The organism is Paraburkholderia fungorum (assembly GCF_046026025.1).
GTDB classification, from domain to species: domain Bacteria; phylum Pseudomonadota; class Gammaproteobacteria; order Burkholderiales; family Burkholderiaceae; genus Paraburkholderia; species Paraburkholderia fungorum_E.
On the sequence record NZ_JAQQFL010000020.1, the window covers coordinates 115,344 to 156,537 of the forward strand.

Annotated in this window: 40 protein-coding genes (1 of these 40 running past the window's edge); 13 read left to right on the top strand and 27 right to left on the bottom strand. The window is 61.5% G+C overall.

Annotated features, from left to right (window positions below; translation table 11 throughout):
• The 6 genes from ggt to PQR67_RS21980 all read right to left on the bottom strand — a co-directional run.
• A protein-coding gene (ggt, locus tag PQR67_RS21955) for a gamma-glutamyltransferase (protein WP_408463898.1) crosses the window boundary here: on the bottom strand, nucleotides 1-1,683 show its 5' portion. The gene continues 51 nt to the left of window position 1, outside the view; 1,683 of the gene's 1,734 nt are visible here — the first part of the coding sequence; its start codon is at nucleotides 1,681-1,683; its stop codon lies off the left edge, out of view.
• 232 nt (nucleotides 1,684-1,915) lie between these two features.
• Nucleotides 1,916-3,319, bottom strand: a complete 1,404-nt coding sequence (locus PQR67_RS21960) for an MFS transporter (protein WP_408463901.1) — start codon at nucleotides 3,317-3,319, stop codon at nucleotides 1,916-1,918.
• 144 nt (nucleotides 3,320-3,463) lie between these two features.
• Nucleotides 3,464-4,231, bottom strand: coding sequence for a phosphocholine cytidylyltransferase family protein (locus tag PQR67_RS21965; protein WP_408463902.1), 768 nt, complete (start codon nucleotides 4,229-4,231; stop codon nucleotides 3,464-3,466).
• 27 nt (nucleotides 4,232-4,258) lie between these two features.
• Nucleotides 4,259-5,278: a flippase-like domain-containing protein gene (locus PQR67_RS21970; RefSeq protein WP_408463905.1), complete on the bottom strand. Its 1,020-nt coding sequence runs from the start codon at nucleotides 5,276-5,278 to the stop codon at nucleotides 4,259-4,261.
• Nucleotides 5,275-6,102, bottom strand: a complete 828-nt coding sequence (locus tag PQR67_RS21975) for a HalD/BesD family halogenase (RefSeq protein WP_408463907.1) — start codon at nucleotides 6,100-6,102, stop codon at nucleotides 5,275-5,277. Before PQR67_RS21975 ends, PQR67_RS21970 begins: the two co-directional genes overlap by 4 nt.
• Nucleotides 6,099-6,794, bottom strand: a complete 696-nt coding sequence (locus PQR67_RS21980; RefSeq protein ID WP_408463910.1) for a CDP-alcohol phosphatidyltransferase family protein — start codon at nucleotides 6,792-6,794, stop codon at nucleotides 6,099-6,101. The genes PQR67_RS21975 and PQR67_RS21980 overlap by 4 nt, the downstream gene beginning before the upstream one ends.
• A gap of 240 nt (nucleotides 6,795-7,034) precedes the next feature.
• Between PQR67_RS21980 and PQR67_RS21985 the strand changes: the two genes are divergently transcribed.
• Entirely contained in the window at nucleotides 7,035-7,469 is a 435-nt protein-coding gene (locus PQR67_RS21985; RefSeq protein WP_408463912.1) for a hypothetical protein, read from the top strand.
• Nucleotides 7,470-7,532: 63 nt separating this feature from the next.
• Here PQR67_RS21985 and PQR67_RS21990 read toward each other — a convergent pair whose 3' ends face one another.
• Together PQR67_RS21990 and PQR67_RS21995 are read right to left on the bottom strand one after the other, a co-directional pair.
• Complete coding sequence (locus PQR67_RS21990) at nucleotides 7,533-9,485, bottom strand: PhoX family protein (protein WP_408463914.1); 1,953 nt, start codon at nucleotides 9,483-9,485, stop codon at nucleotides 7,533-7,535.
• A gap of 190 nt (nucleotides 9,486-9,675) precedes the next feature.
• Complete coding sequence (locus PQR67_RS21995) at nucleotides 9,676-10,254, bottom strand: hypothetical protein (protein ID WP_408463917.1); 579 nt, start codon at nucleotides 10,252-10,254, stop codon at nucleotides 9,676-9,678.
• A 626-nt stretch (nucleotides 10,255-10,880) separates the two neighbouring features.
• On the opposite strand from PQR67_RS21995, the gene PQR67_RS22000 reads away from it, so the two are divergent.
• From PQR67_RS22000 to PQR67_RS22010, 3 genes are all read left to right on the top strand, one after another.
• The gene (locus PQR67_RS22000) at nucleotides 10,881-12,032 is read left to right on the top strand and encodes a porin (protein WP_408463919.1); all 1,152 of its coding nucleotides are present in this window, start codon (nucleotides 10,881-10,883) and stop codon (nucleotides 12,030-12,032) included.
• A gap of 328 nt (nucleotides 12,033-12,360) precedes the next feature.
• Nucleotides 12,361-12,717: a sugar ABC transporter ATPase gene (locus tag PQR67_RS22005; protein WP_408463922.1), complete on the top strand. Its 357-nt coding sequence runs from the start codon at nucleotides 12,361-12,363 to the stop codon at nucleotides 12,715-12,717.
• Between the two features lie 154 nt (nucleotides 12,718-12,871).
• Entirely contained in the window at nucleotides 12,872-13,405 is a 534-nt protein-coding gene (locus PQR67_RS22010) for a metal-dependent hydrolase (RefSeq protein WP_408463925.1), read from the top strand.
• A 284-nt stretch (nucleotides 13,406-13,689) separates the two neighbouring features.
• Here PQR67_RS22010 and PQR67_RS22015 read toward each other — a convergent pair whose 3' ends face one another.
• From PQR67_RS22015 to PQR67_RS22025, 3 genes are all read right to left on the bottom strand, one after another.
• Nucleotides 13,690-14,514: an AraC family transcriptional regulator gene (locus tag PQR67_RS22015; protein WP_408463927.1), complete on the bottom strand. Its 825-nt coding sequence runs from the start codon at nucleotides 14,512-14,514 to the stop codon at nucleotides 13,690-13,692.
• A 157-nt stretch (nucleotides 14,515-14,671) separates the two neighbouring features.
• Nucleotides 14,672-15,598, bottom strand: coding sequence for a serine O-acetyltransferase EpsC (epsC, locus tag PQR67_RS22020; RefSeq protein ID WP_408463930.1), 927 nt, complete (start codon nucleotides 15,596-15,598; stop codon nucleotides 14,672-14,674).
• Between the two features lie 116 nt (nucleotides 15,599-15,714).
• Nucleotides 15,715-15,948 (bottom strand): hypothetical protein, encoded by a 234-nt coding sequence (locus PQR67_RS22025; protein ID WP_408463933.1) that lies wholly within the window; start codon nucleotides 15,946-15,948, stop codon nucleotides 15,715-15,717.
• A gap of 359 nt (nucleotides 15,949-16,307) precedes the next feature.
• On the opposite strand from PQR67_RS22025, the gene PQR67_RS22030 reads away from it, so the two are divergent.
• Together PQR67_RS22030 and PQR67_RS22035 are read left to right on the top strand one after the other, a co-directional pair.
• A complete protein-coding gene (locus tag PQR67_RS22030) occupies nucleotides 16,308-16,760 on the top strand; it encodes a DUF3005 domain-containing protein (RefSeq protein ID WP_408464004.1) in 453 nt (150 codons plus the stop codon).
• 215 nt (nucleotides 16,761-16,975) lie between these two features.
• Entirely contained in the window at nucleotides 16,976-17,581 is a 606-nt protein-coding gene (locus PQR67_RS22035; protein ID WP_408463936.1) for a short chain dehydrogenase, read from the top strand.
• 132 nt (nucleotides 17,582-17,713) lie between these two features.
• On the opposite strand, the gene PQR67_RS22040 is transcribed toward PQR67_RS22035, so the two are convergent.
• From PQR67_RS22040 to PQR67_RS22060, 5 genes are all read right to left on the bottom strand, one after another.
• Nucleotides 17,714-18,643 (bottom strand): ABC transporter permease, encoded by a 930-nt coding sequence (locus PQR67_RS22040; RefSeq protein WP_408463939.1) that lies wholly within the window; start codon nucleotides 18,641-18,643, stop codon nucleotides 17,714-17,716.
• Nucleotides 18,643-19,530, bottom strand: a complete 888-nt coding sequence (locus tag PQR67_RS22045; RefSeq protein ID WP_408463942.1) for an ABC transporter permease — start codon at nucleotides 19,528-19,530, stop codon at nucleotides 18,643-18,645. The genes PQR67_RS22040 and PQR67_RS22045 overlap by 1 nt, the downstream gene beginning before the upstream one ends.
• Nucleotides 19,527-20,606 (bottom strand): ABC transporter ATP-binding protein, encoded by a 1,080-nt coding sequence (locus tag PQR67_RS22050; RefSeq protein ID WP_408463945.1) that lies wholly within the window; start codon nucleotides 20,604-20,606, stop codon nucleotides 19,527-19,529. The genes PQR67_RS22045 and PQR67_RS22050 overlap by 4 nt, the downstream gene beginning before the upstream one ends.
• Nucleotides 20,607-20,689: 83 nt before the next feature.
• Nucleotides 20,690-21,859, bottom strand: coding sequence for an extracellular solute-binding protein (locus PQR67_RS22055; protein WP_408463948.1), 1,170 nt, complete (start codon nucleotides 21,857-21,859; stop codon nucleotides 20,690-20,692).
• 274 nt (nucleotides 21,860-22,133) lie between these two features.
• Nucleotides 22,134-23,078, bottom strand: coding sequence for an SMP-30/gluconolactonase/LRE family protein (locus PQR67_RS22060; RefSeq protein WP_408463951.1), 945 nt, complete (start codon nucleotides 23,076-23,078; stop codon nucleotides 22,134-22,136).
• Between the two features lie 663 nt (nucleotides 23,079-23,741).
• Here PQR67_RS22060 and PQR67_RS22065 point away from each other — a divergent pair.
• Entirely contained in the window at nucleotides 23,742-24,446 is a 705-nt protein-coding gene (locus PQR67_RS22065) for a helix-turn-helix transcriptional regulator (RefSeq protein WP_408464007.1), read from the top strand.
• On the opposite strand, the gene PQR67_RS22070 is transcribed toward PQR67_RS22065, so the two are convergent.
• Complete coding sequence (locus tag PQR67_RS22070) at nucleotides 24,430-24,747, bottom strand: helix-turn-helix domain-containing protein (RefSeq protein WP_408463954.1); 318 nt, start codon at nucleotides 24,745-24,747, stop codon at nucleotides 24,430-24,432. The two genes, PQR67_RS22065 and PQR67_RS22070, sit on opposite strands and share 17 nt — an antisense overlap.
• A gap of 154 nt (nucleotides 24,748-24,901) precedes the next feature.
• Between PQR67_RS22070 and PQR67_RS22075 the strand changes: the two genes are divergently transcribed.
• Nucleotides 24,902-25,495: an acyl-homoserine-lactone synthase gene (locus tag PQR67_RS22075; RefSeq protein WP_408220517.1), complete on the top strand. Its 594-nt coding sequence runs from the start codon at nucleotides 24,902-24,904 to the stop codon at nucleotides 25,493-25,495.
• Between the two features lie 124 nt (nucleotides 25,496-25,619).
• On the opposite strand, the gene PQR67_RS22080 is transcribed toward PQR67_RS22075, so the two are convergent.
• Nucleotides 25,620-26,309 carry a FadR/GntR family transcriptional regulator gene (locus tag PQR67_RS22080; protein ID WP_408463957.1) on the bottom strand — a complete coding sequence of 230 codons (690 nt, stop codon included), beginning with the start codon at nucleotides 26,307-26,309 and terminating at the stop codon, nucleotides 25,620-25,622.
• Nucleotides 26,310-26,599: 290 nt separating this feature from the next.
• On the opposite strand from PQR67_RS22080, the gene PQR67_RS22085 reads away from it, so the two are divergent.
• The 3 genes from PQR67_RS22085 (at nucleotide 26,600) to PQR67_RS22095 (ending at nucleotide 29,543) form a co-directional block, all read left to right on the top strand.
• On the top strand, nucleotides 26,600-27,067 hold the full coding sequence (locus PQR67_RS22085) for a universal stress protein (protein ID WP_408463960.1): 468 nt from the start codon (nucleotides 26,600-26,602) through the stop codon (nucleotides 27,065-27,067).
• A gap of 236 nt (nucleotides 27,068-27,303) precedes the next feature.
• Complete coding sequence (locus PQR67_RS22090) at nucleotides 27,304-28,098, top strand: helix-turn-helix domain-containing protein (RefSeq protein ID WP_408463963.1); 795 nt, start codon at nucleotides 27,304-27,306, stop codon at nucleotides 28,096-28,098.
• Nucleotides 28,099-28,229: 131 nt separating this feature from the next.
• Complete coding sequence (locus tag PQR67_RS22095) at nucleotides 28,230-29,543, top strand: SUMF1/EgtB/PvdO family nonheme iron enzyme (protein WP_408463966.1); 1,314 nt, start codon at nucleotides 28,230-28,232, stop codon at nucleotides 29,541-29,543.
• A 99-nt stretch (nucleotides 29,544-29,642) separates the two neighbouring features.
• Here the strand turns inward: PQR67_RS22095 and PQR67_RS22100 are convergent, their stop codons facing one another.
• The 8 genes from PQR67_RS22100 to PQR67_RS22135 all read right to left on the bottom strand — a co-directional run bounded on the left by PQR67_RS22100 (nucleotide 29,643) and on the right by PQR67_RS22135 (nucleotide 36,940).
• Nucleotides 29,643-30,383, bottom strand: coding sequence for an amino acid ABC transporter ATP-binding protein (locus PQR67_RS22100; RefSeq protein WP_408463969.1), 741 nt, complete (start codon nucleotides 30,381-30,383; stop codon nucleotides 29,643-29,645).
• Nucleotides 30,364-31,020: an amino acid ABC transporter permease gene (locus tag PQR67_RS22105; protein ID WP_408463972.1), complete on the bottom strand. Its 657-nt coding sequence runs from the start codon at nucleotides 31,018-31,020 to the stop codon at nucleotides 30,364-30,366. Before PQR67_RS22105 ends, PQR67_RS22100 begins: the two co-directional genes overlap by 20 nt.
• Entirely contained in the window at nucleotides 31,017-31,736 is a 720-nt protein-coding gene (locus tag PQR67_RS22110; protein WP_408463975.1) for an amino acid ABC transporter permease, read from the bottom strand. The genes PQR67_RS22105 and PQR67_RS22110 overlap by 4 nt, the downstream gene beginning before the upstream one ends.
• A gap of 11 nt (nucleotides 31,737-31,747) precedes the next feature.
• The gene (locus tag PQR67_RS22115; RefSeq protein ID WP_408464010.1) at nucleotides 31,748-32,716 is read right to left on the bottom strand and encodes an agmatinase; all 969 of its coding nucleotides are present in this window, start codon (nucleotides 32,714-32,716) and stop codon (nucleotides 31,748-31,750) included.
• A gap of 113 nt (nucleotides 32,717-32,829) precedes the next feature.
• Nucleotides 32,830-34,191, bottom strand: a complete 1,362-nt coding sequence (locus PQR67_RS22120) for an MmgE/PrpD family protein (protein ID WP_408463978.1) — start codon at nucleotides 34,189-34,191, stop codon at nucleotides 32,830-32,832.
• A 67-nt stretch (nucleotides 34,192-34,258) separates the two neighbouring features.
• Entirely contained in the window at nucleotides 34,259-35,050 is a 792-nt protein-coding gene (locus tag PQR67_RS22125) for a transporter substrate-binding domain-containing protein (RefSeq protein ID WP_408463981.1), read from the bottom strand.
• An 83-nt stretch (nucleotides 35,051-35,133) separates the two neighbouring features.
• Nucleotides 35,134-36,009 (bottom strand): MurR/RpiR family transcriptional regulator, encoded by an 876-nt coding sequence (locus PQR67_RS22130; protein ID WP_408463984.1) that lies wholly within the window; start codon nucleotides 36,007-36,009, stop codon nucleotides 35,134-35,136.
• Nucleotides 36,010-36,208: 199 nt separating this feature from the next.
• Nucleotides 36,209-36,940: a GntR family transcriptional regulator gene (locus PQR67_RS22135; protein WP_408463987.1), complete on the bottom strand. Its 732-nt coding sequence runs from the start codon at nucleotides 36,938-36,940 to the stop codon at nucleotides 36,209-36,211.
• A 165-nt stretch (nucleotides 36,941-37,105) separates the two neighbouring features.
• Here PQR67_RS22135 and pcaB point away from each other — a divergent pair, with 165 nt between their 5' ends.
• Nucleotides 37,106-38,476, top strand: a complete 1,371-nt coding sequence (gene pcaB / locus PQR67_RS22140) for a 3-carboxy-cis,cis-muconate cycloisomerase (protein WP_408463991.1) — start codon at nucleotides 37,106-37,108, stop codon at nucleotides 38,474-38,476.
• A gap of 32 nt (nucleotides 38,477-38,508) precedes the next feature.
• Nucleotides 38,509-39,915, top strand: coding sequence for a cation:dicarboxylate symporter family transporter (locus PQR67_RS22145; RefSeq protein WP_408463994.1), 1,407 nt, complete (start codon nucleotides 38,509-38,511; stop codon nucleotides 39,913-39,915).
• A 54-nt stretch (nucleotides 39,916-39,969) separates the two neighbouring features.
• Here PQR67_RS22145 and PQR67_RS22150 read toward each other — a convergent pair whose 3' ends face one another.
• Nucleotides 39,970-41,082: a porin gene (locus PQR67_RS22150; RefSeq protein WP_408463997.1), complete on the bottom strand. Its 1,113-nt coding sequence runs from the start codon at nucleotides 41,080-41,082 to the stop codon at nucleotides 39,970-39,972.
• Between the last annotated feature and the right edge of the window lie 112 nt (nucleotides 41,083-41,194).

The window sequence follows — 41,194 nt, forward strand, 5'->3', positions numbered from 1 at the left end:
CGGCGTATTGCCATTCACCTTGATCGCCTGGATGTCGCCGCTGAAATCCTGCCCCTTCAGCGTGTAACCCTTGGCTTCGATCTGCTTGGCGAGCTCGCCTTCGATCGGCTTGTACGGCTCCCAGAAGATCGTGTTCGGCGGCAACAGTTGGTGATGGAAGCGCATCGCGCCCACGGCTTCCTGCAACGGCATGTTGAAGTCGTAGACGTTGTTGATCACCTGGAAGATCGACGTGAAGATGCGCGAGCCGCCCGGCGTGCCGATCACGAGCGATACCTTGCCGTCCTTCGTCAGAATCGTGGGGGTCATCGACGACAACGGGCGCTTCTTCGGATCGATCGAATTCGCGTCGCTGCCCACCACGCCAAACTGGTTCGCAACGCCCGGCTTCGCGGAGAAGTCGTCCATCTCGTCGTTCAGCACGATGCCCGTGCGGTCCGCCACCACACCCGAGCCGAAGTAGCCGTTGATGGTGTACGTGTTCGACACGGCATTACCCCACTTGTCGATCACCGAGAAGTGCGTGGTTTCCGCTTTCTCCGGCATCGACGTGCCGAGCCCCGGCTGTATGCTCTTCGTATCCGACGGCGTATTGGGGTTCACTTCCGCGGCACGCTTCGCGATGTACGCGTCGTCGGTCAGTTGTGCCACCGGCACCTTGTAGAAGTCCGGATCGCCGAGATACTGCGCACGATCGGCGAACACGCGCTTCTCGATTTCCGCAATCAGGTGCACGTACTGCGCGGAATTCAGCGTGACGTCCTTGAAGTCGGGCGCAATGTCGGCCTTCATCTTCAGCAACTGCACGAGACCGATACCGCCCGAGCTCGGAGGCGGCGCGGTGATCACGCGATAGCCGTTCCAGTCGGCCTGGATCGGCTGACGCCACACCGCCTTGTACTGCTGCAGATCGGCCTTCGTAATCAGACCATGACCGCGCATGGACGCCGCGATCAGATCAGCCGTCTTGCCTGAGTAGAAGTCTTTCGCGCCCTGATCCGAAATGCGCTGCAGCACGGCGGCGAGATCCGGTTGCTTGAAGTTGACGCCCTGCTTCAGGTTACCGAAGTAGGTGTCGAAGTTGGTCTTGCCGGCAAAGTCTTTCGCTGCGTCGTCGCGGCGCTGCTGCAATTGCTCGCTGACTTCGAATCCATCGCGTGCGTAGTGAATCGCCGGGGCGAGCACCTGTTTCCATTTGAGCTTGCCGAAGCGGCGCTGCGCTTGCCACATGCCGTCGACGGTGCCCGGCACGCCTACCGCGCGATAGCCGAACAGGCTCATGTCCTTGATGACCTCGCCCTTGTCGTCGAGGTACATGTTCTTCGTTGCGGCCAGTGGCGCACGCTCGCGATAGTCGAGGAAGTACGGCTTGCCGTCGACATACAGCGTCATGAAACCGCCGCCGCCGATGTTGCCCGCTTCCGGATACGTCACGGCAAGCGTGAAGGCGATCGCGACTGCCGCGTCGACGGCGTTGCCGCCTTCCTTGAAGATCTGCTCCGCGGCGTCGGCGCTGTACTTGTCGGCGACCGCAATGGCGGAAGCCGTGAGAATTGCCGGCTGCGCTTTTTCGGGCGCCTTGGCAAAGGCCGGTGTGGCTTCGAGAAACCCGCTTGAAACGGAGACGAGCGCGACTAGCGCAAGTCCGCTAACGGACGATTTGGCGTTGTGCAACAACTTCATTGGATCTCCTCCAAGACGACTTCTTCATCTAACGATAACGAAAGCTGCCTTGCGCTTATAACATGCGTGTCCAGTATTTGCGACACTGTTGCACACATGTGGTGCATGCTGCAGCACACAAAAACCGCGCTGCATCATGCCGATAATTGTCACCGGCAGCGGTGTTCGAATCGGCATCGAATGTAGTTAGCGCGCCGCGCCACAAGACCCAGGCGCGGCACGAACCGAACCCTCAGGCGGTCCCTCTGCTGCCGCGCGCGATTTCATCGCCGGCGCCTTGCGGCAAGCGCGCGGTCACCGGAATCGACAGGAACGAGAACAGGCCGACCACAAGGAACGCTGGCCAGAAGTCCGAGAACACGATGCTCGAATGGCCCTGCACGTTGTGCGAGATTTGCAGCACGATGCCGGCGATCGTCACACCGAGCCCTAACGAGATCTGCTGGATCACGCTCGCCACACTGGTCGCGCGGCCGACGTCGCGGCTCGGAATATCCGCATATGCCAAGGTATTCAACGAGGTGAATTGCAAGGATGGGAAGAAGCCGCCGAACAGCACCACGCACCAGATCAGCCAATGCGGCGTGCCCGGAAAGAACAGCCCGTAGACGGCAATGGCGAGGCCCGCGCAACCGGCATTGAACATCAGCACCGTGCGGAAACCGAAACGGGCGAGAATGCGCGACGCAGCCGCCTTCATGAAGATCGAGCCGAACGCGGACGCGCAGGTAATCGACCCCGACTTGAACGCGGTCATGCCAAGGCCTTCCTGCAAGGCGAGCGGCAACAGAAAAGGCACCGCGCCGAGACCGATGCGAAACAGCGAGCCGCCCACCACACTCGCGTGAAAACTCGGAATGCGCAATAGCCGCAGATCGAGCACCGGTAACTCGACGCGGTTCGCGTACAGCACGTAAATCACCAGCAACACCACGCCGATCACGCACATGCTGATCGATACCGTGTTCGACACCAGTTCGCCGCCGACCAGCGAGAGCCCCAGCATGAACAGCGACGCCCCGCTCGCCGACAACACAAAACCGGTCCAGTCGAGCCGGCCGGGATGCGCTTCGCGCACGTTGGCAATGTGCTTGTTCGCGAGCCAGATGCCCAGCAGGCCAATCGGAATATTGATGAAGAAAATCAGGCGCCAGTGCAGATATGTCGTAATGAAGCCACCGAGCGGCGGGCCCACTACGGGTCCGAGCAGCGCGGGTACGGTCAGATAGTTGACCGCGCGAATGAAATCCGACTTCGGCACCGAGCGAAAAATAATAATGCGCCCCACCGGCACCATCATCGCGCCGCCGACGCCTTGCACGAAGCGCGCAACCACGAAGGTGCCCAGCGACGTGGACGCCGCGCACATCAGCGAACCCGCCATGAAAATGCCGATTGCCGTGCGAAACACCGTGCGCGAACCAAAGCGGTCGGCGACCCAGCCGCAAATGGGAATGAAGACACCGAGGCCGATGACGTATGTCGTCACGGCAAGCTTGAGGGTGATGGGGTCCTGGCCGAGATCGCGTGCCAGAACTGGCAGCGACGTCACGATGACCGTGCCGTCCATGTTTTCCATGAACATCGCACAGGCGACGATCAGCGGAACAATGAAAGTGCCTAAGGCGAGAGGCATTGGCATGACGACGGGTTGCAAGGCCGCCGGTGTAAAGGGGCAATTATCGCATTGCAACGACAACAGATGTTGTTGAACGAAGCCCCTTTCGTAATCGCCTTCGTCTCCTTGGTCGCGTTAGCCGCCTCAGTCGCCTCAATCGCCTTAGTCGCGCGTTGCGCTGACCAGCGGTTGCAGCAGGGGCAGAATCTCAGTGCTTGCGCGAGCGACGTCGTTCGGGAAGTCGATCTCGATCCACGGCGAGCCGGTCACGTCAGCCGTGTCGAATACCTGGCTGCGCTCCAGCAACAGGTCACGCACCGCCTCTTCGTGCGGCATGTTGGCCCGTCCGCTGTCCACGTAACCCGCGACGATCTGTGCGAAACGTTGCGCGGTTTCCTGGCGGAAACGGAAGAAGCCCACCGATTCGCCAATCGTGTCGTACTCGAGATTGACGGCGAGCTGCTTGCGCAATTCGACCGGCACGCCGTCTTTCAGACACAGCTTGACGGGCTCGTCGCCCGCTTCGAAATCACGGTCGATCAACAGACGGTTGACCGTCTCGCCGGCCACCAGCGCGCTCAGAATGCGCTCGTCGTAAAGCACGTCGGCGTCCATCAGCAGCACGTCGCCGCCGCGCGTCAGCGCCTCGGCCACGGTGTGCACCGTCAGCACGCTGCCCAGGTCGTAACGCGGGTTCAGCACGGTTTCCACCTTATGCGGCCAGTTGATCCGCTCCAGTTCCGCCTGCACCGACTCCGGCTGAAAACCCAGCGCCAGCACGACGTCGGTCACGCCGGCTGTTTCAAGCATCTGCAGATGCCGTTCGAGCAGGCTCAAGCCGTCGAACTGCAACAGGCACTTCGGGAACTGTGCCTGCGGCGGTTGCTGGAGACGCAGGCCTAGGCCCGCTGCGAGGATGATGGCACGCATGCGCAGTCCTTTGAAAAAATTCGGAGATTAATCGACAACCGGCACGCGCCCCGTGGCGCGCCGCCGTTGCCAGTTTCGTTCGCTGAAGTGCAACACCAGGAGCCCCGGCAAACCCAGCAGGATTTCACGTGCGCGCTTGGCGAGCGACAACGCCAGCGCCGCATCCGGCGGCAAGCCCACGAGCGGCGCGAGCAGCAGATAACCGCCTTCCTGCACGCCGAGCGAGCCCGGGATCATGAACGCGGCGCCTCGAATCGCCTGGCCGAGACTTTCGAGCAGGAGTGCGTCGACCCAGTCGACCGGATGACCGAGAAAACGCAGCGCGAGCCACACTTCGACCGTGCCGATGATCCAGCCCGCCAGACTCAATGCAAAGCTCGCCGCGACGCGGCCGCGCTCGCGGTACATGCCCTGTACGGCGGCGTCGACGGCTTCGGCGCGCGTCATCAGCGACGACCAGTCGCGCTTGCCGAACACCTTGGAGACCACGCCCAGCAAACGGCCGAACAGACCACGCCGCTGCGCGTAATAGAAGCCCGCGATCATCGCGCCCAGCACGCCGGTGGCAATGAGCGCGGCGGTTCGCAGATCGTGAAGCGCGCCATGCGCGGCGTAAGCGCCGAACAGCAGCAGCCCGAGCAGCGCGAAGACGATTTGCGCGAGCGCCTGCGCCGTGGTGCTGACGGTAATGGCGGCGGCCGCGTCGCGCATGCGCATGCCGCGCTGGGACAGTTGACGCACCATCACCACCGGGCCGCCGATCTGGCCGGCCGGCAACAGGCTATTCACCGATTCGCCGATCCAGCGTGCGAACAATGCATCGCGCAGCGTGACGTCGTGATGCACGCCGTCATGCCGGCGGCGAAACAGCACCGAGATCGCGCCGGCGTCGAGCACCAGCGGCACGAGGTGAAACGCCGCCACGAGCACAAGCCCCCAGCCTGCCGCGGCCAGCGCCGAGGCAATCGAGCCGAACCCCTGCCACGCGAGCAGGCCGACAAAAAGCGCCGTCCCGATCGACAGCAGAATCAGGGCCACGCGTGTCATGCGTGGCCCTTGCCGCGCTTCGTCATTTGACGGAAGACCTGACGGAAACCGAAGTACGCAATCGCGTCCTTCATGTTGGAGATGAAACGGCGCCACGGCCGCATGTTCGGATCCGTGACGTATTCGAAAGTCAGCGATACGCGCATTTCGTTTGCGCTGGCCGGCGTGATGCGATGACGCAGTTTGTCGCCGTCGAAAAACACCAGACCACCCGGCGGAATCTGCACCGAGCCCGGCTGATCCGGCACGTCCGGATTGCGCGTATGCAATTCGTAATCGAGCCGGCACGACGATTCGTCGATCACGCCGAGCAGCAGCGTGTAGCGGCGGCCGTCATAGTACGAAGTATCGTAGTGCCAGCCGATGTGATCGCCGGCCCGCGTGTAGTAATACAGCGCATACGCATGCGGATCGTCCACGGGCGACACCTGCAGCTTGTCGCCACTCAGTTGCTCGAGCCAGCCGATCAATTCCTTCGAGCGATACAGCTCGGCGATGAACGGCGCGAGACGGTCAATCGTATGACGGCTCACACTGCCGCCCTGCTTGTGGCCCGGCAGATAGTTGCGGTTCACTTCGTCGAGCAGGCCGCGCGCACTCTGCACGAGCTGGGTGGTGACTTCGGGCGCGAGGAAATCTTCCAGATACAGGAACGCGTCCTGATCGGTGAAATCCTTGGCGAGACGCGGCGTGTTGAAGGTCCGCGTGCGGCTCGCTACGGCGCGATCGGCATCCGGCGCAGGCGCGGCCGGCACGGCCTGTACGGCTTGCGAACGTTCAGTTGAGACTGATGGGATCAAGTCGTCTTCGGCGTGCATACTCATTCGCTGGCCCACATTTGACTGGTTTCAGACGCCGTGGCGGGAACGGCCGCCGAGTGCGCGGCGCGGCGCGCGACGCGCCAATAGTCGACCACGACCCAGGCGGCGAAGAGCGGCGCGCCGATCGACGCCACCACCACGAACGGCGAGACGACGCTCGTGAGCGTGACGATGGGTAGCAGATACAGCACGTCTTCGGTTTCAAAGCCACCGACAGACGCCTGCTTCGTACCGGCCTTGCCCGCCATGTCCTCGATGCGCATGCGCAGGAAGAAAATCAATGCGACCGCAACGCCTGCCACGGCGCCGAGCCATCCCGGCGAAATTTTCAATGCACCAACATGCGCCGTACCGATGCCCATGCCGACGAACAACATGACTGTCACGAGCGCATCACACGCCAGATCGTAAAAGTGACCGATCCGGCTCGATTTTCCGCCGATGCGCGCGAGCTCGCCATCCGTGTGGTCGACGAAGTTCGACATTACGATCAGAAAGGCGCCCGCGTTGGTCCAGGTAAATCCGCCATGTGCGAGGCAAAGGGCGCCAGCAACACCAATTAGCAGACGTAACGTGGTCAGATGATTCGGCGTGACCCAGGTGCCGACGAGCGGCGTGACAAGCCGGCGGGCGAGCCTCGCATCCCAGGTCCTGGGGACCGGAACGTTCAATGGAATTTTTGGTCGGGAATTCATAACCCGGAAATATATACGGGATCGCGAAAGCGTGCTTCGTTCCTTAACGTTTTCTTAAGGACTCAGGGTGGTCCCTACGGGCCGGCCGCCGCGCAAAATATGCCGAATCCGGTTAAAGTGCGATTCCAGTTGCGCCTGTCACGACATATCACTTCGATGCGCAACGTCTTTCGGGTCGCGACATTTGGCCGCCACCCGTTGCGAACACACTACATCGAACGCGGGTCGTTATTCACGCTTATGAAATACCTGTTTTTCTCTGCATTCCTCGCACTGACCACTGCGGCGCTGCCGCTTACCGGCCACGCCGCCGCCCTCGACGCACCGCTGATCTGCAATGAAAGCGGCCATCAGTTCATTGCCGATCTCGCCGACCAACAATTGATCGACCCGAAACCATCACGGGTCGAAAGCAATTCCATCAATGCGTTTTCGCCGACGCGAGGCGCCGACCTGACCGCCTTCGGCTTTCGCGTTTTCGCGGTGGTCGGCTACGAAAAAGACGATCCGATGTTTCGCGTCGGCGACGGCGAGCCGGTAGCCCGCTCGGCCTATGGCGTCGTGGTGTTCGGCAGCGAATCGAAGGTTCAGAGCGCGCTCACCGAGGCCGGCAGCACGGCGATCGTGCACCGGGTGGCGCCGCTCATCACGGCGATTTTCTGCAAACGGAGTTGAGGCGGCGCCGGGCATGCCGCCCAACGCCGTCCCACTGCTCCGCTTCCCGCTTCCCGCTTCCCGTTACAGCTTGATCCCCGCCGGGTCTGCCGTCAGATATCCCACCGTCGCGCCGAAGCGGTCCTTATAGTTCGCCCGCACGAGCGGATCGAGCGTGGATTGGACCTTATCGTGCAACGGTGTTTCCCAATCGCCGACGTGCTGGAAGTTGCTCATCACGTAAGTCCAGCCGTTGATTTCGTCAACCGCGTGCAGGCCCGTCGACTCCGCGCCCGCCGGGCACGACAACACGCGCGCGAGCGTCTTGGTGTCGACGTTGTAAGCCCACAGGAAATTGTTGACGTGCATGCCGCTGTCTTCGCCGATGAAAAGCGTGCGCAGTTTCTCGGAGAACTTCAGGTTGTCCGGATTGGCGATGCGATCCGGATTCGCCGTGTTGCCGAGCGCGTCGGCGGGCGACAGATCCTCGCCGACCAGCGCCGCGGGTGCAGCCATGTCCACCGGCACCCAATCGCTGTTGATCGCGCCGCCGCTGCGGTCGCGCTGGCCGCCCTTCATGTTCAGCGCGTAAACCGCGCCGGCGTTGATGGCTTTGTCGACAGCGACATCGGTCGAGGCCACGTTGCCGCGCACCATCGATTTCTCGATGCGTGACATCGCTGAATACAGCACCTTGTCCTTGATATTGACCGTCGTGCCTTCGAGCTTCGTGAAACCCATGCTGCCGCCCGCCAACGCCGCGTAGCGGTGCGTTTCGAGGAAAGTCGCAGCCTTCGTCATGCCCGGCTTGACGCGCACCCAGTTGAAGGTGCCGTTGTAGTTGATCTTGGTGTAGGTCGAATCGGCGGGATCCTTGGTCGCGATATCCATGATGTCGCTCGCGCGCAACTGGTTGGCGAGCGCCTCGATTTCGTCGCTGGCCGCGTGGCCCAGATTGATCCAGGAGAGCGTCGCCGCCCCCGCGCCGCTCGCCGAGGTCTGCGTCCACTTCGCGACATAGAGCGTACCGGCCGACAAATCGGCCTCGCGGTCGGCGATGAACATGAAAAGGCCGCCATTGGTCGCATCGTCGCCCATCAGCACGGTGCGCTTGTCCGGCATCACCTGAATCAGTTCGTGCGAGATGCGGCCGAGGCAGTAGTGCTTTTTGATCGTGCCGGTGCCGTCGGGATTCACGGTCACTTCCGGCAGATGGCCATAGTGATACGGGTTGGCTGTGGTTTCGTCGCCGAACAGGCTGCGGCTGAAGCCCTTGAACTGGCTATTGGTCGCGATCGTGGAGGCGTCCGGCTCGTATTCCTCGCTCGACAGATGCGTATTCCACGGCGAGAGGCTCGCGCCGCAGGTGATCCACAAGCCATGCGCCTTCGACGTATCCACGTTGGAATAACCCACCAGCGTGAGCTTGCCGGTCGCGGGATCCTGATCGAGCGTGAGCACGGCAATCGGCGAAGGCAGCTGACCGTACATCGACTTCAGACTCTGATCGCGGGTGGTGTACTCGAACTGCACGACCGCGAATACCGCATTGCCCTTGAGTCCCTTGACCGTCGGCTTGTCGAGACGGATCAGCGAGCTGCCGTCCGGACAATCGGAGTAGAACTGGCGCTCCTTACCCGGAACCGATTTATCGATGATCGGCTGGTTGTTGATGTCGAAGTAGCCGCCGGCCAGGATCGTCCCGCCCTTGATGTTCGGCACCATGTCGCCGGTCACGAAGAACGGCTGGTAAGCGAGCTTGAACGAGCGGCTGCTGCCGTCGCTCAGTTGCACCGTGAGGGTCGAGCCGACCGTGGTTGTCGCCATCGCGGCAGGGTTCGCCAGCGTCGGCGCCGCCATGGCGTTGAATGCCGCCGAGACGAAGTTGGCCACCGGTTTGACCGGCGTCACCGGGTCGCTGCCGCCGCCGCAGGCGGTCAGCATCGACGCTGTGGCGAGGCCGCCTAACGGCAGCATCGGCACGCCAGCGAATATTTTCAGGGCCTTGCGGCGGGAAAGGTCGAACGGCTCTGCCATGTTGTCGTGATCCAGTGTTTGGGTAGCGTGGGTGAATGCACAGCCGGCACGCACTCAGACCCAAAACCACATGGTTCACGCTCGCGCCGCTATGACGCGAGGATTCTATGAAGTCAATGTGAAAGTATATTGACAGGCTTTAGTAATATTTTGTTTGGCTATTCGTCAGCAAAACCCTGGTCGCGCCTGCTTAACCCGGGCGGCGAAACTCGTTCTCGACCCACGCAGCGGCGCTCGCCTTGCTCAGCTTGAAGTTCGGCGCGACCTGCACTTGTGCGAGCTGTTCGCCGAATGTGTCGAGCGCGGTCAGCAACGCGTACGGTTCGTCTTCGTCGGGGACGATGTCGAGCGTGATGTCGAGTTCGTCATTGCCGTCCGCGCTGGCCACGCGCACTTCTTTATGCAACTGGGCGCGCAGTTGCTGCTCATGGCGGCGCAACACCTCAGACGCGGTTTTCACCAGCGTGTTGAACGCCGATGTGTCGAGCGGCTTCGGATCTTTCTTGTTGCGGCCCATCGTCCACGGACCGACGAGCGCCGGTTCCGCTTCGCCGTCCTTGATCATGGCGACGGCCCAGCCTTCATCGTCTTCATTCTTGATGACGCGCGCGGTCCAGCCATCGTCGCGCCACAGACGCGCTTCGTGCTGGGTTTCGGGTTCGGGCTGCGCCTCGTCAAGGTGCTCGGGCGTGGCTTCGGGGATTTCAGACGCGCCTTCCGTCGTGGGGATAGCAGTGGTGTCGGACGATGGAAGGGGGGTATCGGTCATTACAGGTTTACTCACGTTCGCGGGGCGGAAACACATCTCAAGCCTGCGATTCTACCCGCCCCGCGCGCGCCGAATCCGCCCCCTGACGAATGGATAAGCCGGGGCGAGCTCCCCGTCACTCGAAATAATTCATTTCGTTACGTATGGGAACTTATTAATTCGTTATGAATTTTTCAAAAAAAACGCGGCCCGAAAGCCGCGTATAAAAAGATGAAAAAGACACCCCTGGTCAAGGGGTGAGGTGAATTGTAGAACCATAATTAGCCGAGATAGACCATACGAACTGGAAGAGTGCATTGCAGAAAATAGAATAAATCAAAATTCGCAAGACAATGCCCTCAAATCCTTACCAGATATGACTCAACGAGAACGTCGTGATCGAGCAACACCCACAATTTGACAGATAGTTACAGAGCCATCTGATTCAAAGATTTTTTCTTTATTTACTCGCACTTACACAATTACAAATCGGCCATTGCTAATTAGAAAAATCATTGTTGTGCCATACGTGCCTAAAGATATTAATAGCAGGAATACACTGCCCAGCGGATCGTCAGGCAGCCGGCGCAATCGGCTGCAAACACTGGAATGCGATTCTCTACGCACTGTCCCGGAGTTATCTAAACATGAAAAAAACCCTCATCGCAGCAGGTCTCATGGGCGCGTTCGCCATCACCGCTCACGCACAGAGCAGCGTGACGCTGTACGGCACGCTGGACGCCGGCCTCGTCTACTCGAACAACCAGAGTGGCCATAGCAACTGGCAACAAGGCAGCGGTTCGGTGTCGAACACCTACTTCGGCCTGCGCGGCAGCGAAGACCTTGGCGGCGGCCTGCATGCCATCTTCACGTTGGAAGACGGCTTCAATCTGAACAACGGCCAGTTCTCGGAAAGCAGCACGATGTTCAATCGTCAGGCTTTCGTCGGGCTGAAGAGCGATCAATACGGCGCGCTGACGCTCGGCCGCCAGTACGATTCCGTGGTCGATTACCTCGCGCCACTGTCCGAAGCGGGCGCGGGCTACGGCAACAACCTCGCCGCTCATCCGTTCGACAACGACAATCTCGACAACTCGTTCTCGATCAAGAACGCCGTGAAGTACACGAGCGCGAACTATGCCGGCCTCAAATTCGGCGGCCTGTACGGCTTCAGCAATTCGGCCGGCCAGTTCTCGAACAACCGTGCATGGAGCGCCGGTGCTTCGTACGACAACGGCCCGCTTAGCGTGGCCGCCGCTTACCTGCAACTGAACAACTCGGGCAGTTCGAACCTGAGCGGCGCCGTGTCGCAAGGCGACGGCACCGCGGCAGTCGCGGCCAACCTGCAGCGCACCTTCGGCGCGGGTATCAACTACACGTACGGTCCGGCAACGGCCGGCTTCGTGTACACGCATACGCAACTGGACGGCATCAGCGGCGTGGACGTCGGCGGCGTGACACTGCCTGGCGTGGCGGGCACGAACCTGCATCTGGACAACTACGAGTTGAACGGTAAATACGCACTCACGCCGGCACTGAGCCTCGCCGCGTCCTACACGTTCACCGACGGCAAGATGTCGGGTTCAAACGGTTCGGGCGATCCGAAGTGGCACACGGTGTCGCTGCAAGGCGACTACTCGCTGAGCAAGCGTACCGACGTGTACGTGGAAGGCGTGTACCAGCACGCGTCGGGCGAACTCGGCAATTTCGGTGCGAACGTGGCGGCGATCAACACGTTGGCGCCGTCGTCGACAGGCAACCAGGTTGCCGCCGCCGTCGGCCTGCGTCACCGCTTCTAGGTTTTTCTCATTGCTCTGATGGAACGTGTAGAGCGGCGTATGCATCCGCTCTACAGCCGAAGCCGCGTGTGACACGATCACGTCGCGGTTTTTTTCATGGCGCTTACGTCCCCACGTTTCGGCGTAGTCATAGTGACGGCGCAAGCGCGCCGTGGGTATACTGAGGGCGGCTGCCTTCCTTGCCTCAACGTTGTTATGTCGTTACGTCGTAACGTCGTTGCGGTTGAACGGCGGTTTCGTCGCGAAGCATGACGTCGCGTTCAATCGCGTCGTGTTTCGCCCGCGCCCCAAGTTCCCGTGCACGACCGGGGACGCCGACGACCGAACCATGAAAAGACTTCTCCTGCTTGCTCCCGCTGCTGCCGTCACTGCTTTGCTTGCTGCCTGCGGTTCCTCCAGCGGTCCCGCCCGCGATGCGTCCCAACCGATGATGTACGTGTCTTCGCAACGCGCCCCGGCTTATATCGCCGATTGCCTCGAAGGCAAGCTCTCGCGCGTGCGGACGTCGCGCGTTGGCGAGGCGACCGAGATCGCCGTCGGCTCCGATTCGAACAACTCGTATTTCGTCACGCTGACGCCGTTCAACGCCGGCTCGGTCATCAAGGTAATACACCCCGCGAATGCACCGGACGACCCGCCTGAACCGGAAATGCGCTTCGATATTGCGCGCTGTGCGACTTCCTGATTTTTTGGTCACGCCGCTGCGTTGTTGAAGACCATACTGAAGGCCACGCCGAGGCGCGATTTTTTATGTCGCGTGTCGGCTATTTTTTTATCCGTTCATCTGCGAACATAGCCGCCCTTTAGCTTTTATCCGGCGCGCTGCGTCGTGAGGTTCGATGGCATCCAGCAAGGCACATCACGCGACCGGGTTCGCAGCCGGTGTTATCGCGGCGGCGGTTGTCGCGCGCGTCGGCGGCGGCGGTTCGTTTCATATCGGCGTGCTGTTGAGCTTCGTCGCCGGGGTGGCAGGGAGTACGGCGCCGGACTGGCTGGAGGTGGCGTGGTGGTCACGCGCGCGAAGGCTGTGGATTACGCATCGCACGTTGACGCATTGGGGTGTGGCGTGGGGCGCGTTGCTTGCGGTTTCTTATCATTGGCTTGGGCGGTCTGGTTATTTTGCTGCGCCTGCGTTTGGGTTTGGGTTTGCTTGCGGTGGGTTGATGCATTTGCTGGCCGATTGGCCTAATCCTTTGGGGGTGCCCTGGGTTGCCGGGCGGCATTCGTTGAAGCTTTGGAATAGTGGGCATTGTGATTTGATTGTTGTTGCGGGTTCGTGGGTTGTGGCTTTTTTTGTTGGGGAGCATTTCTGGTTGCATGGGGTGCATGCGGTGCATGGGGTTTCGGTTTTGCGGTTTTTGAAGGGGGGGTGACGGGGGAGTTTGTTCTGGATTCTTTGGCCTCTCCTTGCTTTGGTAGTGGTCTATTAGCGTTGCCCCTGTGCGGGGCGGCACTCACTTCTCTTTGCCGGCCGCAAAGAGAAGTAAGCAAGAGAAAGCGGCTCACACCGCTAGCTCATAAGCGGGTCCCCCGCACAGTTGCGGTAGTGGTGCATCTGGAATCTGTGCTCTCGCACATTCAGCGCTGGTGACACAGCCGTCATTCTTCCGGCGGCGCTGCGCGCGCCGATGGGTTATTTACTTATGCCGGTGGTTGGTTATGCGCGCGTCGCAGACGCGTAGTTGGCGGGGGTGATGCCCAGCAATCGGACGAATGCCCGGGTCATGTGGCTCTGGTCAGCGAAGCCCGCGGCGGCGGCTGCGTCCGCCAACGGGCTGCCGCGTGCGATCAGTTGTCTCGCAAGAATCACGCGGCGCTGCATCCGGTACGCGTGCGGTGGTAGGCCCGTCTCGTGCGCGAAGCCGCGTAGCAACTGGAAACGACTCAGGCCAGTGTCCGCCGCAAGATCGGCTAGCGTAAGCAGTGACGATGGATCGTCGTCGATTCGCGCCCTCGCTCGTGCAATCGGACCCAACTGCCGTGCCAACCGTGAACGTGCCGGCGTGGTCGCGTGCGCCCGGACCAGATACCCAAGCAACTCGAGCATCGCCTCCTCCCGTACCAGTTCGTCCGGCACGGTTTGCCGTTCAACCGATACCTCGAAGAGGTGCTCGAATAACATCTTCAGCAACGGGTCGTGTACCGCCGGTTGCGTCAGTTCGATCTCATGCGCAGCCGCACCGTTTAACTCGGTGGCGACGTCGGATAGCATCGACGGCTCGAAATACAACATGCGCCACGCCCGGCCGCGCTCGTCAAGCGGACTGCCATCGTGCACCTCCCCCGGATTCACCATGATCGCATCGCTCGCCCGCGCTTCAACCACACCGCGACCACTCGACGAGCGATGCCCGCCCGTCACAATCACACCCACCCCAAAGCGATCGTGCGAATGGCGCGGAAACGAATGCGCTGTTTCAGCCACCGTCGCCTCGACACCGGCAATCGCGCAACGCGGCATGTAAACGCGGCCGTGCGGCATGGGTCGCCTCTCAGGAGTTAATCAGCGTTCCGCGCGGCACAACACGCGCTCATCCGCGCAGCGATAACGCGCCGTGAACCGCGTGTCGAATCGAACAGCGCCACGCGCGCCAAGCCACGCTGCAAAGCGCAAGTTGACAAGCGAGCCGGGCCGTTCATCAACCACGCCCCTCGTCGGTGCGCTCGCTTTCGCGGATCTTGCCTTGCGACACGCTGCTGCCCGGCGGCACGCTGTGCGTCAACCACACGTTGCCGCCGATCACCGAACCGCGCCCGATCGTCACGCGGCCAAGAATCGTCGCGCCGGCATAAATCACGACGTCGTCTTCAACGATCGGGTGGCGCGCGTTGCCCTTGATCAGCGTGCCGTCAAGGTCCGCGGCAAAGCTCTTTGCACCGAGCGTCACCGCCTGATAGACGCGCACACGCTCGCCGATGATCGCGGTCTCGCCGATCACGACGCCCGTGCCGTGGTCGATAAAGAAACTCGGCCCGATAGTCGCGCCGGGGTGAATGTCGATGCCGGTCGCCGAATGCGCGATCTCGTTGATGAAGCGCGCCAGCAAGGGCACGCCGAGGCGATGCAGCGCGTGCGCAAGACGATGGTGCGTCATCGCCCACACGCCCGGATAACACAGCAGAATTTCCGTGATGTGCTGAGCGGCCGGGTCGCCCGTGAAAGCGGCCTGGATATCGCTCACCAGCAATGCGCGAATACCGGGCAACTGCGTGCCGAATTCTCGCGCGACACTGTACGCGCGCTCCTTCAGATCCGCATCGGGCGTCTCCCCGAACTCGGGCAGAAAGCGCAAAGCGCGCCGTATCTGCTCGGCAAGCAATCGCAACGTGCTTTCGAGTGTATGGCCAACGTAGTAGTCGACCGTTTCGTCGGTCAGATCGGGGGCGCCGTAGTGCGTGGGAAACAGCGCCGCGCGCAAGCCAGTGACAATCGCGATCACCGCATCGCGTGACGGCAGCTCGCGAATGCCGAGCGGATGCCGCGTGCGATGCAATTCTTCACGCGACGCACGCAAGTCGGCGACGATCTGCTCGAGGCCCCAGTTGTGGGAAGGCACGTTAGGCATAAAAGGACAACGCCGTGCGCGAGGCACGGTTCAGAGTGATTGTCCCAAGAGATTACCGCGTTTTGCCGCGACCCGCGCAGCGCCGCAACGCGTGGCTGCCCGGCATGCCGGATGCTTCAGATGGTCACGCTGCTCGCGTCGATCCAGCGCACCGCCCAATCGCGCGCGTGCGCGATGGCGGCAACTTCGTCAGGAAAACGCAAGTCGGTGGGGAAGAAACGGTTAGCGACCAGTTCGCCGTCGCTCGAGCGGGAGATGACTACATAAGGTTGCCAAGTACCATCGCCCACGCGCGCAGGCGCGCAATTCAGCAAATAGCCGCGATGTGTGAATGCAGCATCGAAGTGCATGTGTCACCCGCCCTGACGGCCCCGTAAGATGTTCTGAGTAGCGCGTGTGTTCATTCCCGGCCATGTAAAAACAACCGGACGCACGACGTCAATGCATGTCGTCAACGCATGACACCAATTTAACCGCGCTTCACTTGTCGGAGTAAGATCATACTCTGTAGAAAATAGGCGTCCATTAAAAAAAAAACGAAAGGATCGCCAGACGCAATCGCCAGGCGAAATGCCTGCATACGTCAGTGCAGATAACCGCGAGGCAACCGCGGCGCGCGCAGTACAAACTCACCGCACGAAAACATTGCGCGGAGCAGGAACGGGTTTTGCCGCACTTCAACCATGTCATCTTCAACGGAGAATGCATGATGAACAGCGATATCAACAAGCCAGCAGACGCCGGCAAAGAGCCGCGTACCATCGGTCCACGCACGACCGAACTGCACAACGACCGCACCCATGACAGCACGGTCGACACCGACGGCAAAAACCTCGAGGCCGCCCGCATCGCCGGCCACAGCCCGATCTCGCCCGACGAAATCACCACAAGCAACGCCTCCCTGATCAACAGCGTGCCGGAGGCGCACGACGGCATGGCCGGATTCGACAGCCGGGTTGGCGGCAATCATCTGCTGCTGGCGCTCGAACCGGGCTGCACGGTCGTCGACAAAGGCATGGTCGAGCCGCAAGGACTCGATTCAGCGGATGACCCGCTCGACGATCCGCGCTCGATCCGCAGCCGTCGCGAACGCGGCCGCATTCACTACGCCCTTAATCATTTACGGCCCACGCGCGTAATCGAATTACATCGGTCGAAATAGGTATTGGAACTGTGCCACTACGCGTATTTGTTTGAATTGCGCAGCTCGCTTCGATTAATCAGGCAATTCCAAAGCGCGCACCGTTTGAATGACGGTGCGCGCTTCGTCACGGATTAGAAACTCCGGGTTGCAAGACCTGCAAGCCGAACAGGCTATTTCCGCCCGCCGAACGCCGACACAATCGACGGCAGATTCACTACCCAACGGAGCATCAGATGAAAAAGATCGTCGTGATCGGCGCAACGGGCACGGTCGGCCGCGCAGTAAGCGCAGCATTGAAAGCTCGCCATGAAGTTATCGAAGTGGGCGCGACACGCGGCCAGTATCGCGTCGACAGTACCGACCCGGCCAGCATCGAGCGCCTCTTTGGCGAGATCGGCAAGGTCGACGGCGTGGTCACCGCCACCGGCAAGCTGCATTTCGGCCCCTTGCCGGAGATGAGCGTCGAGCAGTTCTGGGTCGGTCTGCGCGACAAGCTGATGGGTCAGATCAACGTGGTGCTGGGCGCCCAGCAGTACGTCAATGACGGCGGCTCATTCACGCTGACGAGCGGCATTGTCGGCGACGAACCGATTCGCGAAGGCGCGAACGCCACTACCGTCAATCTGGCCCTGGAAGGTTTCGTGCGCGGCGCCGCGATCGAATTGCCGCGCGGCATCCGCATCAACGTGGTGAGCCCAACCGTGCTGACCGAAGCGCTCGACGCATTTGGGCCCTACTTCCGCGGCTTCGAGCCGGTGAGCGCCGAACGTGCGGCGCAGGCTTACCTGCGCAGCGTGGAAGGCGCGCAAACGGGTCGGGTGTATCGCGTGGGGTACTGAGTTTGCGCCCCCTGCAGGTTCGTTGAATCCCGGGCTTGCCGCTTGCGTGCGTTGATGTTCGGTTGCGTCCGCCTACGTCCGCTTGCGTCCGCCTACGCCCGTTTGCGCGCCGCAGCACCGGGATTCGGCGCCTCAGTGCTTCTGCTCCTTCACCCGTGACACGATCTGCGTCGGGCTGACGAATTGCAGTGCGATCAGCACCCAGATCAGCGTGATCGCCATGTAGATCATCGCCATGGCATCGATGGATTGCGGGGCGCGCACGCCGGTTGAAAATACCGCGTAGTACAAGGCGACCACGAGCGTTTGCGTCGCGGGGCCCGCCGTAAAAAATGTCAGCTCGAACATGCCGATGGTGCGCACCAGCACGAGCAACCCCGCGGCTAACATGCCCGGCACCAGCAAAGGCAGCAGGACATAGCGGAAATAGCGGAACGTGTTGGCGCCGAAAATGCGCGCCGCCGCTTCGAGATTGGGATCGATCTGCTCGATGAACGGGGTCATCACCAGGATCACGAACGGCAGCGCCGGCACGAGATTCGCCAGAATCACGCCGCCCAGCGTGCCCGCGAGACCGACCTTATACATCACGGTCGCCATCGGGATACCGTACGTGACGGGTGGCACCATCAAGGGCAAGAGGAAAATCAGCATCGCCACACGCTTGCCGGGAAACTGCACGCGGGCGAGCGCATACGCCGCGGGCACGCCGAGCACAACCGACAACACCACCACCGCACCCACCACTTCGACGGTGACCCACAACACGCTCGCCAACTGGAAATCGCTCCACGCCTGCGCGTACCAATGCAGCGTAAAGCCTTGCGGCAACAACGTGCCGAACCAGCGGGTCGCCACCGAATTCACCGCGACGGTCGCAATCAGCAACACCACGTTGACGAGGAAAAACACCATCGCACCCCACACCAGTAGGCGCCAGATGCGCCCCGGCACACTGGCACGCTGCTTCACACGCTTGCTGGGTTGCCGCGCGCCGCCGCTGTTTTCGTTCGATGTGGACGCGGACCATGAACCATGCGCGCCGTGGTGATCGGCAGCCATCAGCCTTTGCCTCCCGTCGTCGGACCGCTGTAGAAGAAGCGGCGCGCGCCGAGCATGGCGGCCACCACCAGCAGTTGCACAAAGCCCATCACCATCGCGATCGTGGAAGCCAGCGAATAGTCGTAGCTTTCGAACGCGGCTTCGGCTGCGGCAATCGACATCACACGCGTCGGGCCCGCAGGCGCCCCCAGCAGCACGGCCGATGGAAACACCGAGAACGCCTGCACGAACGATAAACACGCGGCCATCGTCAAACCCGGCACCAGCAGCGGCAGATAGATGCGACGAAACTGCTGCCACGGACTCGCGCCGAGTGTGGCGGCAGCGCTCGCGAGCGTCGGATCGATGCCGGTCACGTATGACAGCGTCAGCAGAAACGCAAACGGAAAACCCGACACGATCAGCGAGATCAGCACGCCCCAGAAGTTATGGGTCAAACGTACTTCATCGGTGTAGAGATGCAGGCCTTGCAATGCCTGCGGAAACCAGCCGTTCGGGCCGAAATAGGTGAGCATGCCGTCGGCGATCAGCACGGTGCCGAGCGTGACGGGAATCACCAGCAGCGTCGTGACGAGTTTCTGGTAGCGCGAATTGCGGCGCAACGCGAACGCCACGGGAACCGACACACCGACGTTGATCAGCGTGGCGGGCACGGCGAGCTTGAGCGTGACGAGAATGGTCGGCCACATCGACGTGTCGGTAAAGAACGTCCGATAGTTGGCCCACAGGCCGCCACCGTTCATCGGTTGGAACGACAGCATCAAGCCGTATGCAAACGGGTGGATGAACAACGCGGTAATGAAGATCAGAGCCGGCGCGACCAGCCATGCTTTGGCGTCACGCGGCGCAGCGGGTCCGCGCGGCGGTGACAGCGTTGGCGTGCTCATGCAGCCTCTGCGTCATAGACGAGCGTGCGTGACGGCGGCACACGCAGACTGATGCGTTCACCCTCTTCGAATTCGCCTGCGATGCGCGCCCACACATCGCCGAACGCGGTCTTCACCCGCAGCAGCGAATCGTGGCCGCCGTATTCCACCGTGCTCACCAGGGCGTCGAAAGCGTTTTCCGCGTCAGGCGCGGTACGCTCCATATCCTCCGGACGCAACGCGACGCTCACGCGCTTGCCGTTGAAACCGGCCATCGGCGTACCGATCAGACGCACGCCGTTCGCACTCACCGCGACCCCATCGCCTTGCGTGCCTTCGAGCACGAATTCAGTCACGTTGCGATAGCCCATGAAACGCGCGACATGCAGGTTCCGTGGCCGCGTGTAGACCTCTTTCGGCGTGCCGATCTGCTGCACCACCCCCTCCTTCATCACGACGATGCGATCGGCCATGGAAAGCGCTTCGTCCTGATCGTGTGTCACGTACAGCGTCGCGCGTTCGAGCTGGCTGTGGATGCGGCGAATCTCGGCACGCATTTCAATGCGCAGTTTCGTATCGAGATTCGACAGCGGTTCGTCCATCAGAATCAGCGGCGGTTCGATCACAATCGCGCGGGCAATCGCCACGCGCTGCTGCTGACCGCCGGAAAGCTGTCCCGGCAACTTGCGCTCATGTCCGACCAGTTGGACGAGCTGCAACGCGTCGCGCGCGCGGCGCATGGCTTCGCTCCTGCCGACGCCGCGCATCTTCAGCCCGAAGCCGACGTTATCGAGCACGCTCATGTGCGGAAACAGCGCGTAGTTCTGGAACACCATGCCAAAGCCGCGCTTTTCCGGCGGCAGCACGTCGATGCGTTTATCGTCGAGCCAGATGCCGCCGCCGCTCAATGGCTGCAAACCGGCGATGCAATTGAGCGCGGTGGATTTACCACAGCCCGATGGTCCGAGCAGCGCGATAAATTCGCCACGCTGGATATTCAGATCGAGACCTTGCAACGCCGCGACCGCCTGACCCTCCGCATTGGTGAAACTGCGGCTCACCGAATCGAGCCGCAACTGCTCAAAGTGATGCTTCATGGCGATTTCCTGATACGCGTTGCACTTGACGCACGAGTCGCGGCGGCGGCCTGAACGAACGGATACGTGTGCTGACTCGCGGCCTACCGGGTCTTCTGCGCGCCGATATCGCTGTCCCACTTCCTGAAAGCCGCGACCATCGCGGTGGCGTTCAGTGGCAAGACATGTGGACGCTCGGCCAGCAGTTTCGCGTACTCCGGCCGGCCATACTTCTTCAGCACATCCTGGCTGTGCGCGGGCGCCTGCTCGACGCTCACACCCTTGATCGCCGGTCCCGGGTAGAAATAACCGTCGTCATAGGTCATGGCCTGCTGTGCCGGTTCGAGCATGAAGTTCATCAGCTTGTAGAGCACGTCGAGCTTTTCCTTCGGCACGCCCTTCGGAATCACCATGTAGTGCGCGTCGTTCACCCACGTCATGTTGTCGAATGCCTGCACGCGGAATTCCGCGGGGACGATGCCGAGCGCGCGCGGATTGATGTCCCAGCCGGTGACGGTCACGGTCATGTCGCGTGAGCCCTCACCCAGCTCCTTCATCACCGCCGACGTGCCACCCGGATAGTAAGGAATGCAATCGTTCAGTTGCTTGAGGAAGGCCCATGTCTTGTCCCAACCGTGAACCGGATCCTGCGGATCCTTGTCGCCGAGCACGTAAGGCAAACCCATCAGGAACGTGCGGCCTGGACCGGAGTTCGCAGGCCGCGCGTAGATCAGCTTGTCCGGATGCGCCTTGCACCATTGCAAAAGTTGTTCAGGTGTTTTGGGTGGATCACTGACTTTCGCCGGGTTGTATTCGAGCAACGGGCCCGCCGGCATATACGCGACTTCGAGACCAAAGCCCTGTGCGAGGTCTTGCATCTTGCGCGGACCAGGCGCGTATTTGTCGAGCACGCCGGGGAACGCCGCCGCATTGTCCGGCAACAGCTTCATCCAGAGATTCTGTTCGATGCCGGCGGCCAGCGCGTCGGTGCCTGTCAGGACGAGATCGATATCGGAGCGGCCGGCGGCCTGCATCGCCTTGATCTTGCCGGGCAACTGCGGCGCGGGTGCGTTGGTGAACGTGAAATTGGCGACGAGATTCGGATACCTGGCCTTGAAGGCCTCGAAACCCTTCTGCGTGAGTTGAAGATCGCCGGCCACGTCGACGATATTGAGCGTTACCGGATCCGCCGCGTGCGCGGAAGGCGCAATCAAGGCGCTTGCCAGGAGACTTAGGGACACCAGCCTGAACGCCAACCTGCCTGAAACAGTCATTGCGTCTCCTCGCTTCTTGGTATGGAAGTCCGCCGGCCAGATGCGCTGCTGGCGGTGTCTTTTGTACCCATGGAACATAGCGAAGCGGAACTGCCGATGTCAAGCAAATACTCGCCACGGCGCTTTGACGGTCAATCTGACTATTTTGGCAAGGAATCCTTGTAGCTCAATGGGTTGCGCGATTTATCCAAGGGCAAACCCGGAGTTTGACCTTGGATCGGACAACAAGTTGTCAGGCAACATGAGGTTACGTCGTGCGTTCACCGGCGCGCACTCACCCGCCCTGCACACCCTGTGTGTTCACATAGAGCGAATACAAGCCGTGGCTTGCCGCCATGAACAACCGGTTGCGATGGCGTCCGCCGAAGCACACGTTCGCGCAGCGCTCCGGCAACGCGATGTGGCCGATCGGCTCGCCTTGCGGCGTGAAAACGCGCACGCCGTCGAGTTCGTCGGTCCCCATGCCCCAGCCGCACCAGAGATTGCCGTGCGTGTCGACGCGAAAGCCGTCCGGCGTGCCCGCACCAGCATCGATCAGCACGCGGTTGTTCGACAGCACGACGCTATCGCCACTCACTTCGACGTCGAACGCACGAATCTTGCGCGGCTCGCCACGCGATTCAACGACGTACAGCAGCGATTCATCCGGTGAAAATGCGAGACCGTTCGGGCCGAGCACGTCGTCGGCGACCACGGTCACTTCGCCGGTTTGGCCGTCAATGCGGTACACGCACGCCGGCAATTCCGATTGCTGCTGCTCGCCCTCATAAAAGCCGTCGATGCCGAAGGTCGGATCGCTGAACCAGATCGAACCGTCCGACTTCACGATCACGTCATTCGGCGAGTTGAAGCGCTTGCCGCGATAGCGGTCGGCGAGCACGGTGATCGAACCGTCATACTCGGTGCGCGTGACGCGCCGCGTCAGGTGCTCACAACTGACGAGGCGCCCCTGACGGTCGCGTGTATGGCCATTCGCATTGTTCGACGACTGGCGAAACGTGGTCACGGCGCCGTTCGTTTCGTCCCAGCGCAGGATGCGGTCGTTGGGGATGTCGCTCCATAGCAGATAACGGCCATCGCCGAACCAGACAGGCCCCTCCGACCAGCGCGCGCCCTGATACAGACACTCGACGGAAGCGGATGCAAGAATTAGCGATTTGAAGCGCGGATCGAGCAGGCGGATGGCGGGATCGGGATAGCGTCGGCTGATGTCGGTCATGCTCAGGCTTTGGATGATGGAAGTGAATGGGGACGCAGCCGATGCGCAAACCGATGCGCCAATGCAAGCAGGACCTGCGTCGCATGATCGATCTTCGCATGATGTTCGGGCGGCGTCGAACCAGGTAGCGACAAGATCGGCCGCATGTCTCCAATCTTCGAGAAGTATCGGGGTCGAAATGTTGTCAAGCAACCTGAGCGTGCGCGGCATCGCGCGACTTCGACCCGAAGTCAATACGAAGTCGATACGAAGAAGGTCGAAGTTGGTGAAGCCGGTTTGGCGCTTTTGTATGACAATAGCGCCGCAGGCAGGCGTGGGTGAATGACAGTGGGCTGCACGGAAACTGCCGAACTGGAAAATTGAGTGGATTGACCCGGAATCCCGCCTGATCAAAACCGGTACTACGAGAAAATTACCCACTTTTTCGACCCGTGAATGTTAATCGGGTCAAAGAAATCCGCTATAAAGAGTAATTCGCTCGCCTCTTTGCAGAACCCGCGCTGGCGGTGCTTCATTAGAAATTGCTTTCGGCTTGCGGAATAATTTTTAGTGATAGATTGTGAAGATAAAAACAGCCGGGCGGATCACCGCACCGCAATTAACCGCAACGGGATGTTTGCGAGTCTGAGAGAACACAAATTGTCGCTACATTTTATCGAGGAAATGGCGCCGCTACTGAACGCCGCGGATGAAGCGGAATGGTTCGGTGCGATCGCGGGCCTTGCTGAAACGTGGGGCTTCGACAAGCTGTTGATCGCCATGTTGCCGCGCCCAACCATTCGCCTTGAAGACGCCTATGTGAGGAGCACCTACTCACCAACGTGGCGACGCACGTACGACGAACAGGGTCTCGTCCACATCGACCCGACAGTCTCGCATTGCGCAACGCGCGCCACGCCGTTGATCTGGTCGCCGGACATTTTCACCACGGCCCAGCAACAGTCGATGTATGAGGAAGCTCGCGCGCACGGCCTGCGCGCCGGCGTGACTTTGCCGATTCATGGACCGAATCAGGAGGCCGGCATGATGTGCTTCGTCAACGACAGCAATCCGACCGACGCATTCTGGCGTCATGTGAACGTTGCGTTGCCGAATCTGGTGTTATTGCGCGATCTGGTGATCGATACCAGTCAGCGCCATTTGAATACGCACACCCAGAATTTATTGCCCAAGCTCACGCCTCGCGAACGCGAGTGCCTGAAATGGACCGCGCGCGGCAAATCCACGTGGGAAATCTCCCATATCCTGAGCTGTTCGGAAGCCGTGGTGAACTTCCACATGAAGAACATCAGGACGAAATTCGGTGTGAATTCGCGGCGCGCGGCGGCCGTAATCGCCGCGCAGTTGGGACTTATTGACCCGGGTTGAGCAAGGCGGCAGCGTCACGGCTGTACAGGACCCGTTCGGCCCGCCCGAGATCTGCGTCCGAAACGGTTTTGGTGAAATAGAGGCCCAGCAGGATCGATACAGGCGCGGGAATTTCGGCGCCCGATTCGAACCGGCTGCCACGCGACTGCGTCACGCCAAAGCGTGCCCAGAAGCGACGCTGGCTTTCTTTTTTCTTCTTGCGGTAGGCAATGATCAGAACCCGATCTACTGCCGATGAAGGCTCCGCCGGACGGCTTTGGACGGAGGGTTGCACCTGCCAGTGATTGTCGAGAAGTTCCATTTTTCGGTCCGGTCGGTTGAGTACTGCGGCTTGTCTCGAATTCTGCGTTATCCGATAAGCATCCACACCTATCCAGGTAGGTAGGTGGCAGAACCATTCAAAATGCATAAGTTTTCTTGCGTATTGGGTACCCCAACACGTTCAGGAGAACGTCATGCAAACAGCGATTCGAATTGGAATGCGGCAAGAATTTGACAATGCGGACATCAACGAGATGTACCGCTTGCGAGCCCGGGTGTTCCATGGGCGGCTCGGATGGGACATCCCGACCATTGCGGGCATGGAGATTGACGGCTACGACGCCCTTGGGCCGCACTACATGCTGATTCAGGGCGACGACCGGCACGTGCGGGGCTGTTGGCGCCTGATGCCCACCGAAGGGCCGAACATGCTGAAGGACACCTTCCCGCAATTGCTGCATGGCGCGGACGCACCGGTCGGGCGGCATATCTGGGAACTGAGCCGCTTCGCGATCGAAACCGGCGGCGAGGAACAGTCGTTCGGCTTTGCGGACCTGACCATGCAGGCGATTCACGAACTGGTGACGTTCGCCGACCGGATGGGCATCACGCGTTACGTCACGGTGACCACCACGCCGATCGAACGCTTGCTGCGCAAGACAGGCATCGACATCAGCCGGCTCGGGTCCCCTCTGCAAATCGGTGTGGAACGGGCCGTGGCGCTCGATATCGCGGTCAGTCCGAAAACCCGCACCGCACTGTTCGGGCCGATGGCTGCCGCCGCCTGACAGCTTGACGTGGGATGGGCGCCGGGTCGCGGTTGCACGCTTGATCAGCCGGTGTTGCCCTGGCGCGACAGAGGGACAGCGGTCACCTGTTAGTTGCGGCCCGCTGGAGGAGACGCGCGGGACATCAGGAGCCGAACATCCGGTCGAGCGCATTCTCGAGATGCGCGCGCATCGCCCTTGCTGCAGCGGGGCCGTCCTTGCGGCGGATCGCCTCGAGCACGGCCAGATGCTCGTCCTGCACGAGCCGCTGGCGCTCCACCGTCTTCACGAGCGACAGATTGCGCGACAGGTTCATGCTGAACAGAATCTGTTCTTCGATGAACGACATGACCGTGATGAAAAACGGGTTCTTCGAGGCGCGCGCCACCGCCAGGTGGAACATGAAATCGTCCTGCGCACCAATACCCCGGGTTTCCATGACGCGCTCCAACTGGTCCCACGCATGCTGGATCGCGGCAATGTCGTCGGGGTCGGCCTTGAGCGCCGCCTGCTCGGCCGCGCCCGCCTCGGTCACGATGCGAAATTCATAGCAGCGGCGGATGTCGGACAGCGTTTCGAGCGGCGCGAAGCGGCGCACATCCGGATCCGGCCGCCGCGCAACCGTGGTGCCTGAACCGTGCCGCGTCATGATGATCCCGTCCGCCCGCAAGCGCGCGAGCGCCTCGCGCACGGTCGGCCGGGAAGTCGCAAAGCGTTCGGCCAACGCATGCTCTGTAGGCAGCCGCTCACCTTCCTTGTACTCGCCTTCAAGAATGCGATTCAGGATGTCGCCGTAGATCTTGTCGGGCAAGCCCGTCGTTTTGCGCTCGTTCATCAGCGGTGCTGAAGCAGCTTGTCTGAATAGGTCCAGATTGTAAGGCAAACCTGGCCCCATCTTGTCTTGATATATGCGCTTTGGCGTGACAGGAATGCCGCAAACGCGCTCTGCGCGGTGCACATCGCGCGAAGCATCGCCATCTCGAAATTTGACAAATGTTTGATTTACATCCTGTCTCAAACCATCTTTTTCAGCGATCATTTAAGCTCGCATCGGTAATCTAATCGTCAATGAGCCCGGCCGGCCGCATGGCCGCGGCATCCGAATCCTTCAGACGCGGAGTCGATATGTACACACGCATCCTTGTAGCGGTCGACGGCAGCCACACCTCGCGCCGTGCCTTCGAAGCAGCACTCGCACTCGCGAAATCCACCGGTGCCGTCATGCAACCGCTCTACGTCGTCGAAAACACGCCGATGTATTTCGAAGCGCCCGGTTACGACCCTTCCGTACTGCGTAACCGCCTGGTCGAAGAGGGCAAGGAACTCGGCGCGGAATTCGCCGCTGCTATGGCTGCGCAAGGCGTCAAGGGTGAGCTCGCCGTCAGCGAAGCTTCCTCGCTCGACGACGTTTCGGTGGTCGTACTAAAAGCTGCCGCTGATTTCAACGCTGATTTGCTGGTGATGGGCACGCATGGCCGCCGTGGTTTTCAACGCCTGATTCTCGGCAGCGTTGCAGAGCGCTGCGTGCGCCAGGCGACCTTGCCGGTTCTGCTGATTCCGTCCGCGGCAGGCAAGACCGCTGAAGGCACCTGAACGCGTAGCGACGCACATTGCAGTTGCATGTGCTTGCCTCATGGGGCAGCACATGCAGCGCATCATCCCTATCCCTAAAACGAGAACAGACTACATAGCAGTCCATAACCACAAGCAGCAACGCAAGGGTGATATCGCTCAAGAGGACTAACTGCGCGAACGCGTCATTTTGTCGCTAAACGAGGGGCATGGGCGGTGGGACAATCAGTTGTCACCCTTACAAACGGCTGCAAACCATGCTTACTCCTTCCGCTATGACTCACTCGGCCGGCGCCGCCGATTCCACTGTGATTTCATCGTCGGCGGGTGGCGTCCGTCGTGCCGAGCCAACGCGCGCAACAGCGCGCACCCCCGCCCGCTGCTCGAGCTGTTCGATGCGCGCGCTCTGCATGCCGCAAGGGCTCTCGCCTGACGAACTCACCAAACTCGAAGCACTCATTTGCACCGCGCGCTCGGTGCGGCGTGGTGAAGCGCTTTATCGCAGCGGCGATCGTTTCGACAACGTTTACGCAGTCCGTTCCGGCTCCATGAAAACCGTCATGGCGCACCGTGACGGCCGCGAACAGGTCACCGGGTTGCGCCTCGCCGGCGAAGCGCTCGGCCTCGACGGCATTAGCGAAGACGTGCACGCATGCAGTGCCGTCGCGCTTGAAGACAGCACCGTTTGCATTGTTCCCTACCCTGCCCTCAAGTCCCTGTGCCGCGAAATCAGCTCGATGCAGGAACGCCTGCATAAGCTGCTGGGCGAACAGATCGTCCGCGAGGCGGGGCAGATGATGGTGCTCGGCTCACTTTCAGCGGATGAACGCGTGGCGGCATTTCTGCTCGACGTGTCGGAACGCAATGCGCAGCGCGGCTATTCGTCGGCGGAATTCAACCTGCGCATGACACGTGAGGATATGGGCAGCTACCTGGGCATGACGCTCGAAACCGTGAGCCGTACCCTGTCAAGATTTCAAAAGCGCGGTCTGATCGACACACAAGGCAAACACATCCGGATCGTCGATCTGGAAGGCTTGCAGAAGGTGTAAGCCACAGGCGCGGAAGCTGGCCCGCGCCGCCACCGCCTCATCCATCTGCTTTTTAGCGCGCATTCGCCTTGGCATGGCTCCTGCGAGCGGGTACAGTCTTTAGTCCGTCCCCCGCAAGGAGACCTGGCGAAATGAATCGCGACCCCGCCCCGCATCACCCGCTTCTCCAGCGCCTGATCGACGCGCGTCAAGTGACCGACGCCCTGTTTTCCATCGTCAAACCCGAATTTCTGTATGACCGGCCGATCCGCGAGCGCCACCGGATCGTGTTTTATGTCGGTCATCTGGAAGCTTTCGATCGTAATCTTTTCGATCAACGCCTGAGTGATCTGCCGGCGTTCGATCCGCACCTCGATCAGCTCTTCGCGTTCGGGATCGATCCTGTCGACGGCGGCTTTCCGACCGATCAACCCGGTGACTGGCCATCGCTCGAGGCCGTACGCGGTTACGGATTGCGCGCCCGCGAGCAGATCGACCGCGCGCTCGATGCACTGAGCGACTCAGCGCGTATCGAGCGCGGCGGTGCGCACGCTGGCACGGCCGAGCAGTTGCTGCACGTCGCGATCGAACATCGCCTGATGCATGCTGAAACGCTCGCGTACATGCTGCATCAGTTGCCGCTTGCACAAAAGGCCGCCCCGTTGCGCGAAACGGTGCCGACCCGTTCGGCGCCGCGTGAGGCGTTGTCCTCGATGGTCAGCGTGGCGGCTGGCGTCATTGTGCTCGGCATGGCGCATGAAAGCGGACGTTTTGGCTGGGACAACGAGTTCGGCGAAATGCGCGTCGACGTGCCGGCGTTCGAGATCGATCGCCACATGGTGACGAACGGCGCATTTTGCGCGTTCATCGCGGCAGGCGGTTATCGAGAACCGAAGTGGTGGGCCGAGGCGGATTGGGCCTGGAAGGAAGCGGAACATATCGAGCATCCCGCCTGCTGGTCGCGGCAAACCGACGGCGACCACGACGGTACATGGATGCTACGCACGATGTTCGACGAAGTGCCGCTGCCGCTCGACTGGCCGGCTTACGTGAGTCACGCCGAGGCCAGCGCCTACGCGCGCTGGGCCGGCAAGACGCTGCCCAGCGAAGCCCAGTGGCAACGCGCGGCACACGGTGCACCGCATGCGGCGTCAGGCAATTTCGATTTTCGCAGCTGGAATCCGCAGCCGGTCGATGCGTATCCCGACAACGTCAGCGCATTCGGCGTAGAAGGTCAATTCGGCAATGGCTGGGAATGGACCTCCACGGTGTTCGACGCCCTGCCGGGGTTTGAAGCATTTCCATTTTATCCGGGCTACTCCGCCAATTTTTTCGACGGACAGCATTACGTGCTCAAGGGCGGCTCGGCGCGCACCGCGCAATGCATGTTGCGGCCAACTTTTCGCAACTGGTTTCAGCCGCACTATCAGCACGTTTATGCCGGGTTCCGATGCGTGAAAGCATGACGAATAAAGAGGAAGCTGAACAGAAATTCCAGCTTCTGCTTTATTCGTCAGGTGCCCTGTCCGAACCGGCCATGGAATTTCGCGCCCGTTGTCGTGGGCTCAAGCCGTCGCGGCCTGAGCGACACCGAGGAACTGGCACAGTTCGGGCGTACGCGGCTGGCTGAACAGCTCGTCGGGCGTACCGGCCTCGTGCACGCACCCTTGGTGCATGAACACGACGCGATCGCAGACGTCACGCGCGAAACGCATTTCGTGCGTGACCATCAGCAACGTCATCCCATCGTCGGCGAGCCGGCGTACCACCGCCAGTACCTCGTTGACGAGCTCCGGATCGAGGGCCGAGGTGATCTCGTCGCACAGCAGCGCGTCCGGTTCCATGCTCAGCGCGCGGGCAATCGCAACGCGCTGTTGCTGGCCGCCAGACAACTGATCGGGGTAGCTGTCGAATTTCGCCTCGAGCCCCACCTTCTCGAGGTTAGCAAGCGCAATCCGCCGGGCCTCGGCCTCGCGCACGCCCTTCACGATCATGGGCGCGGCCATCACATTGCGCCCGACCGTCATGTGCGGAAACAGGTTGAACTGCTGAAAGATCATCCCGACCCGCCGCCGCAGCTTACGCAACGCCACGTCGTCAGTGGACACTCGGACATCGCCAACGTGGATCGCTCCACCGTCGATCCGTTCGAGCCCGTTCACGCACCGAAGCAGCGTGCTCTTGCCAGACCCGCTCTTGCCGATAATCGCGATGACCTCGCCCTTGTCGACGCGCAAGTCGATTCCCTTCAGCACTTCGAGCGCGCCGTAGCGCTTCCTGACATCTTCAATGGTGATGAGCGACATGGAGCTTCCTCTCGAGAACACGGCTGCAGACCGATAGCGGCCAGCACAGCGCGAAATACATCAATGCAACCAGCCCGAATGTCGTGAACGGCTGGAACGTGGCGTTCGTAATCACGCTGCCGGCCTTCGCCAGCTCGACGAAACCGATGATCGACGTGACGGCTGTCCCTTTGACAATCTGCACGAGAAAACCGACCGTCGGCGGCACCGCAATCCGCAGTGCCTGAGGCAGGATCACGTGCCGCATCTGCTGCGCCCGGCTCATCGCCAGGCTCGCGGACGCTTCCCATTGGCCGTGCGGCACCGCTTCGACGCAGCCGCGCCAGATTTCCGCGAGGAACGCGCTCGCCCAGCAGGTGAGTCCGACGAGCGCGGCGACCCACGCGGGCACCTCAACACCAAACAGCGCAAGGCCGAAGAAAATCATGAACAGCTGCATGAGCAGCGGCGTTCCCTGGAACAACTCGATCCATCCGCGTGCTACGGCGCGGGCAAGCGGCCGTGGCGACACGCGCAGCGTCATCATCAGCAGGCCGACCGCACCTCCCGCGACGAACGCAGCCATCGACAGCACAATCGTCCAGCGTAGCGCGAGCAGCAGGCCGCGCACGACGTCCCATAGCGTGAAAGTCATCATCGCGACACTCCTTGCGTGGGTGCGAGGAGCCGCGCCGCAGCCGTGGGTTTCGCCTGCCGTGCGACCACGTAACGATTCCCGATCACGCGTAGCACGGCACGCAGCGCAACCGCGAGCCCGAAATAGATCAGCGTTGTCGCCGTGTAGGTTTCGAATGCGCGGAAATTGCGCGCCTGAATGTAGTTCGCCGCATACGACAACTCCACGACCGAAATCTGCGAGCACACGGCCGAGCCGAGCATCACGATCACAAGTTGGCTCGATATCGCTGGCCAGACCTTGCGCAACGCCGGGCGCAGGATCACGTGACGGAACGTCTGCCAGCGCGTCATCGCAAGGCTGAGCGCGGCCTCCGTTTGCCCCTTCGGCACACTCGCGATCCCGGCACGCAGAATCTCGGTGCAGTAAGCGCCGAGGTTCAGCATCGTCGCGAGCAACGCAGCCGAGTTCGACGAGATGTGGATACCGAAGCTGGGTAGACCGAAGAACACGAAGAACAACTGGATCAGGAACGGCGTGTTGCGGAACAGCTCGACGTATACATCGATCGCGAAGCGGAGCGCGCGCGGCCCCTGCGTCTTGCCCCACGCGCACGCGATGGCGAGCGTCAGCCCGGCCACGCCGCCGACGGCAATCAGCTCCACCGTCAGCGCAACGCCCTTCGCCAGTATCGGCCCATAGTCGAGAATCGACAGGAAATCGAACTGATAGGTCATGGCCACACCCGCTAGCCGACGCGCGGAGCGTCGAAGTAATCGGCACGCACGGCAGCGCCGATCATGTTGACGATGAGCCGGCCGGCGGTGATCGAGGTGATGTTGTTCACGTCGATCGAGGGTGTGATCTCGACGATGTCCATGCCGACCACGTGGCCTTTTTTGACCAGTCCGTGAATCAACTGGCGCATCTGCACGTAGGTGATCCCGCCCAGCGCGGGACCGGCAACGCCCGGCGCAATCGACGGATCGAGGCCGTCCGCATCGATCGTCAGGTAGTAACGCCCGCCCGCGGGAATGCGATCGAGCACGGCCTGCATGCCGCTGTCGTGTACTTCGTACGCCGGAATCAGGTGTGCGCCGTATGCGACTGCGGCGTCGTAGTCCGCCTGCCGGCCGCTGCCCTGGGCACGCAGCCCGATCTGGAAAATCTCTCCGATATGTTCCATTTCAGACGCGCGGCGGATCGTGCTCGACAATCCTTCCCGCACGCCGTTGATCTCGTCGCGCCAGTCGAGGTGGGCGTCGATATGCACGAGCGTGATCGGCCCCTGGTCGTCGAACGCGCGCAGCACCGGAATCGGAATCGCATGATCGCCGCCGAGAATGATCGGCATCGCGCCAGCCCGCAGGATCTTGCGCACCGCCTGCTCGGACCTTGGACCGTGCGTGCTCAGATCGCGCGGGTCGGCCGGCACGTTACCGCAATCGACGACCTTCAGTGCGCGGTTGTCGTAAATCGGTCCACCGACATCGAAATCGTAGTGGTGCAGCGCGCGGCAGATCCGGTCGCTCATCGCGCGCACCGCGTCGGGCGCCTTGCTCTGGTCATTGCTGATATGGTCGGCGACATACGCCTGACCGAACGGAATCCCGAGGATTGCGACATGCGCGTCAAGCTCATCGAGATTCGTGCAGATCGGCGACCACAGAAAGCTCTGGTGTTTCTTCGAAGGTGGGACGGTCAGCGGAAAATTCATCATTGTCTCCAGTCAACTTGGGGAAACAGTCGCGAAGTTGCGACCGGCATTCTTATCAATCTGTATAACTAAATAGATTTCCAGGATCGGTAACAATCCGGATACATTCAAAATTAAGGTGTCAGCGATGCGAGCGCGGCGACGCGCCCCACTTCGCGCAGGGTCGACAGCCAGGTCGCCGCGGTCCCGGCATCGTGCACCGCAGTCGCGCACGAAATGAACTTGCGATCGAACTCGCCGTCGCTCATCGGCGACGCGGCCGTGCCGACCGCCGCCGAGCGAAAGCGTTCGATCGCCCGTCCGTCACGCAATTCGACGCGCAGCCACGCACCCTCCGGCGCGTCGGCCAGTCGTACGGGGTCGGCCCAGCGCTCCGATGTATGCATCCGCACGCGCTGCATGGCGGCGAGCAACTCCGGCGCGGCTAGCGCGGCAGGATCGAATCCGGCAAGCGTCACGTCGCCGTGCAGGAGCGTCGCCGCCAACGCGTACGGCAGGCTGAACTGCGCCTGCTGACGCGTTGCCGGCTGCGCATACACCAGGTTCTTTACGACGATCGGCGGCACGTCGCAGACGATCCGTTCGATGTGGCGCACGTCGAGACCCTCGCCAATCAGATCGCGCAACGCGTCGACAGCAGCATGCGACGAGAGGCATACCGGAATCCGCTTCACGTCGAGCCCCGGCGACAGCAGCCGCCAGGTCCGGCCGAGGGTGTCGAATGGCGTAACTGAGTACGCTTCGGCGCCTGTCAGCGCGGCAATCCCGTTCACCCCGTCCAGCGCGTTGTCCGGCCCAGTACAGCCTTCTCGCGCGAGTAGCGCGGCGCTCACCCCCGTCTGTGCCGCGCGGCCGACCATCAGCGCCTTCGCGTCGGTGCCGAAGCCCGCCTTCGTGCCGCCGGTGCCGGCAATCGCAAAGCCAAGCGCCGACGCCGTGGCATGCGCGTCGAGTCCGAACGCGTGACACGCGGCGGCACAGGCGCCGATCGTGCCGTACAGGCTCGTGGTCCACCAACCGCGCTGATAGGGTGCGAGCCCCATCGCCTCGGCTACAGCGAATTCGGCCTCGACACCCGCGACATAGGATGCGAGATAGGCGCTACCGGAACGGCCTGCTGCTTGCGAAGCAGCCCAGGCCGCCGGCACGACGACCGCTGACGCGTGCACAAAGCCCGCGTAGCAGTTGTCGTCGAAATCGAGCGCGTGTGCGGCAACCCCGTTGGCGAACGCGGCGCCGGGCGCCGTCAACGCCAGCGTGCTACTCCAGACGGTGGCACGCCCGTTCCCAAATATTTCGCCCGCGAAACGCCGGGCCTGCGACCCAACGTCAGTCCGGCTGCCGGCGAGCGCGACGCCGATCGTGTCGATCGTCGCGCGGGTCGCAACCGTCGCGACCGCCGGCGGAAGATCGGCCGGCGTTAGCGCAGCGACCCACGCGGCGAGCCGCCGGATTGCGGATTCCGTAGCGCTCATGCAAAGACTCCTGGTGTGATCGGGGCGCCGCCGCGCCCATGTCCGGCGCGACACGTCGTGTGATTCGTCATTCCGGCAGGTTGCCCGCCGGCGCGCCCAGCCATTTCATAGCGATCCGGTTGATCGTGCCGTCGGTTTTCGCCTCGCGAATGATCTGGTTCAGTTTCGCCACAAGCTCCGGCTCCCCTTTCGGCACGCCGATATAGCACGGCGAATTCGACAGGATTGCCTTCAGCGTGACGTCTACATCCGGGTGGGCCTTCTTCATTGTCGCGACCACGGTCGTCCCCACCGCCATCATCTGCGTCTGTCCGGACAGGAATGCCTGGATCGTCGAATTGTTATCTTCGAAGCGGCGAATCACGGCGCCCGGCGCCATCGCCGTGATCTCCTGATCCTGCATCGAGCCGCGCGTGACGGACACGGTCTTGCCCGCCATGTCCGCGAACTGCTTCACCGCGAGATCCGTCCTGCCAAACACGGCGTCGTAGAACGGTGCGTACGCGATCGAGTAGTCGATCACCTTCTCGCGCTCGGGTGTCTTGCCGAGCGAGGAGATCGTGATGTCGGCCTTGCCTGTCTGCAGGTACGCCACGCGAGTCGGCGCCGTGACCGGCACGAGTTGCAACTTCACTCCGAGCTTCTGCGCGACGAGCTGCGCCGTATCGACGTCGATGCCTGCCGGCTGCATATCCGGCCCGACGAAGCCATACGGCGCGTAATCAGTCGGAATCGCGATGCGGATCACCTTGCTCGATTCGATCCGCTGCAACGCACCAGCCGCGTTCGCGGACCCGATTCCCGCCACCAGAAGGCAAACGCCCGCAACCACGGCCCAACTTTTTCCGTTCATCTTCATTTTTCAAACCTCACACTATTTAGGGTTGCGAATTATATTTTCTGCATCTGTTCCAATTCACGAGACGCTCCACATCGGTCAGCTCATTCGACGTCCCACCATTCACCGAGCCCGATCAGTTTCTGCTCCGCGCTCGACACGAGCGACTCGACGTCGATCCCGGATTCCGCGGACAGCAGCATGACGAGAATCTCGCTGACAAGCATCGCCGGCACAATCGTGTCGAAGAACGACGACGTCTTGTTACGTACGAGGATTGTTTCCTTTGCGAGCCGGCCGACTGGCGACATCGGGCTGTCGGTAATCGCGATGATTGCCACGCCACACTGGTGAAGATGGCTGGCGATGCTGATCGTCTTTTTTGCGTAACGCGACATACTGCAGACGATCGCGACATCCTTCTGCGACGCCTGATGAATCACCGCCATCACGCCGCTCTCGCCCGCGCCGTCGATCAACCGCACGTTGCCGGCAAAATACGACGCGACATGCTCGAACTGGTAGCCGACCGCGAACGACGAACGAAGTCCGAGACAGTAGATCTGGCGCGCCTTCGCAAGCCGGCGCGCGGCGCGGACGATCGTCGCGACGCTCTCCGGATGGCACAGCGCCCGGATGTGCTCGATCACTTCGCTGGCGAGATCCTGCACATGCGCAGGCCCGCCGATCCGCCGGTTCAACTGCACCATCTGCTGCGCGCGGCCGCTGTACGCATAGCCTTGCGAACGCATCGCTTCGACAAACACCGCCTTCAACGAATCGTAGCCGGGCAGGCCGACCCGCTTCGCCAGCCTTGTCATCGTCGCCGGCGGTACATTCGCAAGCCGCGCGAGATCGCGCATCGACACGACGGCAACTTCGTTCGGGTTCTCGAGAATGTAGTTCGCCGCGACGCGCTCCTGCTTCGGCAGCAGTTCGTAATGCTCCTTCAGCAACTCACAAAGCGCGTCTCGGTCCATGTCGATTCACCGTTGATCATGAATCGAAGATACACCACATGGCTCATTTTCAAAATTCGATGAATCAAATGAATCAACGAAAAGCGCTTTACTACCAAGGACTTGCGCGACGACGCGCGCCGCTCAAGGCGCGGCCTGGCCAGCAATGAAACACTTGAAACAGAAGATGTGCCGCCCGTTTCAAATTGTCTGGACTGCACTAGGCGTCGAAGCGTTTTAGCCGCATTGAAACCGAGAAACGTTCCGCCGGATGAACACTGATCGACACCTCGAACGTCTCGCCCGACGCGTCGAGATAGCGCCTCACGATCTCGAGCGCCGCGGTGCCCTTGTCGACCCGCAACCTTTGCGCCATTTCGTCGGAAATCAGCGCGCCATGCACGTCCTGCTGGATCTCCGCGATGCAGCGGCCATAACGCTCTTCGATCAACGAACTGATTAGCGTATCCGGTTGAGCTCGCGCGGCCTGCGCGACTTCCGTGTAAGCCGGATCGATATACACATCGGTCCAGCCAATCGGAGCACTCGGCCGATCTGCGTCGATACGCAGGCTCGAAACGCGCAGCCATTGCACACCGTCCGCACATTGCAGCGTTCTGGCGAGCTTGCCGGTTGCGATGGCCGTTTCCGTCGATTGCACCAGACGCAAGTGCTCCGAGCCGAACTGCACGAGATCGTCCACCGAGGCAAGCGATGGTCTGAAACCGTTTACCGGCCGTGCGGACTCGACGCGCGTACCTGCATTCTTGCGCCGGGAAACAAGACCAAGCTGCTGCAACTCATGCAAGGCGGCGCGAACCGTATGACGGCTCGTCTGGTAAAGGTCGCGCAGCTCCAGTTCAGTCGGCAACACGGACCCGACGGGATAGCGGCCTGATGCGATGCCCTCGGTCAGGTCACGCGCGATTTCGGCGAAGTGCGGTCTGTTCATCTCTTTTGCGGGTGGGAAACGGTTTTCTGGACGCCAGGGTAAATCATAGCTTGTTCAACATGTTCGAACATATTAAGTTTCAATATGTCCGGACATATTGAACGCACTTGGTCTCCAACTGCTCTTCATCCCGTCCGTCTTTTTCCGCGTTTCCCAGAGGTTGCAATGACGAATCGCCCTATTCCGACGGCCAGCACCGTGGTCGACTCCATCCTGTTTCGCGATGCCTTCGGCACCGCGAAAATGCGCGCGCTGTTTTCCGATTACGCGCTTGTGCAGCGCTACATCGATGTCGAAGTGGCCCTGGCGAAGGCCGAGGCGCGCGTTGGCGTGATCCCCGCTGAAGCCGCCGAGGTGATCGCGCGCGAATCCAGCATCGAGCGGATCGATTTCGATCACATGCGCGAGGAGACGGACATCGTCGGCTATCCGATCCTGCCGCTCGTGCACCAGTTGGCCGAGATGTGTGGCGAAGCGGGACGTTACGTGCATTGGGGCGCCACGACACAGGACATCATGGATACCGCCGTGTCGCTTCAGGTGCGCGACGCGCTCAGCGCGATCGACGGCGACATCCGCGAGTTGCGCGCGATCCTCGTCGACCTTGCGAAGAAACATCGCGACACGCCGATGGCCGGCCGCACGCATTTGCAGCAGGCACTGCCTGTCACGTTTGGCTACAAGGCCGCAATCTGGCTCGCCATGTTCGACCGGCATCAGGAGCGTCTTGCGCAATTGCGTCCGCGTGTCGCCGTTGTCGGATTTGGCGGCGCGGCGGGCACGCTGGCTTCGCTCGGCGATAAGGGCTTCGAGGTCCAGAAAGCACTTGCGGAGGAACTCGAACTCGGTGTGCCCGCCACCACCTGGCACGTGGCGCGCGATGGTTTCGCCGAAGCCGTCAATCTGCTGGCACTCGTGACCGGCTCGCTCGGCAAGATCGCGCTCGACATCATGATCATGGCATCGACCGAGTTCGCCGAGGTGTACGAGCCGTTCGTCAAGGGCCGCGGTGCGAGCAGCACGATGCCGCAAAAACGCAATCCGATTTCCAGCGAACTGATGCTGGCCGCCGCAAAAGCAGTACGGCAACACGCCGGTCTGATGGTCGACGCGATGATCCAGGATTTCGAGCGCGCGACCGGCCCGTGGCACGCAGAATGGATCGCGATTCCCGAGAGCTTCATCCTGTCGGCCGGCGCGTTGCACCAGGCGAAGTTCGCGCTGGGCGGGTTGATCGTCGATACGGCGCGCATGAAGCACAACCTCGGCATCAGCAAAGGGCTGATCGTGGCCGAGGCCGTGATGATGGGCATGGCGCCCTTCACCGGCCGCCAGCAGGCTCATGACATCGTGTACGACGCATGCCGCACGGTGAACGAAACCGGTGGCACGCTTGCGGACGCGCTGGCGGCACTCCCTGCCGTCACGGCACATTTCGACCGCGCCGCGATTGACCGCATGACCGATCCCGTCAATTACCTCGGCCTCGCACCCCGGATGGTCGATCGGGCTGTCAAATTGTCCAGCGATATCTGAAGACGTCCGGCCAGGACGTGGAGGAGTACACGATGAATGACGAAAATGCATCGCATGACGAAACGATCGTCGCGCCGCCGAGGAAACTGCCGTGGTACCGCAAGCTGGGCATGCAGGTGTTGCTGGCGTTGGTACTCGGTATCGCCGTCGGCCTGGTGTTTCCGAAGTTCGGCGCGCAACTGAAGATACTGGGCGACATTTTTCTCGCGCTCATCAAGGCGGGGGTTGCGCCGCTGGTATTCCTCACGATCGTGCACGGCATTGCGTCGGCGGGTGACGTGAAGAGCGCGGGCCGCGTCGGCTGGCGCTCGATCGTCTACTTCGAGGTCGTCTCGACGCTCGCGCTGATGGTCGGCCTGCTCGCCGGCAATCTGCTGCAAACCGGCAAGGGTATGACGTCCGTCGCCGTCGGCGCCATGCCCGCAACAGCAGCCAAAGCCGCGCCACAGGGCTTCAGTGAATTCGTCATGCACCTCGTGCCGGACAACTTCATCGGCGCGTTTGCCAAAGGCGAATTGCTGCAGGTCGTTGTGCTCGCCGTGATGGTCGGCATCGGCATCCTCGCGATTCCGGAGCGCCGCCGCGTGAAGATCACCGAAGGGCTCGATCTCGTCTCCGAGACACTGTTCTCGTTTATCAATCTCGTGATGAAGCTCGCGCCGCTCGGCACGCTAGGCGCGGTCGCCTACTCGGTGGGCAGTAACGGCACCACCGTGCTGATCGCACTGGCGCAGCTCGTCTTCAGCTTCTATGCGGTGGTGGTGCTGTTCATCGTCGTCGTGATGGGCATCATTGCGAAGCTGGCAGGATTCAGCCTGTGGCGGTTTCTGCGGTATATCAAAGATGAGATCTTCATCGTGCTCGGCACGGCGTCGTCAGAAAGCGCGCTGCCGCGCCTGCTGATCAAGCTCGAAAGACTCGGTTGCGCCAAGCAGACCGTCGGGCTCGTATTGCCGACGGGTTACGCGTTCAACCTCGACGGCACATCGCTCTTCATGTCGATGGGCGTGATGTTCATCGCGCACGCGTACAACGTGCCAATCACGCTCGAGCATCAGATCGGCCTGCTGTTGCTGATGCTGTTGACCTCCAAGGGCGCAGCGACAGTGTCGGGCGGCTCGTTCGTCGTGTTCGCCGCCACCGTGACGTCGACGGGCATACTTCCAGTAGAGGGACTCGCGATCATCTTCGGCGTCTATCGCTTCATGTCGATGGCGATCGCAACGTGCAATACGATCGGCAACAGCCTCGCCACCGTCGTCATCGCGAAATGGTCGCGCACGTTCGATGCCAGCGTCGCGCAGCGGCATCTCTATCCTGAGCGGTACCCGGAGACCGCACGCGCCGACGAAAGTCTTGGGGACGGCAATCTGTTGCCGGAGGACACGAACGATGCCAATCCGCATCCGCTGGCATGCTCAAGCCCCCCGTACCGGTAAACAGCTTGCGCAACCGGGACCGTTTTCTGGTGTCCCGGTTGCCCATCCATCTACTCAGAATCGATGTCGAATCCCAGCGGCAATCAGCAACTGGTTGCTGCCCGTTGCCGGCGTAGCCGTGTTGATGACCGCGGGGGCACCCGACGACGCACGCTGGTAGAGCGTCTCGACATACGTGTCGGTACGCTTCGAGAGTTGATAGTCAGCCTGCAGTGCGCCCTGGTGCCAATGCGCGCCGGAGCCCTTCGTGTACGTGTACATGCCGGCCAAAGACACCGTGGGCGTCAACTGGTACACGCCGTTCACCTCATAGTTGCTGAACCCCACCGACGGCGCGGCCGCGCCGGAATCAGCATTGCTTACGCCGCTGTACGTCGAGCGCGACCACGCCGCGCCTAACGTGAACTGGCCAATCGCGTAGTTGGCCCCCACGCCATAGGTATTCTGCGTCTGCACGTTCGCCTGGAACACATCGTGGTTGACACCCGGCAAGCCGACCGCGTCGTACGCGCCGCCCGCCGTGTTACCCCGGCCGTTGACATGCAGCCAGGCCGCGCCCGCGTTAAACGATCCATTCTGATAGTTCGCGCCCACGCTGTACGCGTGGTTGTTCGCGAACTGGCCGGCGCCATTTGAGAACGCATACATGCCGCCGAAACTCAAGCCGCCTAATGTCGGGCTCGCATATTTAACCGAATTGCGGGCGAGATATGAGTTGTTAGCGTTGTCGTTGTCAAACGGGTGGGCAAATGCCGTCCCGCCGTTGCCGCCCGTCAGCGTGAACGGCGCGAAGTAATCACGGATCGAATCGTACTGGTGGCCCAGGGTAACGGTGCCGTACGCGTCGTTTACAAGACCAACGTAGTACGGGTGATCGTTGAGCGCTACACCGGTCTGCGTCGAGAACCCATGTTCGAGGCGGAAAATCGCCTTGCTACCGCCACCGAGATCTTCTGAACCCTGCAAGCCCCAGTAGCTCCCATCGATCAGGCCCGAGGTGGCCTGATATTGGGCATGGCCGCCCACGTTGCTCAAATACGCGAGACCCGCATCGATTTCGCCATACAGCGTTACGCTGCTTTGCGCTTGTGCATACCCGGTTGCAAACGTGAGCACGGTTGCGCAGATCGAGACGCGGACAAGGGGTTTGGTTCTATTTTTCGACATGTGGTAAACCTTTTTTAGATTGATTAGTTAAACGAATTGTGATTCGATTCTGGGGCACCCGGTATTGGGGGGGGGGGGGGGGCGGGGGGGGGGGGGGGGGGGGGGGGGGGGC

Bases quoted from the DNA above. Each gene is read 5' to 3' on its own strand.
- PQR67_RS22010 (WP_408463925.1), top strand. From the start codon at position 12,872: ATGGCATCCAGCAAGGCACATCACGCGACCGGGTTCGCAGCCGGTGTT.
- PQR67_RS22075 (WP_408220517.1), top strand. From the start codon at position 24,902: ATGCAAACAGCGATTCGAATTGGAATGCGGCAAGAATTTGACAATGCG.
- PQR67_RS22050 (WP_408463945.1), bottom strand. From the start codon at position 20,606: ATGAAGCATCACTTTGAGCAGTTGCGGCTCGATTCGGTGAGCCGCAGT.
- PQR67_RS22000 (WP_408463919.1), top strand. From the start codon at position 10,881: ATGAAAAAAACCCTCATCGCAGCAGGTCTCATGGGCGCGTTCGCCATC.
- PQR67_RS22100 (WP_408463969.1), bottom strand. From the start codon at position 30,383: ATGTCGCTCATCACCATTGAAGATGTCAGGAAGCGCTACGGCGCGCTC.
- PQR67_RS22035 (WP_408463936.1), top strand. From the start codon at position 16,976: ATGAAAAAGATCGTCGTGATCGGCGCAACGGGCACGGTCGGCCGCGCA.
- PQR67_RS22115 (WP_408464010.1), bottom strand. From the start codon at position 32,716: ATGAATTTTCCGCTGACCGTCCCACCTTCGAAGAAACACCAGAGCTTT.
- PQR67_RS22060 (WP_408463951.1), bottom strand. From the start codon at position 23,078: ATGACCGACATCAGCCGACGCTATCCCGATCCCGCCATCCGCCTGCTC.
- PQR67_RS22025 (WP_408463933.1), bottom strand. From the start codon at position 15,948: ATGCACTTCGATGCTGCATTCACACATCGCGGCTATTTGCTGAATTGC.
- PQR67_RS22120 (WP_408463978.1), bottom strand. From the start codon at position 34,191: ATGAGCGCTACGGAATCCGCAATCCGGCGGCTCGCCGCGTGGGTCGCT.
- PQR67_RS22055 (WP_408463948.1), bottom strand. From the start codon at position 21,859: ATGACTGTTTCAGGCAGGTTGGCGTTCAGGCTGGTGTCCCTAAGTCTC.
- PQR67_RS22015 (WP_408463927.1), bottom strand. From the start codon at position 14,514: ATGCCGCACGGCCGCGTTTACATGCCGCGTTGCGCGATTGCCGGTGTC.
- PQR67_RS21975 (WP_408463907.1), bottom strand. From the start codon at position 6,102: ATGAGTATGCACGCCGAAGACGACTTGATCCCATCAGTCTCAACTGAA.
- PQR67_RS22150 (WP_408463997.1), bottom strand. From the start codon at position 41,082: ATGTCGAAAAATAGAACCAAACCCCTTGTCCGCGTCTCGATCTGCGCA.
- PQR67_RS22105 (WP_408463972.1), bottom strand. From the start codon at position 31,020: ATGATGACTTTCACGCTATGGGACGTCGTGCGCGGCCTGCTGCTCGCG.
- PQR67_RS22040 (WP_408463939.1), bottom strand. From the start codon at position 18,643: ATGGCTGCCGATCACCACGGCGCGCATGGTTCATGGTCCGCGTCCACA.
- PQR67_RS22095 (WP_408463966.1), top strand. From the start codon at position 28,230: ATGAATCGCGACCCCGCCCCGCATCACCCGCTTCTCCAGCGCCTGATC.
- PQR67_RS21990 (WP_408463914.1), bottom strand. From the start codon at position 9,485: ATGGCAGAGCCGTTCGACCTTTCCCGCCGCAAGGCCCTGAAAATATTC.
- PQR67_RS21980 (WP_408463910.1), bottom strand. From the start codon at position 6,794: ATGAATTCCCGACCAAAAATTCCATTGAACGTTCCGGTCCCCAGGACC.
- PQR67_RS21960 (WP_408463901.1), bottom strand. From the start codon at position 3,319: ATGCCTCTCGCCTTAGGCACTTTCATTGTTCCGCTGATCGTCGCCTGT.
- PQR67_RS22065 (WP_408464007.1), top strand. From the start codon at position 23,742: ATGGCGCCGCTACTGAACGCCGCGGATGAAGCGGAATGGTTCGGTGCG.
- PQR67_RS22125 (WP_408463981.1), bottom strand. From the start codon at position 35,050: ATGAAGATGAACGGAAAAAGTTGGGCCGTGGTTGCGGGCGTTTGCCTT.
- PQR67_RS21995 (WP_408463917.1), bottom strand. From the start codon at position 10,254: ATGACCGATACCCCCCTTCCATCGTCCGACACCACTGCTATCCCCACG.
- PQR67_RS22110 (WP_408463975.1), bottom strand. From the start codon at position 31,736: ATGACCTATCAGTTCGATTTCCTGTCGATTCTCGACTATGGGCCGATA.
- PQR67_RS22135 (WP_408463987.1), bottom strand. From the start codon at position 36,940: ATGAACAGACCGCACTTCGCCGAAATCGCGCGTGACCTGACCGAGGGC.
- PQR67_RS22085 (WP_408463960.1), top strand. From the start codon at position 26,600: ATGTACACACGCATCCTTGTAGCGGTCGACGGCAGCCACACCTCGCGC.
- PQR67_RS22130 (WP_408463984.1), bottom strand. From the start codon at position 36,009: ATGGACCGAGACGCGCTTTGTGAGTTGCTGAAGGAGCATTACGAACTG.
- PQR67_RS21985 (WP_408463912.1), top strand. From the start codon at position 7,035: ATGAAATACCTGTTTTTCTCTGCATTCCTCGCACTGACCACTGCGGCG.
- PQR67_RS21970 (WP_408463905.1), bottom strand. From the start codon at position 5,278: ATGACACGCGTGGCCCTGATTCTGCTGTCGATCGGGACGGCGCTTTTT.
- PQR67_RS22145 (WP_408463994.1), top strand. From the start codon at position 38,509: ATGAATGACGAAAATGCATCGCATGACGAAACGATCGTCGCGCCGCCG.
- PQR67_RS21965 (WP_408463902.1), bottom strand. From the start codon at position 4,231: ATGCGTGCCATCATCCTCGCAGCGGGCCTAGGCCTGCGTCTCCAGCAA.
- PQR67_RS22070 (WP_408463954.1), bottom strand. From the start codon at position 24,747: ATGGAACTTCTCGACAATCACTGGCAGGTGCAACCCTCCGTCCAAAGC.
- PQR67_RS22005 (WP_408463922.1), top strand. From the start codon at position 12,361: ATGAAAAGACTTCTCCTGCTTGCTCCCGCTGCTGCCGTCACTGCTTTG.
- PQR67_RS22090 (WP_408463963.1), top strand. From the start codon at position 27,304: ATGCTTACTCCTTCCGCTATGACTCACTCGGCCGGCGCCGCCGATTCC.
- PQR67_RS22080 (WP_408463957.1), bottom strand. From the start codon at position 26,309: ATGAACGAGCGCAAAACGACGGGCTTGCCCGACAAGATCTACGGCGAC.
- epsC (WP_408463930.1), bottom strand. From the start codon at position 15,598: ATGCCTAACGTGCCTTCCCACAACTGGGGCCTCGAGCAGATCGTCGCC.
- PQR67_RS22030 (WP_408464004.1), top strand. From the start codon at position 16,308: ATGAACAGCGATATCAACAAGCCAGCAGACGCCGGCAAAGAGCCGCGT.
- PQR67_RS22045 (WP_408463942.1), bottom strand. From the start codon at position 19,530: ATGAGCACGCCAACGCTGTCACCGCCGCGCGGACCCGCTGCGCCGCGT.
- pcaB (WP_408463991.1), top strand. From the start codon at position 37,106: ATGACGAATCGCCCTATTCCGACGGCCAGCACCGTGGTCGACTCCATC.